Raw genomic sequence first — 55,893 nt, 5'->3', positions numbered from 1 at the left:
AGCCGGCCGTTGCGCCAGTCGCTGCCGACGTACTCCTTGGTCTTGCTGTCGCACTCGGCGTATGCGGTGCGGATCTCGGGCGACCCCTTCGCCGGGGGCGCGGACGCGCTGGCGGCGCTGCCGGAGAACTGCCCGACGTGCACCGTCTCCAGCCGGTGCGCGCTGCCGCAGTCGACCGGGTTGAACGAGGAGAGGTAGGCCACGTCGGCGAAGTCGCTGCTGTGGCAGACCTCGGCCGGCGGGGTGAAGGGCTTGGGCTCGGCGACCGCCCCCCAGTCGTCGGTCAGGTCGCCGTCGACGCCTGCGGGGTTTCCACAGCCGGAGAGCATCAGAGCCGTCGCGCCGCCTAACGCGATCGCGGCGATCCACCGTCGCATCGTGCGTCCTCCCCAGGGCACAGCTGTCCGGACGGCCGAGCTTACGTCACCTCGGCGACACCTGTTTTCCCCGAAGCGACCGGCGAGTGACGTTCCTCAACGTTACGTCGAGGATGCAACCTCGACAGCCACGTTGTCGATGAGCCGCGTGCTGCCGACCCACGCCGCGACGAGCAGCCGCGCGGGGCCCTCGGCCGGGGGCGGGCCGAGATCGGGATCGGTGAGCACCAGGTAGTCCAGCTTGGCGGCGTCCGAGTCGAACGCGGCGCGGGCCACGGCCTCGCCGTCCCGCCCCTGCGCGGCGGCCTCGGCACCGGCCCGCAGCGCGCCCGAAAGGGTGAGCGCGGCCGCGCGCTCGGCGGGCGTCAGGTAGCGGTTGCGGCTGGAGAGGGCGAGGCCGTCCGGCTCGCGTACGGTCGGCACGCCCACGATCCGCACCGGCACGTCGAGGTCGCGCACCATCCGCCGTACGAGCGTGAGCTGCTGGTAGTCCTTCTCGCCGAAGAACGCCAGGTCAGGACGGGTGACCTGGAGGAGCTTGAGCACCACGGTGAGCACGCCGTGGAAGAAGCCGGGCCGGCTCGCCCCCTCCAGCCGCTCGCCCAGCTCGCCGGGGTTGACCCGGACCATCGGCTCGCCGGAGGGGTACATCTCGTCGCGGTCGGGCGCGAAGACCAGGTCGACCCCGGCCTCCGCGCAGACCGCGACGTCGGCGTCGAGGGTGCGGGGGTACCGGTCGAAGTCTTCGTTGGGCCCGAACTGGAGCGGGTTGACGAAGATCGTGGCGATCACGTGGTCGGCCTGCTCGCGCGCGGCCCGCAGCAGCTCCCGGTGCCCCTCGTGCAGGGCGCCCATGGTCATCACGACCGCCACGCTCCCCGGCATGGCGGCGCGGGCGGGGGTCAGCTCCGCACGCGTGTGTACGAGCGCGGTCGCGGGGTCCCCGCGGAAACGTGGAGCGGAGCGGAGCGTTTTTGTGGGGTGCTTCATGCTCCGACCTCCTGGCGCGGGTTGGCCAGCACGTCGAGCAGGCGCTCGGCGTCGACCGGGCGCAGCCGGCCGGCGGCGATGGCCCGGTCGGCGGTGCGGCGGGCCATGGCGACGTAGGCGGGCACCGAGTCGGGGGCCACGGCGGTGAGCCGCTCCAGGTGGCGGGCGACCGTGCCGGCGTCACCTCGGGAGACCGGGCCGGTCAGCGCCGCGTCGCCGTGCCGCAGGGCGTTGTCGAGCGCGGCGCGCAGCAGCGGGCCGAGGACCGTCTCGGCGCGTACGACCCCCGCGTCGCGCAGCCGGTCGGCCGCCTCGTTGACGAGCGTGACCAGGTGGTTTGCCCCCTGGGCGAGCGCCGCGTGGTAGAGCGGTCGGTCAGCCTCGGCGATCCACTCCGGCGTGCCGCCCAGGTCGGCGACGAGCCGCGTGGCGAGCGGGCGGAGTTCGGTCGGGGCGGTCACGCCGTACGCCGTGCCGGGCAGCCGGGACAGGTCGTCTCCGGTGCCGGCGAAGGTCATCGCGGGGTGCAGTGCGAGTGGACGGGCGCCCAGCGCGGCGGCCGGCTCCAGCACGGCGAGCCCATGGGCGCCGGAGGTGTGCGCCACCACCTGCCCCGGCTGGAACGGCAGGCTGGCCACCAGCGCGGCGAGCGCGTCGTCCGGTACGGCGACGAGCAGCAGGTCAGTGGCCGCGCGGGCGACCTCGGCGGGCGGCAGGTGGGCGGCCCCGGGAAGCAGGCGCGCGATGTGCGCGACCGAAACCGGCGACGAGCCCGAGGCGGCGACCACCGTGTGGCCCGCCCGGGCCAGCGCCGCGCCCAGCGTCGCGCCGACGCGTCCGGCGCCGATGACACCGACGATCATGGCGTTGATCCAGTCCTCGTGAGGTTAGGTACCGGTCAACGTCAGTATGCGTCCGGGGGAAGTGGCCTCCACAGGCGATGTGAAGGTTTTCACGAGCGCCGTAGTAACCCCGCGTCCAGGTACTTGAAGTTGGTGTTGGGGCGGCCGTCCACGTCTGGGGTGTTCTGGCCGTCGTGTACCACGAGCAGCCCGCCAGGGTAGCCGGGCAGCGGCGTGGAGACCCCGCCGCTGGTCTCCAGCCAGGGCGACGACACCTCCTTCACCTACGACCGGCTGACCAACCGGCCGCTGTCCCGCTTTCCGCTCGCCGAGCTTGGGCCCGGCCGGCGCGCGGCCTCCACAGGGGACGCCAGCGTCAGCAGGGGTACGAGTGCCGTCACGCCTACCAGGAGCTTGCGCATGTCGGGACCGTATGGTGTGGAGCGTGCCGGCGGCTGAACAGCGCATGAATTGGCGGGAGGCGATGGAGGACGCCCTGTACGGCCCGGGCGGCTTCTTCGTCACCACCGCGCCCGCCGCGCACTTCCGCACCAGTGTGCACGCCTCGCCACTCTTCGCGTCGGCGATACTGCGCCTGCTGTCCCATGTGGACGAGGCGCTCGGCCGTCCGGAGCGGCTCGACGTGGTCGACGTGGGCGCCGGGCGGGGTGAACTGCTCGCCGCCCTGCTGCACGCCGCGCCGCCCGCGCTGGTGCGACGCCTCGCGCTGACCGGCGTGGAGCGGGCCGCCCGGCCGCCCTCGCTGCCCGTGCCCGTGGCGTGGCGCGCCGAGCCACCGGAGGGCGTGGTCGGGCTGCTGCTGGCGATCGAGTGGCTGGACAACGTACCGCTGGACGTCGTGGAGGAGGGTCGGTACGCGACGGTGGACCGCTCCGGTGTGGAGGCTTCGGGCACCGCGGTCACCGCCGCCGACGCCGCTTGGCTCGCGAGCTGGTGGCCCTCGGCGCACCGAGCGGAGGTCGGGCTCCCGCGCGATCTCGCATGGGCCGGCGCGGTGGCGGCGGTGGAGCGCGGGCTGGCGCTGGCGGTCGACTACGGACACGTACGCGGGGAGCGGCCGGTCGGCGGGACGCTCACCGGATACCGGTCGGGCCGGCAGGTGCCACCGGTGCCGGACGGGACCTGCGACATCACCGCACACGTGGCGATGGATTCGGCGGCCGAGGCGGGCGGGCGGCCGTACTCCCTCGTCTCGCAGCGGGAGGCGCTGCGCGCGCTCGGCGTCGACGGCGCCCGACCGCCGCTGGGTCTGGCCACGACGGACCCGGCGGGCTACGTGCGGGCGCTGGCCACGGCGTCGGCGGCGGCCGAGCTGACGGACCGCGCCGGGCTGGGCGGGCACTGGTGGCTGCTGCACCCGGTGGGCATCGACCTTCGGCCGCTCACGTGGCAAACGTGGGACGATGGCGGGCATGACTGACCTGCGTGAGGTCACGGTCGGCACCGGTGCCGGGTTGGACACCGCCGACATGGTGCTCAATATCGGGCCGCAGCACCCCTCCACGCACGGCGTGCTCCGGCTGAAGCTCGTGCTCGACGGCGAGCGCGTGATCTCGTGCGAGCCGATCGTCGGCTACATGCACCGGGGCGCGGAGAAGCTCTTCGAGGTGCGTGACTACCGCCAGATCATCGTGCTGGCCAACCGGCACGACTGGCTCTCCGCGTTCGCCAACGAGCTGGGCGTCGTGCTGGCCGTCGAGCGCCTGATGGGCCTCGAGGTGCCGGAGCGGGCGGTCTGGCTGCGCACCGCGCTGGCCGAGCTCAACCGCGCGCTCAACCACCTCATGTTCCTGGGCTCCTATCCGCTGGAGATCGGCGCGATCACGCCGGTCTTCTACGCGTTCCGCGAGCGGGAGACGCTGCAGGCGGTCATGGAGGAGGTCTCCGGCGGCCGCATGCACTACATGTTCAACCGCGTGGGCGGGCTGAAGGAGGAGGTGCCCGCCGGCTGGACGCGGCGCGCCCGGGAGGCGATCGGCGAGGTGCGCCGCCGCCTGCCCGACCTCGACAACCTCATCCGCCGCAACGAGATCTTCCTGGCCCGCACCGTCGGCGTGGGCGTGCTCTCCGCCGCCGAGGCCGCCGCCTACGGCGCGTCGGGGCCGGTCGCGCGCGCCTCGGGGCTCGACTTCGACCTGCGGCGCGACGAGCCGTACCTGGCCTACGGCGAGCTGGACGTGCCCGTGGTGACCCGCACGGCGGGCGACTGCCACGCGCGCTTCGAGGTGCTGCTCGACCAGGTGTACGCCTCGCTCGACCTCGCCGAGCAGTGCCTGGAGCGGGTCGACCGGATCACCGGCCCGGTCAACGTGCGGCTGCCCAAGGTGGTCAAGGCGCCCGAGGGCCACACGTACGCGTGGACCGAGAACCCGCTCGGCATCAACGGCTACTACCTCGTGTCGCGCGGGGAGAAGACGCCGTGGCGGATGAAGCTGCGCACCGCGTCGTACGCGAACGTGCAGGCGCTCGCCACGCTCATCCCAGGTTGCCTCGTGCCCGACCTCATCGCGATCCTGGGCTCGATGTTCTTCGTGGTCGGCGACATCGACAAGTAGGGCCTGACCGCCACCAAGGTCCTGGCCCCAGCCGCGTGGGTCAGCGATAGCCCTCGTCGTCGTCGCGGTATCGGCGGCGGCGCCCGGCCGACTCCCGCTCCGGCGTGCTCCACTGCTGGCCCCACGAGGTGGTGGGCTCGATCTCGCCGGCTGGCAGCGCGCCGCCTCCGCCGCGCGGCTCCCAGCGCTCCCGCGACCACGAGCCCTCCTGCCCACCGCCACCGCTCCGCCCACCGCCACCGCTCTGCCCACCGCCACCGCTCTGCCCGGCGCCTCCGCCTTGGTAACCGCCGGAGCGCTCCTGGTAGCCACCGCCACCCCAGCCCTGCTCGGCGCGGTAGTCGTCGCGGCGCGACTCTTCCCGGCGCGACTCCGCTCGGCGCGGGTCCTCCCGGCGCATCGACGCCCACCGGTCCTCGATCCGCACCTCGCTCCCCGACTCGTCTTGGTGCATGGCGGCCCGCCGCTCGCCCATGTGCATCTCGCGGCCGCGGTCGTCGCTGCGGAGGGACGCCCACCGGTCGCCGGCGCGCATGTCGGTCCAGCGGCCCTCGTCGCCGCCTGCCTCGGCGTCTCCCCGCTCGTACGGTCGGGGGCGCCGGCCGTCACCGCCGCCGCCTCGCAGCCGCTGGTCGGTCCAGGACTCCTCGTCGGGCTCGGCGGCACGCCGGCCGCGGGCCGGTGGTGGCGAAGGTGGGGCGGAGGCGGGCCAGTCGCCGTATCCCGAGCCGTACGACGCGGCGGACCCGGAGCCGTAACCGGTGGTGCCGTGTGACGTGCCGCCGTAGACCTTGCCGCCCGAGTCGTGGTCGTCGCCCTGGTCGACGATCGTATGCCGGGTCGTGACCTGCACGGTCTCGGTGTGCCGGACGACCCCGGGCACTCGCGCGCGGCCGCCGACGTGGCCCGTCGCGGGCGGTGTCGGCGTGGGGATCGAGGCGTGCCCGGCGGCGGGCGGCGCCCCCTGCTGCCCGTATCCGACCCGGGCGTAGCCCGCCTGCGGTTGCTCGGCTCCGACCCGGGCGTAGCCCGCCTGCGGTTGCTCGGCGGCGCCTCGGGCCGGCGGGGGCGGCGCGGCCTGGCCCCGGCCCGCCTCGACCTGCGCGCGGAGCGCCTGCACGGTCTCGTGGAGCGCCTGGAGCTTTTCACCGAAAGCCTTGTGCGTCGCCCGCGCGGCGGTCGCGATGTCGTTGCGGACGTCGCCGCGCAGCGTGTCGATCTCTTCGACCAGCGTTTCTTCCAGATCGATGCGCACGGTTTCGGCATCGCGCCGCAAGGTTATGGACAGCCCGATGAGCACGACAGCGAACACGGCGAGGACGGCGGCCACCCGCAGCACCCCAGCGCTCTGACCCACCAACAGCAACAATGCCGCCAGCGGCGCCAGCCCCACCCCGACCCAGAACACCACCGTGAGTAGCTGCCGCCCCGGCCGCTCAGATGGCGGTGCGGAGGCCGGCATGGCTGTGGAGCCTACCGATACTTCCGGGTAAGTGGAACGGCCGGCCCCGGAATCCGCGGACGGGCTTTCCTCGGACGGAACGGTCACATGAACACAACGAGGGACCTAGCCCAATCACGCCGACTTCGGCCGAAACTCCGCGATTCGTACCACCATCGAGGGCCCGTACGGCGGAAGGGTGCGGGACAGTTCCCGCACCCTTCCGGTAAATCTCGTGTGCTGAGTGGCGACTCAGCCGGCGGCCAGTGCTCCGTCGGACGAGAGCACCAGGCCCACACTGATCGTGCCTGTGGTGAGCGCCGACTTGGTCTGCGGACCCGCCGCGTCCAGCGAGCTGAACGAACCGGCCTTGAAGCTGTAGGTCTGCTCAAGGCCCTGCTGGCACTTCGGCCGCTGCGGGCACTCCGGCGGGCCGCCGAGGATTGTCGCGGTGCCGGAGCACTTCTCGGCGAGGTCGGAGAGCGTCGTCAGGCCGTACTTGTCGGCGAACGCCTTGGTGACGGCGAACGCGTTCTGGTCTTGCGCCGCCGACGGCGCGCCGAACGTGATGCCGACCTTCTCGCCGACATCCTTCAGCCCAGCCATGGTCTTGTCGAGGTCAGGGGAGGAGATCGGTGCCGCGTTGGCGCCGTTGACCTTGCTGTTGAGGAACTCGGCCAGCGTCGCGGCGTACTCCGGCACGACCTGGATCTCGCCCTTCTCCAGCGCCGGCTCGTAAAGCTCCCGGTTGCCGATCTGCTGCACCGTGGCCTGGTAGCCCGCCGCCGTCAGCGCGATCCGGTAAAGCTCACCGAGCGTCTGGTTTTCCGTGAAGTTGGCCGCGCCGATCGTGATCGAGCCGCCCGGACCCTTGGCGAGTCCAGTGGTGAGCGAGTTGGCCGCGGCAAACTCCTCCGCCGCCACCTTCGACGTCTTGCGGTCGACGTCGACGGCCTTGTTGAGCGCGATCAGCTTGGGCGTGTCGAGCGCCGCCGACACCTTGTCGAGCGCGGCGACCAACTCCGGCGAAGACACCTTGGCGTTGATAGCCGGCACGACGTTATCGGTGTTTTGCAGCTTCTTGTCGTCTTCGAGCACGACGAGCTGCTCGCCAGCGACCGGTGCACAGCCGGCCCCCGCGCCGGCACCGGCGGTGGCCGGAGCCTGCGTGCCTGACGACCCCTCATCCCCGCAACCCGCGAGGAACATGCCTCCGGCGAGAGCGCACACCGCGCCCAGCACCAGACGATTACGTGCGCGCAAAATCTTGCCCGCCTTCCGTGTCCCGGCGCGACCCTGAGCGGGCCGGCCGCGTGTCTGGCGGACGACGGTCTGGTGCCGCCCGCGATTTCAGCCAACATCGTGGCAGGGGGGACCGACAACAAACCACGATTGTTGTCACCGAGTTGAAAGCTTCAGGCGCGTCCCGTCGCGGCGGCCGCTCGGCGGGCCGCACGGCCCCGCGTCCGGCGCAGCGGCTTGGGCGTGACAGCCCGCTCCACCAGCGCGAGGACCGCCTCGACCAAGATCGCGAGGAGTGCGACCAGGAGGCCACCGGCGAGGATCTGGCCGCCGCCGACCGAGATGTCGAGACCGAAGCCGGCGCTGATGATCTGGCCCAGCCCGCCCCCGTTGACGAAGGAGGCGAGCGCGGCGGTCGCCACCACCTGTACCGACGCGGTGCGGAAGCCAGCGGCCAAATAAGGCACCGCGAGCGGCAGCTCGACCCGGCGGAGCACCTGCCAGCCCGAGAAGCCCATGCCGCGCGCCGCGTCACGCGCCTCCGGATCGATGGATCGGACACCGGTGTACGCGTTGGCCAGCAGCGGCGGCACCGCGAAGACGGCCAGTGCCGCGATCACCGGCGGCTTGCCGAAGCCGAGAAAGGTCAGCGGCAGGATTGTGAGCAGCGCGACGGTCGGGATGGCGAGCGTGAGGTTGGAGATCACGACCACCATGCCGCCGCCCCGCCCGGTGTGGCCCAGCCACATCCCGATCGGCCAGGCGACGACGCATCCGAGCAGTACGGCGGCTGCCGAGATCCACAAATGCTCGCCGAGCCGGTCCAGGATGCCGCCCGGGTTGGTCCAGTTGAGCGGGTCGTTGAGCCAGGTCACCGCCTGCTGGATGGGGTTTTCCGCCCTCATCACGCGACCTTCCTGGCCCACGGTGTGAGCAGCCGGCCGGCCGTGGCGATCGTCAGATCCAGCACCAGCGCGAGCCCCACGCACAGCACCGTACCGGTGAGGATTTGCGCCTTGTAGAAGTTGCTGCGGAAGCCGCCGAGGATCAGGTCACCTAAACCGCCCTGCCCGATCAGCGAGCCCACCGTCACGAGCGCGACCGTCGACACGGTGGCCAGCCGCAGGCCGGTGATGATGCCGGGCAGCGCCAGCGGCAGGTCGATCCGGAACAGCCGGCCCCACCGCCCGTATCCCATCCCTTGGGCGGCGTCCCGCGCCTCGGCCGGCACCTGGTTGAGCCCGGCCAGCGAGTTGCGCACGATCAGCAGCAGCGCGTACATGACGAGCCCGATCAGCACGGTGCGGGCCTTGGTCGTCCCCGTGTACGGCGCGACGAATGCGAGCAGTGCCAGCGAGGGGATGGTGTACAGCACGCCGGACAGTGCGAGAATCGGCCCGGTGAGGGGGCGGTACCAGTACGCGATGACAGCCAGCGGCACCGCCACGACCGTCGCGATCAGCATGGCCTCCGCGGTCAGCGTCGCGTGCTCACGCAGCGCCGCGAGGATCGTGTCGGAGTTGTCCCGCACGTACCGCCAGGAAAACCATGGGTTTCCCGGGCTCTCCTGAAGCGCGAGCCGGAAGGACATACGTGGACGTTACCGCGACGGCCGACACCTCGGCGGAGAAGAAGGCCGCTCCGATCGAGCTTGTCGGAATTCGGAAGCAGTACCCGGACGGCACCGTCGCTGTGGGTGACCTCAGCCTCAAGGTGCGCGCCGGCGAGCTTGTCGTCCTCATCGGACCCTCCGGCTGCGGCAAGTCCACCGTGCTCCGCATGATCAACCGGCTGATCGAGCCGAGCGCCGGCCGGATCCTGCTCGACGGGGAGGACGTCACGCAGGTCGACCCGGTGCGCCTGCGCCGCCGCATCGGATATGTCATCCAGAATGTCGGGCTCTTCCCCCACCAGACGATCCTCGCCAACGTCGGCACCGTCCCGCGGCTGCTCGGTTGGCCCAAGGCACGCATCCGGCAGCGCTCGGAGGAGCTGCTCGATCTGGTCGGGCTCGACCCGGCCAAGTTCGGCAAGCGATACCCCCAGGAGCTTTCCGGCGGCCAGCGGCAGCGGGTCGGCGTGGCCCGCGCGCTCGCGGCGGATCCGGTGGTGCTGCTGATGGACGAGCCCTTCTCCGCGGTCGACCCGATCGTGCGCGGGCGGCTCCAGGAGGAGTTCCTGCGCCTCCAGGCCGACGTGCGCAAGACGATCGTGCTGGTCACGCACGACCTCGACGAGGCGGTGCGGCTGGGCGACCGGATCGCGGTGCTCTCCCAGGGCGGCAAGCTGGAGCAGTACGACTCCCCCGCCAACCTGCTCGGCCGCCCGGCGTCGCCGTTTGTCCGGGAGTTCGTCGGCGCCGACCGCGGCATACGGCGGCTGGCGGTCACCCCGGTCAGCCGGGAGATGCTCGATCCGCTCACCGCGGACAGCGGCGACTACCCGTCCGCCGAGCTCGGCATCTCGCTCTACGACGCGCTCGCCTCGATGCTGGTGACCAACTCGGACCACCTGCGCGTCGTCGATGGCGGCATGCCGGTCGGGCTGCTCACGCGCCACCGCCTGTTGAGCATCGACTACCCGGCGGAGTAGATCGAAAGGGCATGGCAGTCCACGCCCTCACTCAAGCCCCAAATGCCGAGGGGCACGCCGCGGCAACGGCGTGCCCCTCGGTCGGGGAGGGATAAGGAAAACGTCAGGTTGCTCGGCCCCGCCAGCCGCCCAGGGCGGCGATGCCGATGATCCAGCCGACGAACAGCCCGTACGTCGCGCCGGAGCCAGCGGCCTGGAAGGCGTTGAGCAGCGTTGGGTTGGACTGGATCAGTGCCGGGAGCACCGCGGCGAAGGCACCGGCGAAGATGTATGCGGACCACCCGGCGAAGAACTGGCTGAGTGTGCCGCGAGCCCGGGCCAGCTGTGAGCCGGGCAGTGCGTAGAGGAACAGCGCGGTGAAGACGACCACGAGGATCGCCCGCAGGTTGGTGGCCAGGAGGTCCTGCACCGGCTCATCGGAGTCGAACCGCCACGCCGGCCAGGCGAGCAGTCGCAGGAACCAGCCGCCCGCCGTGTTCGCGTCGGTGTTGTCCTCGGCCCAGTCTCCGTACCAGGGACTGCCGAAGACCAAGACCAGCACGAGCGCCGCGAGAGTCCCGGCGCCCGTGGTGGTCTTGTAACGGGTGGTGGTAAGGGCCATGGCGGATAAATTCCCAGCGCACCATGGCACTCAAACCTGTCTCTATTTGCCTGCTTCCTCGGGATGCTTCAGCAGGTAGTCGATGAAGGCGGCACGCAGCAGCGGCTCGGACTGGGCGTCGTATCCGTGCCCGGTGAGCTCTCGCCACAGGGCCACAGCCTCGTCGATGGTCGGCCCCACCGCGTTTAGTGAGCCATCCAGCTCTTCGGCCTCGTCCGCGGAGGGCAGGTGCCTGAGCACCGCCCAGAAGAAGCCGACGTCGAGGCGGTGCCGGGCAACGGCGAAGGCCCGCTCCCGCAGCTCCTCTGTGGACAGGGCATCTAGCTCAGCGAATGTGGCCTCGGACATACCGCGAGCTTAACGGCCGCCGGTGCCCCACCGGTCGCTGTCCCAGGGGTCCGTGCGGCTGGCGGTCGGCTGCGCCGGGAGGGGCGTGGCCCATGAGTCGGTGCGGCGTCCGCCGGACCAGCCGCTGGACGGGTCGGACTCGGTCCACTCCTCCTCGTCCAGCCCGTCGTCCCGCGAGCGGGGCCGCCCGTACGCCTCCACGATCCGGGTCACCACCAGCCCGGCAACCAGTACGCCGGCGCCGAGCGCGAGGGGCGAGATGTCCCAGCCCATCGTGTCCTCGTACTCAAGGAAGACAGTGACCAGCACGGCGGCGAGGATGGTGCCGAAGACGCCGCCGCGGCGGCCGAAGGCGCTCACGCCACCGAGCAGCGCGGCGCCGAGCGCGAAGGCGGTCCAGTCGAGACCCGGCGAGGGCACCACCGGCGAGTCCTGGCCAGCCACGAGCAGCACGCCGGCTACCGCCGCGAAGCCGCTGGAGATGATCAGCCCGCCGCCGGTCAGCACCGCGGCGAGGCCACCCCGCCGGTGCGCCGGGTCGCCCACCGGCCGGAAGCGGCCGACCGACCGCCGCACCGGTTTGATCATGCCGATGAGACCGCCGATCACCGAGACCGCCGCGACCCCGCCGAAGAGGTACAGCGCCTGCTCGGTCGGGTCGTAGTCGCCCTGCAGGTTGACCGGACCGCTGCGCTGCTGGATGAAGACCATCGCGGCCAGCGCGCCGGCGAGCGTGACCGCCCAACCGGGCACGTGGAAGGCGCCGACCACGATCGCCATCAGCAGGCCGAGGAGCGCGGCGGCGACCCCGGCCTCGATCGTGGAGCCGAGCACGCCCCGGTCGCCGTTCTCCGCGAAGTGCAGCGCGGACGCGATCGCGATCGGGCCGAGGGCGAGGTTGGGCGCGCCGGTCCGGAGGGTGAGGCTGGCGCCGACGGCGAGCAGGCCGAGGGCGGCGGCGAGCACGAGCAGCTGGTCGAGGTCGGCGCCGCGGAGCGCGCCGCTGTCCTCCCGGTAGAGCAGGAAGCCGACCACGCCGACCGCCAGGAGCAGGAGCACTTCCCAGATCACGTGTACGGCCACACGGTCGCGGCCCGGGTCGCCGTGGGCGGGGTCGTCGAAGACGTCGTCCAGCTCGGCCTGGGAGACGGCGCGGCGCTGGGTCAGCTCCATCGCGTCGGGCTCGCGGAACTCGCTGGCCACGGGGAAGCTGCCGGTCTGGTAACCGGGCGTGGACCCGAAACCCGTGTCGGAGCCGAAGCGCGAGTCCTCCCGCAGCCCACCGGTGCCCATTCCACCGGTGTCCCGCCGACGGTAGGCCGGTTCGTCGTACGACATTTCGCGCGCCTCCTGTGGTCGTTCAGCCTGGCTTCGCGCCGCCTGGCTGTACGGATCGGGACGCACGGCGGATTGAAGCCAGTCAGCCGCACCGTACTCGCGTCTACCCGGGCACGTCACCCCCAGTGTCCGACCACCCCGTGGCGGATCACCTCAGTTGTCTGACCTATCGGATTCGTTGTCATCTTCCGGGCGCTTGGGGACGCGACAGGAGCGTTCCAGCCACAGCGCCGCCCCGACCAGGCCGAGCGAGGCGACGAGCCCTCCGGACGCGGCCGGTATGTCGTCACCAGCCGCCTGCGTGCGCTCCAGCAGAAGCCAGCCGAGCAGCCCGGCGTAGAACCCCGCGAAGATCGCACCGGCCAGCGAGGACGCCTTGGCGAGAACCACATATCTGGCGACCGCGAGCGGGTCGACCGGCTCCCGGCCCGGGCGCCGCTCGATCCGGTGCCGCGTGTTGATCGCGACGTACCCCTCGAACACGGCAAGCGCCGCCAGTGTCACCGTGGGTAACCATGGCAGGTCGGGAATGCTGCCGTAGAAGCTGCTGATGATCCACCACGCCACAGCCGCGGCAGCCAGGCCAGCCACCACCAGCGTGGCGGGTCGGGTCGGGCCCAGGCGGGGCCCCTGCGGCGTGGAGCCGCGCGGCGGAGACTCCGGTTCCATCAGTTCGACTCTAACCGGAGGTCGGGCCGAGGGCTGATCGCGAGCGCGTCGGAGGCGAGCGGCTCGGCGTTGAGCAGGTCGGTCAGCCAGCCGTGGCCGGGCAGTTGGGCGTACGGCTGGATGTCGATCCACGGCCGCAGCACGAAGGCGCGCAGGTGGGCCCGGGGGTGCGGCAGGGTCAGTTCGGCATCGTCGCTGGTCACCGGCGTCCCGTCGTCGGTCCAGACCGCGATGACGTCGACGTCCAGCGTCCGCGGCCCGAAGCGGCGGTCCGGATCGCGGACCCGCCCGGCACGCTCCTCCAGCGCCCGCGCCCGGTCCAGCCAGTCGCGCGGCGTCGCGGCCGCGTCGTGCACCAGCACGGCGGCATTGAGGTACGCGGGCTGGTCGTCATCGCCCCACGGAGGCGTCTCGTACACACCGGAGGCCACGAGCAGCACGTCGTCGAGGTCTCGCACGGCGGCTCGGAGGTGGCCGATCCGGTCGCCGAGGTTGCTGCCGAGCGAGAGTACGGCCTGCGTCACGCCCGCCTCCGAGTGATCGTGACCGCCACGTCGGCGAACTCGTGCGGGATCGGCGCCTGCGGCTTGTGCACCGTTACGGTGGCGGCCAGCACGCGGGGATCGGCCAGGCAGACGGCGGCCAGCCGCTCGGCCAGCGTCTCGATCAGGTTGACCGGCTCGCCGCGCACCACCTCGACCAGGCGCTCGGCTAGCTCGCCGTAGTGGATCGTCTCGGCCACGTCGTCCGAGCGCGCGGCCGGGGCGAGATCCACCTCCAGCACCACGTCGACCACGAAGTCCTGGCCGCGCTCGCGCTCGAAGTCGTACACGCCGTGGTGGCCCTTGGCCCGCAGGCCGCAGAGGGTGATGCGATCCGTCACGGCGCCGCCAGCCGGGGTGCGCCGGAGGCGGCCCAGACGGCGAGTGCGTCGACCGTGCCCCGGACGTCGTGCACGCGTACGCCCCAGGCGCCCGCCGCCACCGCCAGCACACTGGTGGCGATCGTGGCGGCCTCGCGCTGGTCCGCCGGACGCGGTGTGCCCTCCGGGTCGGCGAGCAGCGCGCCCAGGTACGACTTGCGGCTCGCCGCGAAGAGCAGCGGGTAGCCCAGCGTGAGCAGCTCGCCGAGGCGCCGGGTCAACTGCCAGTTGTGCTCCGGCTTCTTGGCGAAGCCCAGCCCTGGGTCGATCACCAGCCGGTCGGGGCGTACGCCCGCCGCCAGCGCCTGGCCGACCCGCTGGGCAAGCTCGGCGCGGACCTCGGCCACCACGTCGCCGTACGTCGCCAGGTCCTGCATCCGCCGCGAATGCCCCCGCCAGTGCATCAGAATCCAGGGACAGCCGGCCTCGGCGACGACCTTCGCCATCGTGGGATCGGCGAGTCCTCCCGACACGTCGTTGACAACCACGGCACCGGCCTCCAGCGCGGCGGCCGCGACGCTGGCCCGGGTCGTGTCGACGCTGAGCGGTACGCCCGCCGAGGCAAGCTCACGGATCACCGGTACGACGCGGCTGACCTCGGTCTCCGCGTCGACGCGCTCGGCTCCGGGGCGAGTCGACTCACCACCGATGTCGATGAGATCGGCGCCCTGGTCGCGCATCTCGATCCCGTGTCGCACCGCGTCGGAACGGCGCACATAGCGTCCGCCATCGGAGAAGGAATCGGGCGTTACGTTCAGAACCCCGATCACGACGGGGCGCGCCGACCGCAGGAGATCAACCGCTCCCGTGGCTGGGCGTGATTCTGTCACGAAGAGACGGTACCGACGACGACGGAACACCTGCTCGGCACCCCGGATTAGCACATACGTTCGAACATCGTTACCATATGCCACGCCGGCACCACGGGCCACGAGCTTCGTAGCTTGGCAGAAAGGGGGGTGCCCCGTACGCTTTGCAATTGCGCATCATTCAGACGTCATAGCTTGAGGAGATGGGCTAAACAGGGACAAAACGCCCAGGAAAGTTCACCCGATAGTGGTGACAAACAGACACAGAGTGATGGGGCGATCCGCCTACTCCCACCGTCGACGGACGCGCACCGGGGAGGTTCCTTCCAATGAACACCACAGAGCTCGTCACAGCGGCGTGGACCACCGCCACGCGCGCAGCTGACGCGCTCGCACTCATACCTGCGGCGGAGCCGGAGCCCAAGGGCATCGACACCGAGGGCGTCGTCACCTTCTTCGCGAGCAACATCGCGCCGATCCTGCTCGCCGTGCTGGGCGTGATCTTTATCGGCCGCGCGAGCAAGGGTGAGATATCGAAGGTTTTGACGAGTTCGGCGATCGCGATCGTGGGCCTGGCGTTCATCGCGGGAGCGGCCACACTCTTCTTCGTCGGTGACTACATCATCGAATTGATCTTCGAGTAGGTTCGCGGGTTCACTCATGCGGCTGCGTACCGACGACGACATCTACCGGGCCCGCCTGGTCTATCTGGGCCCGCCCGGATACACGTTGCCCGTCCACCTTCCGTACGCCCAGTACGGCGTCTTCATGCTGCTCGTGCCGCTCTTCATGTTCATTCATTACCTGTTCACGTTCGACGTGGAACTGTTCCCGGCATGGGAGATCGCGCTCGCCGTCGTGACGACGTCCTTCATCTTCCGGTACGTCGATCCCGACCGGCCCGCGCGCATGGTGGTCCGCACCGCACTCACCGACTGGCGACGCACCCGCGAGCCCGCCACGGAGCAACGCGACCCACGCCTGGTCGCTACCCGCATCCGGGTCCGGGAGGAGCTGGTATGAGCAGCCTTGCTGCCCTCATATGCGGAGCGATGGCATGACCCCACCCTCCACGCCGGGCACCCCTCGTCCGGTCGGCATGTCGGCCGACACTCGCAGTAACGGTGCGCGACCGTCCGACTACCCGGTGTCGGATCCCGACGACGCGGCCGACGACCTGGTCATCAGCCCCGACCACGGTGCGGTCGCCGTCTTCCAGGCCCCCCAACCCCCGCGCGGGCGCCCCGCCGGCGGACCCACGCCGCACGGCCGCGGCGACGGCGAGCACGCCGACATCGACTCCCCCTTCCTCGACCTCTTCTCCGGCACCGGGCGCCCCGCGCCGCCCCGTTCGAACACGCGCCCGCCGGCCGCTCGCCGAGTGACCGAGCCGCCGCGCCGGCCGGTCGAGCCCTCGCCCGCCTCCCCCGCGCCGCGCCCGGTCGAGGCGCCACCGGCCGATCCGGCCATCAACGGCATGGGCGGGCACGGGATCGGGGCCGAGCCGATCGCGCCGGAGCCCACCGAGGAGACACCTCCGCTCGAGGCCGCCCGACCGGCGACCGCCACACCGGCGCCGCTCGACCGCACGCCGCGCCACGCGGCCGCGGAGCCCGAGCCGGTCAACCTGCCGGCGGTGCGCGAGCCCCTGGCCGAGCCCCCGGTCCGGCGCCTGCCGGCCGAGCCCGCTACCCGGCGTCCGCCGGCCGAGCCCGCTACACGCTGGCGCTCGGAGGAGCAGCGCCCGCGTGAGCGTGAGGAGCCGCCGCCCCGCCCCCGCAAGGAGGTCGGGAAGCGGCAGGAGGTCGCGCCGCGGAGCAGGCCGGTCCGGCCGCCGAAGATCAAGTTCGCCGACCGCGATCCGGCGGTCAACCTGGCCATCACCGAGATCGCCGGGCACCTCACCTTCACCCCCAACACGGTCACGGCCTGGTACTGGCTGCCCGAGGTGCGCTGGGCCTTCCGGCCGGACGCCGAGCGCGAGGCGCTGCTGTCCGCGATCTCCGAGCAGTACGCGGGTCTCGCCGGCTTCCGCCTCCACCTGCGCCGCACGACCCGCCCGTTCCCGGCCGACGAGTGGGCCCGCACGCTCGACACGCACACGCCGCACCCGCTCGGCGGCGTGCCCGGCGCCAGTTCCTGGTCCGATCACCTGGTCAACGCCCAGCGCCACCTCCTCTCCGTCAACCACGCCGAAGGGCAGACCTACCTCGGCGTGACGTTCGCCCGCCGCTCGCTCGGCGACTCGCTGGTGGAGCGGCTGCTGCGGGCGTTCGGCAAGGGGGTCGCCGAGGGCGAGCGGCGCAAGCTGGGCCGCACGGTCGAGCAGTTCGACGAGGTGCTCGGCGCGTTCGGCATGCGGGGGCGGCAGGTCACGCCGCACGAGCTGGAGTGGCTGCTGTACCGCTCGGTCGCGCTCTGCATGGCGCCGCCCACCGCGCTCTCCCCGGTGACCGACGGCCAGTGGGAGCGGGGCGACATGCTCGCGCTGACTGAGCAGATCGAGCGCTACCGCACGCCGTACGGCTCGACGGTCAAGCTGGTCAACCGGATGACCGGCGAGGAGCGGCACGTCGCCGTCCTCGCCGTCGGCCGGATGGAGCCGCTGGAGATCCCCGAGCGGCACGAGCCGTGGATGCACTTCCACGAGCGGCTGCCGTGGCCGATGGAGCTTTCGTCCAGAGTGGACGTGCTCGGCTCGGGCGACTCGTTCAAAAACCTCGAGCACCGGCTCCGGATGATCCGCTCGCAGCAGCTCGACTACGCCGAGCACGGCATCGACGCCCCGCCCGAGCTGGAGCGGCTGGCCAAGCGCGCCCTGGTCATCGGCGACGAGATGACCACCGGGCTGCCGGTCGAATCGGCCCGCGCGCACGGCTGGCACCGCATCGCGGTCGGCGGGCGTACCCGCGAGGAGTGCCTCGAGCGGGCCCGCCGCCTCATCCAGCTGTACTCCCGTGAGCTGCGCATCTCGCTCCAGCACCCCAAAAACCAGGACTGGCTGGCCCGCGAGTTCATCCCGGGTGAGCCGGTTGCCAACACCGGTTACATCCGCCGCATGCCGGTCAAGCTGCTCGCTGCGGCGCTGCCCCAGGCGGCCTCCACTGTGGGCGATCGGCGCGGCGACCTGATCGGCCGCACCGCCGGCACCTGCCGCCGCCCGGTCTTCCTCGACCTGCACTTCCCGATGGAGGTACGCGAACGCTCCGGTCTCGCGGTCTTCGTCGCCGAGCCGGGCGGTGGCAAGTCCACGCTGCTCGGCGCGCTGGGCTACCTGGCCGCCCGCCGCGGCGTACAGGTCACGCTCCTCGACCCGTCCGGGCCGCTCGCCCGGCTCTGCTCGATGCCGGAGCTGCGGCCGTACTCACGCGTGCTCAACCTGACCGGCTCGGAGCACGGCACGCTGGCGCCGTACTCGCTGATCCCGACGCCGCTGCGGTCGGAGTTCGCGAGCGGGCCGGCTGGCGACCGGGAGTTCGAGATCGCGATCTCCAACGCGCGAGCCGAGCGGCGGATGCTCGTACAGGACATCTGCTCGATGCTGGTGCCGCCGCAGGTCGCCCGCGAGGCGTCCACGGCGACGCTGCTCCGCCACGCCGTTCGGCAGGTGCCGGCCGAGGAGACGTCCACACTGGACGATGTCGTCGCCTGCCTCTCCGGGCTCGACGACGACAACGGCAGGGAGCTGGCCAACCTCCTGCTCGACACCGCCGAGATGCCGCTCGCGCTGCTCTTCTTCGGCCGCCCACCGGAGGGCCTGCTCGGTGCCGACGCCGCGCTCACCGTCATCACCATGGCCGGCCTGCGGCTCCCCGATCTGAAGATCGAGCGGGAGTACTGGTCGGCCGAGGAGGCGCTCGCCCTCCCGATGCTGCACACGGCGCACCGGCTGGCCGTACGCCGCTGCTACGGCGGCTCGATGTCGTCCCGCAAGATGGTCGGCCTGGACGAGGCGCACTTCATGGAGGGCTGGCGCTCCGGCCGGTCGTTCCTGGTCCGCCTCGCCCGCGACTCCCGAAAGTGGAACCTATCCGCGCTCGTGGCCTCGCAGAATCCTCGCGACATCCTCGGGCTCGACGTACAAAACCTCGTCTCCACCGTGTTCGTCGGCCGGATCGCCGAAGACGTGGAGATCGCCTCAGAGGCCCTGCGGCTGCTGCGGGTGCCGGTCAACGACGGGTACGAGGCGACGCTGGCGTCCCTGTCCAACGTGGACACGTCGTCGGCGTCCCGGCTGGGCTTCCGGGAGTTCGTGATGCGGGACGTGGATGGGCGCGTGCAGAAGGTGCGCGTGGACGTGTCGTACGTCGAAGGGCTGCTCGACCACCTCGACACGACACCGACCGGGGCGGCGGCACCCCCGACCAACCTGCCGACCAGCGCTCCCGACGTGGAGGTGTGAAGTGGTACGGCGGGCGACCGCGCTGCTTCTGGCCCTGCTCGTAGCGGCGGCGACGTCGTTGGTGTGGCCGGCACCGACCGCCGCGGCTCCGGGGCCGGTCCAGGCCCCAGTCGCCCAGGCCCCAGGCGACCTGTGCACCACGCAGGAGTGGCAGGCCGACTTCCGCGCCTGCGTCGACAAACTGGCCGCGGTCGGTGGTGACCGTGCCCGATGCCTGACGGCTCCGACCCCCGGCACTCCTGATTCCGGCCTTGCGGGCTGGTTCGCCAGTCGCCCCGATTCTGCGAAAGAGAGCGGACCGCAGGGCCTATACAGCGATTACGGATACGCTGGCTACGATTACACGACCTTTGACCTGGGTTGCGGATCTTTTGTGATCAACCCGGAGTACAAGTTCACCACGACTATTGCCAACGGCGAATTCATGGTGGCCACGGCAGTCATCGGCGCATCGAACGCTCTGCGTGAACGTGCATGGAATCCTGAGACAATGTGGGGTTGGGCAGACCCGCTCGTCAATCAGGCAACGAAGGCAATATATGAGAAGGTTTTCAGCGTATTCGGTATCGTGACTTTGTGCGTCGTAGGCCTTTACCTGCTGTGGCGATCCCGCCAGGCGGACATGAGCAATGCGATGACGACGGCAGGTTGGGCATTACTGGTAATGGTTGGCGTAACCGCCTTGGCCGCATGGCCAGTCAAGTCAGCCAACATGGCCGACGCCACACTCGTAGGAACCTTAGGGGTGGTTCACGATGCGGTAGGTCCACGAGCGAAAGACGTCCCTCCCAGCCAGTGTGATGATCCATCTCCGGGCGCATGTACTGACAAGCGCCCCCCAGCGGTACGCGCGAGCGACACCGCAACAGAGACGATGCTCTATCGGAATTGGCTACGAGGGACGCTTGGATCAGCCGATAGCGAGACTGCCAAGAAGTATGGGTTAGCCCTATACGACGCCAAGGCACTGTCATGGGAAGAGACGGAGAAACTGCGAGGCAACACCCAAACCCGTCAAGGGACATTGGATGCCAAGGGCCAGCAATGGATGAAAATTGCCGAACAGATCCGGTCTGAGGATCCGGAGGCCTACGAATACCTCCAGGGCAAGAAGGAGATGGAGCGGATCGGCGCCGGGTTCATCGCCGTGCTCGCGGCCATCCTGTTCGCGATGTTCGACCTGACCGCGTCATTGCTGGTGCTTCTCGGGTTCCTGATCTTCAGGTGGGCCGTTATCGCGGCGCCGATCCTGGGCACCGTCGGCCTGATGCGGCCGGCGAGCGCCGGCCTGCGCCGCTTGGCGAACGCCGTCGTGGCCGCGGTCTTCAACATCGCCATCTTCGGCACCGGTGCGGCGATCTACCTTTTCGCCGTCGACCTGATCATGAGTACGCCAACCCTGCCCGGCTGGCTCCAGGTGGTCCTGGTCTGGCTGTGCGGCGTCGTGGGCTGGCTCCTGCTCCGGCCGTACCGGCGGATCACCCAGCTCGGCGGAAAGGACAGCACCGCTGCCATCACCGCAGCCGGCTCGTGGCACCGCCGGTTCTTCCGGGACATTCGGGAGGCGGCCAAGCTCAACGTCTCCGAGCCCGGCGGTACTGCGGAACCCCAGGTCGGCAAGCGCCGCCAGGTCGTCGCCGAACAGACCACCCTCCGGCCAGAGGCGCGTGACGAGGATCCGTCACACTCCAGCGCCTCCCGGCCAGACGGCCACGAGCGGGCGGACGAGACGCCCGACACCGCGCCTTCCCCGTCCCGCACGGCGCGGCCCGCGCCCTCCCGCACCCGCCGGTCGACCGAGTGGGCCGAGCCGGACCTTCCCGAGCGACCACCGAGCTACACGATCTACCGTCCCGGCGGTGAGCCGGCGACCGAGCCTGCGCCTGCGCCGGCACCTCGGGTGCGCGCCGAGGCGAGGTGATGGACGGTGCGCCGGGCTGCCCAGCTTGTCGCACGCGGGCTCCTGCGCTCCCGCCTGGGAGTGGCGCTGGTGCTGGCGGTCGTGGTCCTCGGTGTGGTGGGAGCCGCCAAGGTCTTCTCTGACTCGGCCGACGCCCGGCCGGGGCTCAACGGCGCACCTGACCAACCGATCCTCACGGTCACCGCGACCATCCCCGACGACGGCCTGGCCTCGCCGGAGCCGGCGCCGTCCCTCACGGTAAGCCCGGGGACGGCGGTTCCGGCGACGGTCGCCGAGGCGTTCGGGCGGGCGTGGGTCAACCACCGTAACGTCACCGCCGAGGCGTGGTACGCCGGGCTCCTACCGCACTGCACGGAAGGGCTCGCGGAGAAGCTGGCCGGGGTCGATCCCACCGGCGTGCCAGCCGACCGCCTCACCGGCGAGCCCATCCTGATCCCGTACGCCGACAAGATTGTGGAGGCGACAATCAGGGTCGACTCCGGCCTGCTGCGCCTGCGCCTCACCGCCGTCGAAGGCCGCTGGTTGGTGGACGGAATCGACTGGGAGCGGGCATGACCGACTCGCTGATGGGTAGCGCTGGCGGAGCGCGGCGACCCGCGCGACGCATCGGCTTGGCCGTCGCCCTCGTATCCGCGCTCGCGCTGCTCTGCTGCGGCGGCGGCGTGGGCTCGTACTTCCTCACCGACGACACCGACGCGGGAAACGACCTCTTCAGCAACGCCTTCGGCTGCGGCGAGGCCGGGGTTGTCGATGCCTCCAAGCGGCTCCCGAGCGTCGGCACCTACGGTGAGACACAGATCCGCAACGCGGCGGTCATCGTCAACGTCGGCGCGGAAATGAAGGTGCCCTTCCGGGGTTGGGTCATCGCCATCGCAACCGCGATGCAGGAGTCGACCCTGTCGAACCTGCCCCACCTCGGAGCCAGAAACGACCACGATTCGGTCGGCCTCTTCCAGCAGCGCCCCAGCCAGGGCTGGGGGTCCGCGCAACAATTGCAGGATCCCAAGTATGCCAGCCGGAAGTTCTACGAGAAGTTGCTGACGATCGACGGGTGGCAGCAGATGGCGCTGACGGACGCCGCGCAGCGCGTGCAGGTCAGCGCCTACCCTGACGCGTACGCGAAGCACGAACCGATCGCCACTCAGATCGTCAACCTACTCACCGGAGGCGCCGCACGAGCGGCCGGCAACAGCACCTCCGCGCGATGTGCGGCTAGTGGCGAGGTAGCGGCCTCGGGCTGGACGGTGCCGGTCCGGGCGCTGATCGTCTCCGGCTTCCGCACCGCACACCGCCCTGGCCACGACGGTGTGGATCTGGGCGCTGGGCGGCACACCCCGATCCGCGCCGCCGCCGCGGGGCAGGTGATCACCTCCCGCTGCGACGTCGACCCCTCCGGCCGCCTGTGTAATCGCGACGGTTCCCCCTCCACACCTGGCTGCGGTTGGTACGTCAAAATCCGGCACGCGGGTAACTTCGTAACCATGTACTGTCACATGATCGTGCGTCCAAAGGTGACGGTTGGGCAGATGGTCGCCGCAGGCCAGGAGATCGGTCTGGTCGGGACGAGTGGGCGCTCGTCCGGCCCGCACCTCCACTTCGAGGTCTTCGACTCAGGCAAGGGCGACAAGGTCGACCCGGTCGCCTTCATGCATGAGAAGGGCGCTCCGCTAGGTGGTAAGCCATGATGCGAGAGCCAATGCCCGATCCGATCGGGCAGCACCTCGGCCGGGTTACGCGCTCGCCGCGGCCTATCGTCCCGTTGCCCGCACTAGGCCATGACGATCTGCGAGGGCGACGGGTCGTTGTCGGGCTGCCGGGCTTAGGGTGGCGCCACGACCTGCGCGCAGACGAGAAGGTGGTTCAGGGAAGCCGAACCTATGTGCCGATCATGCCAGAGCATGAGTGGTACAGGGCAGAGCTTGAGCAAATCGAAGTATTTGCTCCTCTCGTCCCAGCCGACCGAGTTTGGGTGGAAAGGTTAGCCACTGAGGTGGACGACTCGGCGGACTTCCAGCAGGGCGCCAACCAAGCTAGCGTCGTCGCAACACTCGATGCACCCCCCCGCCGGGTTCCAGTCCCAGTCGTCAAATCTTTGCGAGCGACAGGCAGCAGATTAATCCAACTGGTCGATGGCGTTGAACGACGAGATCTCCGCGCCCTCACGGAACACTATACAAGCACGGAAGGTGACACACGCATTCGAGTGACGACAGAACTTGAATGGTACCGATGGACATGGACCGGTCAACCCCCAAAGACAATTGAGGTCCCTGTCCGAATTCTTTGGCTAGAATAGCGAACCTAAGTCCTTCCCACTTTGCAGACTCGCCATCCATTCTGATCTACCACCTCAAAAATCCAGACTTCGGTTCGTCGACCCCTAGACTGTCCATTATGGAAGCTGGCGACCGTAAGCTCGACCTCAACCATCTCCTGCTTGCCGCTGATAGACGAGCGCTTGATTAGACCCCATGAGACACGGACCATGACGTTAAAGTTCGCTTCTCGATTTTCGATCTCCCCACGAAGGGCCACAGGGATATCGAGACGAACGTCCTCACAAACGTATAGATCAGCCTGCACGTCGTTGCGTTCGACAAGGTAACTACGCAAGTAGTTGTCTACCGTGACGTCGGGGGAGGTGCGGTTGGGTTCGGTGGCGTCCCTGTACGCGACAAAGGCCACCCCCGCGCCGCCCGCGCACAAGAGTGCCACCGAGCCCACTATCAGCATCAGGACCAGGCGGCCGATGCGGACGCGGGCGCTGGTCCCCGACAGGGCGGCCGTTGGCGGGGAAGGGCGAGCACCATCCACGCACCGAGGTTAGCGGTCTCCGCCCCCAGCCGCCCCACACGACCGGCACGACGCGCACGGCCCGCCCGGCCGTGACCGCATGCCGCATGGCCCAGGACACGACCACAACTGCCCACCGACACAATCGACACCACGGCCACCAAACCGCCGCGAAGGCGCGATGGCTACACAAGCCAGCCAGCAACCCGGATGCGGTAGTCGCTTAGTGCGACAACGCGCCCAACCACCTAGACCGGACCATTCGGGCATTGAAACCTGTCTGAGCGGAGTGCACCTGGCAACAGGCCCAGCCGCGTCCGCTAAGAAGGGTGCGGCCTGGGATACCGTCTCTGTCCGAGGGAGGTGAGCGGCGGTGCCCAACGCGAAAGCACGGATCAGCCAGGCCGCCGCCCTGCATCGGCAGGCCGCTGCCACGGTGGCCGCCGCATCCGGTGCCCTGGAACGGTTTCAGCCGGCCCCGCCAGACCTGCGCGAGCAGCACGAGCTGGCCGAGCGGCTGCGGGCGGCCGCGGCGGCGCTGGTGCCCGGTTGGCTGGGCGCACCACTGGACGCGCAGTCCGAGGAGACCCCGCTCGGCGGGCCGCGGCTGCCGCAGTACGTTCGGGTCGGGATGGCGCAGCCGCTCGACGACGCGCGGTTCCCGGCGATCGTTCCGCTGCTCGGGGCCGGGCACCTGACCGTCGACGCCGATGCCCGTGACCCGCGCGTCGCCGGGTTGCTGCGGGCGCTGCTGCTCCGCCTGCTCGCCGCGTCGCCGGCCGGGTCGTTGCTCGTTCGTGCCGTCGACGCGGCCGGTGCCGGCCTGGTCTTCGGGCCGTTCGCGACGCTCGCCGACGCGGGCCTGATGCCGCCGCCGGTCACCGACCGCGCCGGGCTGCGGGGCGTGCTGGCCGAGGCCGAGCAGTGGGTACGCCCGGCGCGTCCGGCCACCGCCCGCCACTCGCGCCGTGAGCGCACGCTGCTGCTGGCGATCGCCTCGCTGCCCGAGCTGACCGAGGGCGCCGACCTGGCCCGGATCGGCGCGCTGGCCCAGCACGGGCCGGAGGCCGGCCTGCACCTGATCGTGGCGGGCTGGCCACCGCCGCCACTGACCGAGGACACCACGCAGCCGCCGTTGCCGCGCACCACGATGATCACCCTGCGCAACCCGTACGCGCTCATCGGCGACCCGCCCGCCGCCCGCTACGGGAGCAGCGTCGACAACAAAGGGCTCAACGCGCCGGTCTTCCTGGACGAGGACCCGCCGGCACACCTCTTCGAGCGGGTCTGCCGGGAGCTGGCCGAGAAGTCGGCAACGCGCTCACGGATCACGCTCAGCGACGTGCTCCCGGATGGCGACCTGTGGACCGAAGACTCCGCGGAGGGGGTCGCCACCACAGTCGGGCACGACGGTGACACGCCAGTCACGCTCCAGTTCAACGACCTCACTCCACATTGGATGATCGGCGGGCGGTCCGGCGCGGGCAAGACGGCCTTCCTGATCAACGTGCTCTACGGGCTCGGCAGCCGGTACGCGCCCGGCGAGCTCTCTCTCTACCTGCTCGACTTCAAGGAAGGCGTCTCGTTCGCGGAGTTCGTACCGAGCGCGCGGGACAAGACCTGGCTGCCGCACGCAAGGGCGGTCGGCGTCGAGTCCGACCGGGAGTACGGCGTGGCCGTGCTGCGCGAGCTGGACGCCGAGATGACCCGCCGCTCGGTGTCGTTCAAGCGGGCCGGCGTGACCCGCTTCGCCGACCTGCGCGAGCAGCAGGCTGTCCGCGCGCAGCGGCCGATGTCCCGGATCATCTGCGTGATCGACGAGTTTCAGGTGTTGCTGACCGGGAGCGGCCCGCTGACTTCCGAGGCGGTGGGCCTGCTGGAGTCGCTGGCGCGCAAGGGCCGGTCGTACGGCATCCACCTGGTGCTCGCCAGCCAGACCGCGCTCGGCGTCGAGGCGCTGTACGACAAGCGAGACTCCATCTTCGGCCAGTTTCCGGTGCGGGTCGCGCTGCCCGGCGGTGGTGACGTCCTCGAACCGACCAACGACGCCGCAGCCGGCCTGCCGCTCGGCACCGCGGTGGTCAACACCGCCGGCGGGCTGGGCGGGCCACGCGGGGCGACCCGGGGGCACGAGCGCACCATCCGCTTCCCCGACCCGCACGCCGACCGCTCGGCGCTGGACAGCGTGCGGCGCCGGGTCTGGGAGGCGCGTCCGGAGACCGCCCGGCCGCCGTCGGTGTTCGAGGGCTACGCGCACCAGTACCTCGAAGACGACCCCACCTACCGGGCCGCGCTGGCGATGACCCCCGCCCGCCCGGCGGCGCTGGTCGGCCGCGTGATCGACGTACCGCTCTCCACCGCGACGTTCCCGCTGGACGCGTCGCCCGGGCGGCACCTGGCCGTACTCGGGCCGAGCACGTACGGCGCCGACATCCTGGACGCCGCCGCGCGCAGCCTCGCCGCGCACCATCCGGCGGGCACCGCGCGCTTCGTGGTCTCCTCGCTGGTGGCCGATGGCGACGCCGCGGCCCACGCGCTCACCGCCCACCTCAACGAGTCGCAGATCGCCGAGCATGTGGACGCCTCCCGGCTGGGGCAGGCGTTCGACCTCGACGACCCGGCCTACCTCGTCGTCTTCGGCATGGACGCGATCAGCCGCGGCGCGCTCCCCACCGACCGGCTGCGCGAGCTGCTCCGCGAGGGCCCGGGGCGGGGCATACACCTGCTCTCCTGGTGGCGCGGGCTGCGCCGGTTCAGCGAGGAGGTGGGCGGCAGCGCGGCCCGCGAGGAGGTCGCCGGGATGGTCTTCCTCAACGTGCCGGGGCCGGAGGTCTCGCTCCTGCTCGGCCAGCAGGTCGACTGGCAGCCGCGCCCCAACCGCGCGCTGCTGCACGACCGGCACGCCGACCGCACCACCGTGATCGTCCCCTTCGTCCGCCCGGAACGCGACGAATGAGAGCGGACCGATGACCGACGCCTGGAACGAATACGTCACCGCCGCGCAGCGCCTCGACGCCGTGCGCCGGGGCGTGGCCGCCACCGCGGGCGAGCAGGCACAGGCGGCCCGTGCCGCACAGGACGAGCTGGCGGCGGTACGCGCCCGGCTCGCGCCACAGCGGGCCAAGCTGCTGGCTCAGGGCGTACCCGAAGCGGCTCTGCGGCCCGCACCGGCGGAGGTGGCCGTGGCCGCGGAGGCCATGGCCGGTGGGCCACCGGCGGTGCTGGCGGCGCTCCGCGCGGCCCGGTCCACGGCGGACACCGCGGACGCCGCCGAGCACGGCGGCGTGCCGCTCGGCCCGCGCGGCGAGACGCCGGCGTGGCTGCGCAACCTGATCGTGTACGGGCCGTTCGCGGTCGTGGTGCTCATCGTGCAGGTGGCGCTCTACCTGACCGCCGACACCGACCTGGTGCTCTCCGCCGTCCTCTGTGGACTCACGATGCCGGTGGCGGCCTTCGGGCTCGGCTGGCTGACGATCGGCATGGCCTTCGTGGCGCCGCCCGGGGGCAAGGTGGACCGCACGCCGCTCTTCGGCATCGCGGTGTGCTTCGCGCCGATCGTCGCCACCTGCATGGGCGTCGGCCTACTCAACCTGGTGAGATAGCACCATGCCGAGTGTCGAAGAGGTCAAGGCGCAGGTGGCCGCGTCGGTCGACCAGACCAACCGGGCGATGGCCAGCCTGCGTGGCGTGACCGATCAGCTCGACGAGGCGCTGGCCCGGCTGCGGCTGACCGCGGTCGGCGCGGTGCATCCCACCGTGCTCGACGCGATCTCCCGGCTGGAGCAGGCGAAGCAGCGGCTCGACGAGGCACACACGCTGGCCAGGGGCGCGGTCGACGCCGCCGACAGGTTCCGCGCGGTCGTCTAGACGATCCACCCCAAGGGACAGATCTGGGCTACCGCGACGTCCGTCGCGGTGCGGACCGCTGCTCCCGCGGCCTCACCCTCCCGCGGTCCACGACCCCACGCCGTCATCACCTGGTGAACATTGGCGCGGTCACCGCGCCGGAAGCGCGGCTCAGCTCGCCATGATCAGCGTCATCGCCTCGGCCCGTGACTTGGCGTCGCGCTTGAAGAGCCCGCGCACCGCCGAGGTGATCGTCTTGGCGCCGGCCTTCTGGATGCCGCGCATGGCCATGCACATGTGCTCGCACTCCAGCACGGCGATGACCCCGTGCGGCTGGAGCCGCTCCATCAGCAGGTCGGCGATCTGCGACGTGAGGCGCTCCTGCACCTGGGGGCGCCGGGCGTAGACCTCGACGAGGCGGGCCAGCTTGGAGAGGCCGGTGATCCGCCCGTCGTCGCCGGGGATGTAGCCGATGTGGGCCACGCCCCGGAACGGCAGGAGATGGTGCTCGCACAGCGACATCACCTCGATGTCGCGGACCAGCACCATCTCCTCGTGGTTGGCCTCGAAGGCGGTGGTGAGCACCTGTCCAGGGTCGACGCGCAGCCCGGCGAAGAGCTCGGCGTATGCCCGCGCGACCCGGGCCGGCGTGCGCATCAGCCCGTCGCGGTCGGGGTCTTCGCCGACCGCGATCAGGATCTCGCGTACGGCCTTCTCGATCCGGGCGAGGTCGACCGACTCCTCGACGGGCCGACCGGTCAGCTTGCCGTCGACCAGCCGGGCCGCGAGATAGTCCAGGGCGTCGTCACCGTCGCCATCCGGCTCGGTCGACGACGCCCCGGCATCGGCGTTCAGTGCGAGCCGTCCGACGAGTTGGGCGACCCACCACCAACGGTCGCCTGCGCGCCATCAGCCTGCGCCTGGGCCTTCAGCGCGTCCTTCTCGCCCGGCGTGAGCACCGGCGGCTCGTTGGAAGGCTGGCGCTTGCCGAAGCCGTTGTAGGGGGCCATCGGCGGGCGCTTGACCACGCGGGCGCAGATACGAGCCATGTCGGTCTGGGAGATGGTCTCCTTCTCCATCAGCTCCAGCACGATGCTGTCGAGCACGTCGCGGTATTCGACCAGGATCTCCCACGCCTCGTCGTGCGCCAGCTCGATCAGCGCCCGGACCTCGGCGTCGATCTCGGCGGCGACCGAGTCGGAGTAGTCGCGCTCGTGCCCCATCGTGCGGCCCAGGAACGGCTCGTCGCCGCTCGTGCCGTACTTGACCGCGCCGAGCTTGGAGCTCATGCCGTACTGCGTGATCATGGCACGGGCGAGCGCGGTCGCCTTCTCGATGTCGTTGCCGGCACCGGTGGTGGGCTCGTGGAAGACCAGCTCCTCGGCCGCCCGGCCGCCCAGCGCGTACGCCAGCGTGTCGATCATCTCGGCGCGGGTCTGCGTGTACTTGTCTTCCGTCGGGAGGACCAGCGTGTGACCCAGCGAGCGCCCGCGGGACAGGATCGTCACCTTGTGCACCGGCGCGGAGTGCGGCAGCGCCCAGGCGACCAGCGCGTGGCCGCCCTCGTGGTAGGCGGTGATCTTCTTCTCGTGGTCGCTCATCACGCGGGTGCGGCGCTGCGGGCCGGCCACGACGCGATCGATCGACTCCTCGAGGTTGTCGTTGGTGATCGCGCGCTTGTCGTGGCGGGCGGTGAGCAGGGCCGCCTCGTTGATGACGTTGGCCAGGTCGGCACCGGTGAAGCCGGGCGTGCGCCGGGCCACCGCGTCGAGGTCGACGTCGGGCGTGAAGGGCTTGCCCTTTGCGTGCACCCGCAGGATCGCCTTGCGGCCCTCCATGTCGGGCGTGTCGACGGCGATCTGGCGGTCGAACCGGCCAGGGCGGAGCAGGGCCGGGTCGAGGATGTCGGGCCGGTTGGTGGCCGCGATCAGGATGACGCCGCCCTTGGTGTCGAAGCCGTCCATCTCGACCAGCAACTGGTTGAGCGTCTGCTCGCGCTCGTCGTGACCGCCGCCCATGCCGGCGCCACGGTGGCGGCCGACGGCGTCGATCTCGTCGACGAAGACGATCGCCGGGGCGTTGGACTTGGCCTGCTCGAAGAGGTCACGGACCCGGGAGGCACCGACACCGACGAACATCTCGACGAAGTCGGAACCGGAGATCGAGTAGAACGGCACGCCCGCCTCGCCGGCGACCGCGCGGGCCAGCAGCGTCTTACCCGTGCCGGGCGGGCCGAAGAGCAGCACGCCCTTCGGGATCTTGGCGCCCAACGCCTGGTACTTGGCCGGGTTTTGCAGGAAGTCCTTGATCTCGTGCAGCTCCTCGACGGCCTCTTCGGAGCCAGCAACGTCAGCGAACGTGGTCTTCGGCGTGTCCTTGGTGATCATCTTCGCCTTGGACTTGCCGAAGTTGAGGACGCGCGAGCCACCGCCCTGCATCTGCGACATGAAGAGCAGCAGCAGGATCACCAGAATGGCGATCGGCAGCAGGTTGACGAGCAGGGTCAGGAAGACGCTGTCTTCGGAGACCTCAGCGTTGACCGGACCCTGGATCCGCCCGGCGCTCTGCGCTTCGAGCACGTCGTTCCAGATGTCGTCGCCGACCGCGTACGGGAACTGCGCCTCGATCTTGTCGGTCTCGGTGTCGCCGAACTTCGCCCGGTTTTGCAGGTCGAGCTGGAGCGTCTGCTCCTTGTCCTTGAAGATTGCCTCTTTGATGCCGCCCGTCTGATTGAGCTGCTGGAGCGCCACCGAAGTGTCGACCTTGTGGTAGCTCGGGCCGCCGGTGAAGAAAGAGCTGAGCGCAATCGCACCGATGATCACCAGGATGATCCAGACCACCGGGCGGCGGAAGAAACGCGTACGTTCCATACTGTTGTCGAGCGCCGTGGCGCCCGGACCCTCCTGATCGACGTCCTGATCGTCTGATTACGTGTGCCGCGGTATCACGGCCGCCGCGGCCGCCTCGTCGGCGATCGCGACACTCAACCTCGTGGTGTTCGCCTCAGCGCCGACAAGCCACGCCATCGGTCATTCGAAGGTACACCCCGCAGGGCACGCCGCGACCCCCGGATCAGGCGCCGCCCTAGCAAACTGCGCAAACAAGGCGCAACGTCGCCGCCTCAGCTAGCGTTTCCCCAGGTAGACGCCGTTCCTGAGAGTAGGCTGTGCGTTCCCGTCCAGGTGGACGACTGATCCCGTTTTCCCACCGGTAATCCGGGCTGGGCGGGCTCCCGAAGGATCGAAACCGGCCCTCGCCTACGCCCGTGTGTACACCTCGGGCTTGAGGACGCCCACGTAGGGCAGCTCACGATAGCGCTCGGAGAAGTCCAGGCCGTAGCCGACCACGAACTCGTTGGGGATGTCGAAGCCGACGTACTTGACCGGGATCGGCACCTTGACCGCGTCCGGCTTGCGGAAGAGCGTGACCACCTCGACGCTCGCCGCCTTGCGAGACGCGAGGTAGCGCAGCAGCCAGGAGAGCGTGAGCCCGGAGTCGACGATGTCCTCCACCACGATCACGTGCCGCCCGGCGATGTCGCGGTCGAGGTCTTTGAGGATGCGTACGACGCCGGACGAGGTGGTGCCCTGGCCGTACGAGGAGACCGCCATGAACTCGAGCTCGGCGGCGGGCCCGTGCCGGCCCAGCGCGCGGGCGAAGTCAGCCATGAACATCACCGCGCCCTTGAGCACGCAGACAAGCAGGAGTCCGTCTTCGACCGTGGAGTAGTCGGCGGACACCTGCTTGGCCAGCTCAGCGGTTTTCTCTCGGATCTGCGTCTCGGTGATGATGACGCGCTCGATGTCGGCGTCGTACCAGGAGCCGTCGGTCATGGCCTAAGACTGCCGCATGGGGCTCCTGGCTCGTCGCCGGGGTGTGCGACACCTGCCGCCCCGGCTGTGCAGGGGCTACAGCAACCGGGGGCGGCTGCGGCGGCGCCCGCCTTCGGAGGGCTTCCAGTCCGCGGAGTCGCGGCTGTCGGTGGTCCAGCCGAAGAGCGAAGCGATAGCGAGAACGACGAAGAACAGCAGGAGTACGAGGAGTTCCATGGCGGCTCAACCTTCCCGAAGGTGTGGTGCTCTGAGGTCTGCCGCCGGTGCGCACCGGACGTCTGTAACCAGTTTCCGCTGGGCACCCACCCTCGCCCAGTGGCAGCAATGCCATTGACCCTTAAAATCCTGCCAACCTCGGCGTACGCTGGCAGGATGCTTGGCAACGTGGCAGTCATCGTGTCCGACGGGGTCGCCGCCTTCGAGTTGGGCGTGCTCTGCGAGGTCTTCGGCACCGACCGCACCGACGACGGCTTCCCGCCGTACCGCTTCGACGTGTGCAGCGCCGACGGCAAGCCGGTGACCACCAGGTCGGGCTTCGAGATCTCCCCCGCCTCCGACCTGACCCCGGTCGAGACGGCCGACCTGGTCGCGGTGCCCGCGCACAAGGACGGCTTCCTCATCCCACCGGACGTGCTCGACGCGCTGCGCCGGGCCGACGCGCGCGGGGCGTACGTGATGAGCGTCTGCTCCGGCGCCTTCGTGCTCGGCGAGGCGGGGCTGCTCGACGGGCGCGACTGCACCACGCACTGGCGGTACGTCGACGAGTTGCAGGAGCGCTTTCCGGCGGCGAAGGTGCACTGCGACTCGCTGTACGTGCATGACGGCAACCTGCTGACCAGCGCCGGCACGGCCGCGGGCATCGACGCCGCGCTGCACCTCGTGCGTCAGGAGCACGGCTCGGCCCTCGCCACCAAGCTGGCCCGCCGGATGGTCGTGCCGCCGCACCGGGATGGCGGCCAGCGGCAGTACGTCGAGGCGCCGATGCCCAAGACGCCCGAGGCGGCCACGCTCGAGCCGGTACTCGCCTGGCTGATGACCCACCTCGACCAGGCGGTCACGGTCGACGAGCTGGCCGCGCGGGCGCACATGGCACCGCGCACGTTCGCCCGCCGCTTCCGGGCCGAGACCGGCACCACGCCGCACGACTGGCTGACCAACCAGCGCGTGCTGCTGGCCCGCCGGCTGCTCGAAGACACCGACCTGGGCGTGGAGGCGATCGCCGGCCGGGCCGGCTTCGGCGACACCGCCACCATGCGCCACCACTTCACACGGCGCGTGGGCGCGACCCCGCAGACCTACCGGACCACCTTCCGGGAGCGCGATCCGGCCGGCTGAGCCCTGGCGGCGACGCCCTCTCAGGGGGCCAGCCGCCGGAGGCGAGACCACCTTGACGGCGCTCAGTAGCCGATGGCGCAGCCGTCCGCGCGCGGCTCCGAGCCGGCGGCGTACACGCCGTCGGGCAGGCGCCAGATCGCCTGGCCGTACCCGAAGGCGGAGGGCTCGCGCTCGACGGTGAGCTGGTGGCCACGGCGCTCCAGGTCGGACAGTGTCGCGGCGTCCGCCAGCCCTTCCTCGACGAGCACCGACCGGCCCGACTGCCAGTACCAGCGGGGCGCCCCGAGCGCGGCCTGCGGGTCCAGCCCGTCCACCGTGGACATGATCACCTGGAGGTGGCCCTGCGGCTGCATGTGCCCGCCCATCACCCCGAACGGCCCGACCGGCGCGCCGCCCCTGGTCAGGAAGCCCGGGATGATCGTGCGTTGCCGCCGCGGCGGAGCACGTCGAGACCGGCGGAGGCGGCGAGTGGCTGGCTGGTGGCGACGACACCGCGCGGGGCGTACAGCGGCTTGTGGCGGTGAATGATCACCTGAGCAGCGTGCCCCGACGGGCCACCAGATGGCCACCGGGGAGATGCACCGCACCCTGCCCGCGCCAGGCGGTGACGAGGGCGTCGAGCGCGGCGACGTGGCGGTGGGAGAGCGCCGCGGGCGGAGCGCCGCGCTCGCGGGCCCAGGCGTGCAGCACACGGGTACGGACGCCGTCCGGCAACCGCTCCAGTTCGGTCACGTCGAGCGCGTCACCGGGGCGGCGGGCCCGCTCCAGCGCGCTGGCGGCGATCTCGTCGAGCGCGGCGGCGTCGGCGGCGAGCAGCCGGGCGGTGCGGGCGAGGTTGTCGACCACCCCCGCGCCGAGCGCCTCGACCAGGGCGGGGAGGGCGGTGGACCGGACCCGGGCGCGGGCGTACGCGGGGTCGGCGTTGTGCGGGTCGTCCCACGGGCTGAGACCAAGCGCGGCGCACGCCTTGCGGGTCTCCTCCCGGGAGACGTCGAGCAGCGGCCTGAGCAGCGCCACCCCGTCGACCTCGCGGCGCGGGGGCATGCCGGCCATCCCGCGTGGTCCGGCGCCCCGGGCGAGCGCCAGGAGCACCGTCTCGGCCTGGTCGTCGCGCGTGTGCCCGAGGAGGATGGCGCTCGCGCCCAGCCGGGCGGCGGCGTCGAGCAGTGCCGCGTACCGGGCCTCGCGGGCGGCCGCCTCGGGCCCGCCGGAGCGCCCGCCCACCTCGACGGTCGCCACCTCAACCGGAGCCAGCCCGGCCTCGCGGGCCCAGGCCGCCACGGCACTCGCCCGCTCGGCCGAACCAGACTGAAGACCGTGGTCGACGGTCACGAGCCCGGCCGCCAGCCCCGCGCGAGGTGCCACGAACGCGGTCGCCGCGGCGAGGGCGAGCGAGTCAGCCCCGCCGGAGCAGGCGACGAGCACTGGGCCGCCGGTCTCGCGTAACGCCTGCCGGACCGCCGTGCGGACGGCGGCGACCGGCGGCGCGAGCGCGGCCACCGAGGGTCAGCCGGCCTGGGGGTGGACCCGCGCCACCCAGGCGTCCGGGTCGCCCAGCTCCTCGACCCGAGGCAGCGTGAGCGGCGAGCTGAAGACCTTGTTGAAGCCGGCCATGCCGACCCGCTCGACCACGCCGTGCACAAACTTGCGGCCCTCGGCGTACTGCCGCATCTTCACGTCGACGCCGAGGAGCTTGCGGATCGCCTTCTCCAGCGGCGTGCCGCTCTCGCGCCGCCGGTTGAACTTCGACCGGATCTGCTCGACGGTCGGGATCACCTCGGGGCCGACCCCGTCCATCACGAACTCGGCGTGCCCCTCCAGCAGCGTCATCAGCGCGGTCAGCCGGTCGAGCACGGCCCGCTGGCCGGGGGTCTGCACGAGGTCGAGCACGCTGACCCGGCTGTCCGGGTTGCGTACGGCGTCGGAGAGCGTCGCCACGCTGCGGCGGATCCGCTCCAGAAAGTGCTCGCCGCCCACCTGCGAGGCGTCGACGAATGCCTGCACCTCGCCGAAGAAGTGCCCGCGCATCCACGGCACGGCGGTGAACTGCGTGCGGTGGGTCACCTCGTGCAGGCAGACCCACAGCCGGAAGTCACGGACGTCGGCCTGGAGCTTGCGCTCGACCTCGACGATGTTGGGCGCGACCAGGAGCAGCTGGCCCGGGTCGGCGGAAAAGACCTCGTACTGCCCCAGCACGCGGCCGGAGAGGTAGGCCAGCACCGTGCCCGCCTGTACGCCGGTGAGGCGCGAGCCGATCGCGTCGGTGATCAGGCCCGGCTGCTTGTCGCCGGTGAGCCGGCTGACCAGCGGGGTGACCACCTCGCGGAGCCCGGCGATGTTGATCGCCGCCCAGTCTTTGCGGTCGACGACCTGCACCGGAGGGTGTGCGACCTGGGATCGCAGCCCCGTGTAGGAGGAGACGATGTCAGCTGCCTCGTCGGTGAGCCGTCGTAGATCAGTGACCACCTCGGTGGCCTCGTCGTACGAGACTCTCGGACCCGCCTTACCCAGCGCGCCCGCGGTCGCGGCGGCCAGGTCCCAGTCCACGAACTGCGCCATCACCCCAAGGTACCCGCGTCAGGCGCATCCGCATTTGGCGAGCGTGGTAGTGATCTTGTCGAGTCCAACCTCGGCGCGATCCTTACCGACCGGCACCTTGTCGGCCAGCACGGCGAAGGCGAGCAGACGGCCATCGGCGGTGGTAAGTAAACCGGAGATGGCGTTGACCCCACCGAGCGTGCCGGTCTTGGCCCGCACCACGCCGGCGCCCGCGCGGCTGTCGACGGCCGGGCTGCGGTAGCGGTCACGCAGCGTGCCCGACCAGGCCGCCACCGGCAGGCCGGCGACCAGCCCGGCCAGCTCGGGATGCGAGCCGCCCGCGGCGAGCCGCAGCAGGTCGGTGAGGAGCACGGGGGTGATGCGGTTTTTCCGGGACAGCCCGCTCCCGTCGGAGAGCGTCACGTCATCGGTGGAGAGGCCGAGGTCCGTGAGTACGGCCCGCGAGGCGGCACCTCCGCCCGCGTACGACGCCGGCTGGTCGCGGGCGATCGCCACCTGCCGGGCCAGCGTCTCGGCCACCACGTTGTCGCTCTCGACCAGCATGATCTCGACCAGGCGAAGGATCGGGAGCGACTCGACCTTGCCCAGCTCGGTGCCGGGCGCCGGGCCGGTGCCGCCCGCCGCCAGGCTCGTCTCGGCGCTGGGGGTCGCGGTGCCCGTCGCGCCCGCGGCCTCCGGCGCCTTGCCGCGCGACACCGCCGAGGTCTTCAGCCCCAGCGCCCGCGCGAACGCCTGCCCGGCGGCGAGGTCGGGCTGACGGTAGCGCTCGGCGTACCCCTGGGTGATCTTGGGGTTGATCCGGGCACCGTTGATCATGAGGGCGGTGGTCGCCGCCCCGAAGCCACCGGTCGGCACGTCCGGATCCCAGCTCGGCTCGATCGCCGGCCCGGTGAAGAGCGTCGAGTCGACGATGACCTTGGTGGGCGCGGTGCCGCCGAGCGCCTCCTTGACCTGCTCGGCGAGCTGGTCGAGCCGGGCGGCGCCGGGGTAGGTGCCGGTGGGGCCGGCGGCGAGCGTCGGGTCGCCACCGCCGATGATCACCACCTCGCCGGGCTTGTCGCCGGCGACGACCCGGGTCGGGATGCGGTAGGCCGCGCCGCGCGCCGACAGCACCGCGGCCGCGGTCACCAGTTTGGTGGTAGAGGCGGGGATGGTAGGCACGCCGGGACCGCGGGAGTACAGCTCCTCGCCACTCGCCACGTCGACCACGGAGATGTTGAGACTGGCGCCCAGGCCGGCCCCGGCCACGACCGGGTCGAGGGCTGCCTTCACCCCGGCGGGAGTAGGCGCCGGCGCGTTGGCGGCCGAGGCGACCAGGACGGGCGACGGCGGCGGCTCGGGCGACTCGGCGGCCGTGGTGGGCGTGGGCCCGGCATCGCCACCGCCCAGCCAGCCGTCGACCGGGCCGGGGCGAACGATCGCCGCGCCAGCCACCAGGCCGGCGATCAGGAGCACGACCACGACCACGGTGGCGGCCAGTCCGCGCCGGCGGGGCTGCTCGGGAGGCTCCTCCGGCCCGCTCGCATGCGCGGGCTGCGGCTTGTGCGGCACGGCGGGCGGCGGGAAGAACGAGGGCAGCCGGATCGTCTGGGTTTGATCCGGCGGGGTCACCGGCAGCCGTACGGTCTCGTCTCCGGGGCCGTGCTGTGAATCTTGCCTCCCCACAGGCCCCTCCTAGTGCGTGTCATCTTGTCTAGGCGACGATACTTGCGTCCGAGACACTATGCGGCGTTCGCCAGCCCATTCGGATGGGGCAACATCACGACACACGGGCTGCGAGAGTGGGGAGCATGACATGGATTTCGACGTAACGGTCGAGATTCCCAAAGGCCACCGAAACAAGTACGAGGTGGACCACCTAACCGGTCGAATCAGGCTGGACCGCACGCTCTTCACAGCCACTCAATACCCGGCCGACTACGGCTTCATTGAGGGCACGCTAGGCGCTGACGGCGACCCGCTCGACGCGCTGGTGCTGGTGCAGGAGCCGACGTTTCCGGGCTGCCTGATCCGGTGCCGCACGATCGGCATGTTCCGGATGAAGGACGAGAAGGGCGGCGACGACAAGGTCCTCTGCGTCCCCTTCGAGGACCCGCGACAGGAGCACCTGCGCGACATCCACCACCTGGGTGAGTTCGACCGGCTGGAGATCCAGCACTTCTTCGAGGTCTACAAGGATCTCGAACCAGGCAAGTCGGTCGAAGGCGCCACCTGGGTCGGGCGCACCGAGGCCGAGGCGGAGGTCCGCGCGTCGTACCGGCGAGCGCAAGACGCGGCGGCCAAGGGAGAGACGTCACACTGACGCATATCCGACTGCGTCAAAGATCACGCACCGCGGCGTAGAGGCCGAGCACTCCGCACGCGAGCGGCACCACGCAGACCACCAAGACCGTGTCGAGCACATCGGCCGCCCGGCCCAGGTAGGGCGAGGGCGGTCGCTGTGCGTACCGGACCCCGGCGGCCACGCTGGCGAGCGCGGCGAACGCACCGCCGGCCGCGAGGGCGAGGAGCGCGGGCGGGCCGGCGGTGGCCACGATCGGCACGCCGAGCGCCACGGCACCGCCCAGCCCGGCGCCGAGCAGCGGCAGCCGGTGGTGCACGGCGGCGAAGAGCCGGGCACGCAGCAGCAGGCCGGCCGCCGTGGCGCCGACCAGCAGCCGGCCGGCGAGGCCACCGCCGGCCGCCACGACCGCCGATGCGGCGACGGCCAGGACCGCGTGGCCGATCAGCAGGCCGGTGAGGATCTCCTCGGCGCGACCGGCGGCGGCCTCGACACCGCCCCGGTCCGGGCGGGCCGGCGCGGGCAGGTCGGGCCCGGCGGCCACCGAGGGAAGCGGGAGCCGGCCGAGCCGGATCGCGAGCAGCGGGAGTACGCCGACCCCGCAGGCGAGCAGGGCCAGCAGCACCGCGGCGGCACCGGGCACGGACAGGCCGCCGACCACGGCCAGCGACGCCAGCCCGCCGAACAGCCCGGCCGCGGCGCCCGCCGCGAAGACGCGCAGGTGGGTCGCGACCCCGAAGCCACCGAGCGACGACGCGGCGAGCAGCGCCGTGCAGCCGCCCAGGACCTGCGCGGGCCGGGCCGGCGGGGAGAGGAGCGCGCCGGCCGCGAAGGCGTACGGCAGCGCGTACGCGGCGAGGGTCGCGCCGGCCAGCCCGTCTCGGTGCGAGCGTGCGACCGCCACGCCGGCGAGCAGCAGCAGCGCGGCGACCACGGGCGCCACGACCGACCACTGTGGAGCGACCCGGACCGCGGCGGCGAGCGCCAGGCCGAGCGGCACCGCGGCGACCGCCAGGCCGGCGACCCGCGTGGCACCGGCCGACCAGGAGGCGCCCCGACGGCGGGCACCGTCGGCGATCGCCTCGACCACGTCGTCGTACTCCGGCTCGGCCCACCGGACCCGGGCGGGGAGCAGGAAGAGGACTTCGCCGTCCCGTACCCCCTGGGGTGACAGAGCCTGCGCGGCAGACAAGGCCGCGCCGTCCGCGCGGCGCAGGACCCAACCGCCGTGCCGCTCGCCGTCGTCGGCGAGCCCGTCACCGGCGTGCCGCAGCACCTCCGGCAGCAGCTCCGCCACCGGCACCTGCTCGGGCAGCGCGACATCGAGCCGCCGCCGTGGCGTGCTGATCGTGACCCGGGCGAGCCCTGCGGTCATCTCCGGCTCCGGGGCATTTTCGTCACGTGGTTCATCGAAGTGCTCCCGCCGAGGGGCAACGCGAACGGGGGCACTCTACCTACGATGTGCGCTTGGGAGGTGACCCATCGTGGCCACGGTCCTCTTGCGACGGTCCGCTCGGCGGCCGGCGCCCGAGATCCCCTCCGGCGAGGTGCGCGTCGCGCCACCGCCGGAGATCCCGCAGGTGGTGACCGCCCGCTGGCAGCAGCTCATGGTGGTGTTGCCGATGCTCGGCGGGGGTGTCGCGATGGCGATGCTGATGGGCCGGGGCGGCGGGGCGTATTCGTACGTGGTCGGCGCGCTCTTCGGCGTCTCCTCCCTCGCGATGCTGGCCTCGTGGGGCGGCGCGGGCGGGCCCCGAAAGGCGGAGATGATGGCCGCCCGCCGCGACTACCTGCGCCACCTCGCCGGGCTCCGACGGCGGGTCCGGGACACGGTCGCCCGCCAGCGGGCCGGGCTCGCCTACCGCCACCCCGAGCCGGGGCAACTCTGGTCCACAGTGGCCAGTCATCGGCTGTGGGAGCGGCGGGCCACCGATCCCGACTTCGGCGTCGTACGGGTCGGCGCCGGCCCACAGGCGCTCGCCACGCCGCTCGTACCGCCGGTGACCGGCGCGCCCGACGCGCTCGAGCCGATGACGGCCGGCGCGCTGCGGCGCTTCCTCGACGCCTACTCCGTCGTGCCGGACCTGCCGGTGGCGGTGTCGCTGCGCGGCTTCGCCCGGGTCTTCCTGCGCGGCGACGCCACCGCCCTGGCCCGCGCGATGGTCGTGCAGCTGTCGGTCTTCCACGCCCCCGACGACCTGCGCGTGGCGGTGTGCGCCGGGCCGGAGCGGCGGGCCGCGTGGGAGTGGCTCAAGTGGCTGCCGCACGCCCAGCATCCGATCCGCACCGACGCGCTCGGGCCCGTACGGCTGGTGGCCGGCACCGGCGCCGAGCTGGAGCGGCTGCTCAGCGACGTGGTGGGGAGCCGGTCCCGGTTCGGCGGCGGCTCCACGCGCGACGGGCCACACGTGCTCGTGGTGCTCGACGGCGCCGGCTGGAGCCAGGAGGGCGGCATCGACGGAGTGTCCTTTCTGGACCTTGACGGCACGCCGCCACGACTGCTCGACCCGGCGACGCTGGTGCTGTCGGTGGGCGGCGGCGGACGGCTGCTGGTCGACTCGGGCGACGGGCCAGCGGAGGTGGGCGGCGCCGACGGGCTGGCGCTGGTCGAAGCGGAGGCGGTGGCGCGGCGGCTCGCGCCCTACCGCCTCGCGGCCGCCGCCGACGCCGAGGAGCCGCCGGCCGGGGCCGAGCCGGCACTTGCCGAACTGCTCGGGCTGGGCGACCCGGATACGCACGTCACGGTGCCCCGGGCACACCGGGATCGGCTCCGCGTGCCGATCGGGGTCACGCCCGCGGGGCGGCCGGTCGAGCTCGACCTGAAGGAGTCGGCACAAGACGGCATGGGGCCGCACGGGCTGCTCGTCGGCGCCACCGGTTCGGGCAAGTCCGAGCTGCTCCGCACACTCGTGCTCGGGCTCGCCGCGACCCACTCCTCCGAAGAGCTCAACTTCGTGCTGGTCGACTACAAGGGCGGGGCGACGTTCGCGGCACTCGGCCGGCTGCCGCACACCGCCGCCGTGATCACCAACCTCGCCGACGAGCTGCCGCTGGTCGACCGCATGGTCGACGCGCTCAACGGCGAGGTCGTCCGCCGCCAGGAGCTGCTGCGCCGGGCGGGCTGCTCCAGCCTCCGCGAGTACGAGAAGGCGCGCGCCACCGGCGCCCCGCTCCCGTACCTGCTGGTGGTCTGCGACGAGTTCTCCGAGCTGCTCACCGCCAAGCCCGACTTCATCGACCTGTTCCTCCAGATCGGACGGTTGGGGCGCTCGCTCGGCGTACACCTGCTGCTCGCCTCGCAGCGCCTCGAGGAAGGGCGGCTGCGCGGGCTGGACACGCACCTGTCGTACCGCATCGGGCTGCGCACGTTCTCCGCCCTCGAGTCGCGGTCGGTGCTGGGCGTGCCAGACGCGTACGAGCTGCCCCGCTCCCCCGGCCACGGCTTCCTCAAGGCGGGCACCGAGCCGCTGGTGCGGTTCACGGCGGCGTACGTCTCCGGTCCCTACCGCCGCCCCGGCGACCGGCTGCCGGTGGCGCGGGCGGGGCGGCCGCGCGTGCTGCCGTACGGGACCCACTTCGTGCCCGCGCCGATCCCCGCCGCCCCGGCCGTCGAGAGTGGCCCGAGCCTGCTGGAGCTGCTGGTCGATCGGCTCGCCGGGCAGGGGCCGCCGGCCCACCGGGTCTGGCTGCCGCCGCTGTCCCGCCCGCCGGCGCTCGACGAGCTGCTCGGCTCGGTCGCCAGCGACCGGGCGCGCGGGCTCACCGTCGCCAACCCCGACCTGCGGGGCGCGCTCCAGGTGCCGGTCGCGGTGATCGACAACCCGTTCGAGCAGCGCCGCGACGTGCTGTGGCTCGCGCTCGGCGGCGCCGCTGGACACGTCGCGGTCGCCGGTGGCCCGCGGAGCGGCAAGTCCACCGCGCTCCGCACACTGATCTGCGGCCTGGCCCTGACCCACACTCCCACCGAGGTACGGGTCTACTGCCTCGACTTCGGCGGCGGCTCACTCGCCACGCTCCGCGACCTGCCGCACGTCGGTGGAGTGGCGGGGCGGCTGGAGGCCGAGGCCGTACGCCGCACGGTCGGCGACGTCGCCGCCCTCCTCGCCGCGCGGGAGGCGGGCACGCCGGCGGACGGGCACGTCTTCCTGGTGGTCGACGGATGGGGCACGCTCCGCGGCGACTACGACGACCTCGAGCCGATGGTCACCGACATCGCCACGCGCGGCCTCTCGTACGGCGTGCACGTCGTGGCCGCCGCCTCCCGCTGGCTCGACTTCCGGCCGGCGATCCGCGACCTCTTCGGCTCCCGGCTGGAGCTGCGCCTCGGCGACCCGACCGACTCGATGGTGTCGCGGCGGTCCGCGCTGACCGTGCCGGAGAAGGTGCCCGGACGCGGCGTCACGGCCGAGGGTCGCCACCTGCTCACCGCCCTCCCGGCGCTCGCCGCGCTCGGTGGCGACCCGGCCGCGCTGGTCAGGGCCGTCGCCTCGGGCTGGGCGGGGCCGGCGGCGCCTCCGGTGCGGCTGCTGCCGCCGGTCCTGCCGTACGCCGATCTCGACCTCGCGGGCGACACCGGGCTGCGGCTGCCCGTCGGCATCGCGGAGGCCGACCTGCGCCCGGTCGAGGTCGACTTCGGCAGCGACCCGCACCTGCTGCTCTTCGGCGGCGCGGAGTGCGGCAAGTCGTCGTTTCTGCGCGCGCTGGCCACATCGGTCACCCGCCGCTTCGCGCCCGAGGAGGCCCGGCTCATCCTGGTCGACTACCGGCGCAGCCTGCTCGGCGCGATCGAGTCCGACCACCTGATCGGATACGGCACCACGGCCGCGACCACGAGCCAGCTGATCGAGTCGGTCGACGGGTACATGCGGCGGCGCCTGCCCGGCCCCGACGTCACGCCGCAGCAGTTGCGCGACCGCTCGTGGTGGACCGGGCCGGAGCTGTTCGTACTCGTCGACGACTACGACCTCGTCGCCGCCGCACCGGTCAACCCGCTGCTCCCGCTCGTCGAGCACCTGGCGCAGGCGCGCGACATCGGCCTGCATCTTGTGCTGACCCGCCGCTCAGGAGGAGCGTCCCGTGCCCTTTACGAGCCGGTGATCCAACGCCTGCGCGAGCTGGCCTCCCCCGGGCTGGTGATGTCCGGCGAGCAGGAGGAGGGCGCCCTGGTCGGCAGCGTGCGGCCCGCGCCGATGCCGCCAGGCCGTGGTCGGCTGGTCACCCGCAAAGAGGGAGTACGCCTCGTGCAGCTCGCCTACCTGCCGCCGGTTCCGTGAGTCCACTGAGGGCTTTCCTTGATCTTTTCGAGGTGGACCCAGGGAACACATCGACGCGGTAACCTGCCTCGTACGACTGCGCCCGGAAGAGGGACAGCGACCCGGTCACGGCTGGCTCGTTGTCCACAACTGGAGGCCACACTGCTATGAGGCTGTCGCGCCATCAGCGAGGCGCCGCTCCGGCACGCAACGGAGCGGCGTTGGTGACTGTCACCGCGCTGATCGGCGCCCTTGTGGTGACTCCGGTCCCGGTCCCGGTCGGCTCCTCCGGCACCGGCGGCAGCGCGCCCGCGAGCGTGGTGCGGCGCGACCAGATCCGGGACGAGCAGTGGCAGCTCACCGAGCTTCGGGCCAGTCACGCATGGCGGCATTCGACCGGCGACGGGGTGACCGTCGCGGTGGTCGACTCCGGTGTGGACGCCAGCCATCCCGACCTCGCCGGCCAGGTGCTCCCCGGCATCGACCTCGTGACGCCCGGCAGCGATGGGCGTCACGACCCGGTCGGGCACGGCACCACCGTGGCCGGGCTGATCGCCGGGCGCAACGACGACGACAGCGGAGTAGTGGGCCTCGCGCCACACGCCAAGATCCTGCCGGTGCGGGTCCTCGACGCGGAAAACCGGTACGACGACGCGCTCATCGTCGCCAAGGGCGTGCGGTGGGCGGTCGACAACGGCGCCCAAGTGATCAACCTGTCGCTCGGCGGCAGCGGCACCAGCCCGGCGCTCGCGGCCGCCCTCGACTACGCCTTCGCCCGCGATGTCGTGGTGGTCGCCTGCACCGGCAACCACTCCGCCGACCCGGCGCCCGCAGCCGGGCAGCCCCGCCCGCCGACCGAGGTGTGGTACCCCGCTCGCGAGCCCGGCGTGCTCGCGGTCACCGGCCTCGAGCGAGAGACCGAGAGCCTCTGGTCCGGCTCGATCACCGGCTCCGCGACCGTACTGGCCGCCCCGGCCACCGGCCTGGTCGGCGCCCGCCCCGGTGGCTCGTGGAAGGTGCAGGGCACCAGCTTCGCCGCCCCGCTGGTCAGCGCCACAGCCGCGCTCGTGCGGGCGAAGTGGCCGAGCATGCCGGCCGGCGCGGTCGTCAACCGCCTGATCACAACGGCCAGTGACCTGGGCGCGGTGGGCCGCGACGACCGATACGGCTACGGCCTGGTCGACCCGGTCGCCGCCCTCACCGTCGGGGTCTCGACCGTGGAGCGCAACCCGCTCGACACCAACGCCCCACATGGCGTGGCCGGCTTCGGCGCCGCGCCCGGTGTGGCGGTGGTGGCGTCCGGCTCGGCGAGCGGTGCCCAGGCCGTCGGCGGTCGGGCCCAGGGCCTCCAGACCGACTGGAATGCCCAGCCAGCCGGCGAGCCCGATCACGCCAAGCGCGGCTGGGCGCTCGCCTTCGCGCTGGTGGTGACCCTGGTGGCGGCCGGAGCGGCGGTCACCGTGCGCCGCCGCACCCGCGCCTGATCCCGCCCCCGGCGAGACCACAGCGGTCACCGCACCGGCGCTCGACCGCGCCCGCCAGCCGGGCGGGTCGTGGGACTGCGGAGGGTGAGGCTGCGGGAGCAGCGGCCTGGACCGCGGCGGACGTCGCGGTAGCCCGGATCTGTGTCCTGAAGTGGATCTACGTGCAGTCGCCGGTGGTGGTCGCCCGCGTGCGGCTCTGCCCGGCGGTCGCGACCGGCGCGGCCTCCTGTGCGGTCACCGCGAAGCCCGTGTTTCGGTCGTCGGCCGCCGCCGCGAAGATCACGCCCAGCACCTGACCGTTGGTGGCGACCAGTGGGCCGCCGGAGTTGCCGCTGCGCACCAGCGCCCGGATCGTGTAGATCTCCCGGGTCACGTCGCCGGAGTCGTAGATGTCCGGGCCGGTGATGTCGCCGACGTCGCGCACGCGGGCCGACTGGGCGTTGTACGGGCCGTCGAGCGGATAGCCGAGCACGATCGCGTCGGCATTGGTCGGCGCCTTGCGGGACGCGAACGGCATGACCGGCGCATCGAGGTCGGGCACGTAGACGACGGCGAGGTCGCGGTCGGGGTCGTACACGGTGACCCGCCCGTCGAGCCGCTCGTCGCCGACCTCGATCGAGACCGTCTGCGTGCCGGCGACCACGTGCGCGTTGGTCATGACGCGCTGCGGGGCGTACACGAAACCGGAGCCCTCGATGCGCCGCGAGCAGCTCGGCGCCGAGCCGAGCACCTTGACCACCGACTGGCGGGAGTTGACCACGACCCGGGAGTTGGCCAGCGCCGGGTCGGGCGCGGCGACCTCACGGGCCCGCGTGGGCGCCAGGTTGCCGAAGACCTCCGGGAAGCCACGAGTGTCCACCGTGTGTCGCAGCGCGTCGGAGAGTGCCTGTGCCTGCCGGGGCATGACCCGGTTGACGCCGTCGAGGAGTGCGCTGTTGCGCACCGCGCTGGCCAGCCACGGCAGCGACGAGGAGCCGAGTGGCACCGCGACCAGCCAGGCGACCAGCAGCACCGCGAGCACCGAGACCAGCGCGCCGCCCGCGTCGTCCAGCTTGCGTCCGGTCGGGCTGGTGATGGCGTGTCGCAGGTGCGTGCCCACCCAACCGGCCAGCGCCTGTCCCAGCACGGCGAGCCCGAAGATGGCGATCAACGAAACGACGACGCGCACGGCGTCGTCGGCGAACTGCCTGGCCACGAGCGGGCCGAGTTGGAGGCCGATCAGTGCGCCGCCGAAGAAGCCCGCGAAGGAGAGTGCCCCAATCACGAATCCCTGTCGGTATCCGCTGATCGCGAACAACAGCATAAGGAGGACAAGAGCGACATCGATGGCGGACACCCGTCAAGGGTACGGGGACCAGGCCACCATCGACGGCGACTCGCGGCCAAAGCGCTGCTGGCGGCGTCAGCCCAGCTCGTCGCCGGCCGAGGGGGTCGGCTGCGGTGCCGGCGCGGGCAGGTCGGCGACCCGGTCGCGCGGCCACGGGCGGGCCCAGCCGCCCATCTCCAGCAGCACCGAGAGCACGCCCGCGGTGAACCCCCACACGAGCATCCCGCGCACCTGGAACGCCGGCCCCATCCAGCCGCTCGGATGCCGGAGCATGAGCCGGTTGTCGGGGTCGACCAGCTCGGCCACCGGCAGGCGGTCGACCCGGGCGACCTCGGCCGGCTCGCGCGGATGCACCTCGTGCGGCGTGTGCCACCAGGCGAGCACCGGCGTCACCACGAAGTCGCTGACCGGGATCCACAGCCGTGGCAGCTGGGTGAGCACGGTCACGCTCTCCGGCCGGAGGCCCACCTCCTCGTCCGCCTCGCGCAGCGCGGTCGCGGCGGCGTCGACGTCTTCCGGGTCACTCGCCCCGCCCGGGAACGCCGGCTGACCGGCGTGGTTTCGCAGCGTCTCGGCCCGCTGGAGCATGAGTACGTCGGGCGCGCCCGCCTGCTCGCCGAGCAGCACCAGCACGGCGCTGGCCCGCCCGCCCTCGGCCGGGGTCGGCAAGCGGCTGAAGTCTTCGGCCCGGGCGGTGCCCAGCCGGTCGATCAGCCGCGCCACCCACCGCGGCACCCCGTTGCTCTGCCCGCTCACGGGAGCGTCACCCCGAGGTGCTGGGCGGCCAGCGTCGCCAACTCGGCCTCGTCGAGGGCGGTGGAGTTGTAAACGTGGCGGACCCGCCCGTCGCGGTCGACGAAGAGAGTGGCGGGGAGGGCGGTGATGCCGAGCTTCGCGCGGAGCCGCTCGGAGGGGTCGAAGAGGTTGGGGTAGGTCACGCCAAGTTCCTCGGCGAGGCTGCTCGCGGCGGACCGGCTGTCGCGGATGTCGACCCCGATGACGGTGACCTTGCCGGCGGCCCGGTCGGCGAAGCGCTGGAACGCGGGCAACTCCTCCCGGCACGGCCCGCACCACGAACCCCAGAGATTGAGAACCGCCGGGCCGCGGATGGCGCTGACCTCGACCTCCTGCCCACCGGTGAAGCAGGGGAGCGCCACGTCGGGGAGCGGATCGCCCTGGCCCGGAAGCGTGACCTGCGGGGCGGCGGGCGGGGGCGCGGTCAGCGTGGCGCAGTCGGCGAACGGTGGCGACGACTCGGGCGCCGCCGGCTCCTCCGACCCGCCGCACCCCACCAGGGCGAGCACGGCGACGAGGGCCACGACCACCTTCGCCGCGTGGGCAGGGCCGATCGATGGCGCCGCCGCGCCAGGTCGCTTGCTCACGGTGCGTCCGTGGCCACCATCGCCTTGGCCGGCACGAGGTCTGGGTCGACCCCCGCGGCGACGGCCAGCTCGCGGGCGCGCGGGCCCTTGAGCAGCTTGGCCGCGGCGGCCGCCTCGGTGGGGCCGGTGCCGTAGGACGGGCAGAGCTTGGTGAGCGTGCAGGCGCCGCAGGCGGGCTTGCGGGCGTGGCAGACCCGCCGGCCGTGGAAGATCACCCGGTGCGAGAGCATCGTCCAGTCGCGCTTGTCGAAGAGGGCACCGATGGCATGCTCGATCTTGACGGGATCACTCTCGGCGGTCCACGCCCACCGCCGCACCAGCCGCTGGAAGTGCGTGTCGACCGTGATGCCGGGCACGTCGAACGCGTTGCCGAGGATCACGTTGGCCGTCTTGCGCCCGATGCCGGGGAGCTTGACCAACTCGTCGAGGGAGCCGGGCACCTCGCCGCCGTGCCGCTCGATCAGCGCCTGCCCCAGCTTGATGACCGAGTCGGTCTTGTTGCGGAAGAAGCCGGTGGGCCTGAGCAGCTCCTCCATCTCGCCCCGATCGGCGCCCGCGTAGTCGACCGCGCTCTGGTAGCGCGCGAAGAGCTTGGGCGTCACCTCGTTGACCCGCTGGTCTGTGGTCTGGGCGGAAAGGATCGTGGCAACCGCCAACTGGAGCGGACCCTCGTGGTTGAGCTCGCAGTGCGCGTCGGGGTGGGTCTCCTCCAGGATCCGCCCTATCCGGCGCGCGCGGCGCTTGCGCGACAGGTCACTCTCTACACGGGCCACCCGCGAAGCCTACGCCGGGCCACCGACAGCTCAGCCCGCCCCGGGTGCGGTGATCTTTCCGGACTCGTCCACACTCGCCCCGGTGGACGGAAAGTCCGATTTGCTCAGTCGCTCCACCGCCGCCGCGCCCCGGTGGTCGTCGTCGATCGCGGGCTTGCCGCCGGAGTCGAGGTAGGTGGAAATGAGCTGCCCGCCGCTCCAGCTGCCGTCGGCCGCCAGCGAGACCTTGAGCACACCGCCCAGCCCCAGCACGCCGGACTTGTTGAGCGTGCCCGCGCCACCGGCGAAGTTGCCCAGGCTGTACGCGATCAGCCGACCCTTGTAGAACTCCATCGCGCGCAGCACGTGCGGACCGTGCCCCACGATCAGGTCGGCGCCCGCGTCGACCATGGCGTGCGAGAACTTGATCGGGTCGCCCCGGTTTTCCCCCAGGAACATCTCGGTGCCCGGCTTCACGCGTGTCATGGCCGCGCCCTCCGCGCCCATGTGCACCTGCACCACCACGATGTCGGCCAGGGTCGCGGCCTCCTCCACCACCTCGGCCGCCGCCGACACGTCGACGAGGGGGTTGGACCACGGGTACGACGAGAAGCCGGCCACCGCGACCCGCACGCCCTGGACGTCGATCACCGTGATCTGGCCCGGCGCGCCGGTGTGCCGCAGCCCGTGCTCCTCGAGTGCCCGCTGCGTGTTGCGGTAGCCCGCCGGCCCGTAGTCGTGACCGTGGTTGTTGGCCTGGTTGAGCAGCTGGAATCCGGCGTCCCGCAGATGCCCCGCGTACGCCGGCGGCACGCGGTACTGGAAACACTTGTTGGAGGTCGGACCGCACTTTCCGGTGCCGGTGTCTTCGGTGATCGGCTCTTCGAGGTTGCCCATCACGAGGTCGGCCTTGAGCGCGTCGCGCACCGCGTCGAAGAAGCCCTCGCCGCCGTTGGGCGGGAGCCGGTTGGGCGCGTTGCCCATGATGATGTCGCCGGTCGCGGAGAGCGAGATCGTGCGGAGAGCCGGCTCCCCGGATGGGGGCGCGGCCGCCTGGCCGGAGGGCTCGGCGAGCGCGGTGTCGCGCCACAGCGGCGCCGCCGGCGTCTCCCGGGTCAGCGCGACGGCCAGCGCGCCGCCGCCGAGGAGCACCGCCCCGACCGCGAGCATCGCGGTGAGCGGCCGCGCGGCGCTGCTTCGCCGGCGCTGGCCGCCGCTTCGGGGTCGCGGAGGGGTGCTCATCGCCCCACGACCATACCGCCTGGGCGCCAGTCCGTACGACCTACCGAAGTCGCTCTGACCAGGGCATTCCGGACCCTTGACCGGTGCCGCCGCCGGTGCGAACGGCTGCGTGGACGGCCCGGGCCAGTGGCGCGCCCCACTCGGAGCGGGGTCCGCCGTACTCCGCCTCGGGCCCCTCCGCCGCGCAGAGGACCGAGATCGCGTCGGTGGAGGTACCGGTGGCGGGCAGGCCAAGCTCCCACAGCGCCTGCGCCTTCGCCTCGGTGGCCGTGGCGACGGCGTTGACCAGCGCGGCGACCGAGAGGCGTACGGGCACGCGCACCACGATGTTGACCGTGCCCGGTCCGGCCGGCGCGGCGACGGGCGGGGCGGAGGCCCAGATCGGCTGGCCGAGCCCGACAGTGGCCCACGCGCGTACGCCGCCGTCGTCCGCGGTCACCACCTCGGCGACGTCGACGCCGGTGAGCAGCCCGATGCCCGGACCGGCGAGCCCTTCCCGCGCGGCCAGCTCGGCGAGGTGGACGTCCGGATCGTCCCGGCGGTACGACATCGGCACGGTCGCGTTGACTACCCAGTGACGTATGCCGATCCCTCCGCCCAGCGCGGCGGACGAAATCGCGAGGAGCGGCTCGGCGAAACGCCACACCAGCAGGGGAATGTCGAGGCCATCTTCAGGGCGGGCGGTAAGCGTGGGCTCGGCGGACATCCATCGAACTCTACGGCTCGCCGATCAAGATTCCGGGGGTGCACGCCCGGTCCCCGCCCAGGTGGGCCTAGACTTACTGCGCGCGTCGACACGCTGGCGAGGCGGCCGGCAAGTGAGAGTATGCGCAGGCGGAGGTGCGGCTATGGATGAGGTGTTGGCCCGCAGCGGGATCTTCCAGGGTGTCGACCCGGAGGCGGCGGAAGCGCTCGCCAAGGAGATGGAGACGATCGAGACCCGCAAGGGCGAGGTCGTGTTCAACGAGGGTGAGCCCGGCGACAGTCTCTACATCGTGCTGTCCGGCAAGATCAAGCTTGGTCGGCGTGCGGCCGATGGCCGGCAAAACCTCATCTCCGTCATGGGACCGTCCGACATGCTCGGTGAGCTCTCCCTCTTCGACCCCGGCCCGCGCACGGCGACGGCGACCGCGGTCACCGACACACGCCTGGCCCGGCTGCGCAAGCAGGCGCTGCGCCCCTGGCTCAACAACCGGCCCGAGATCGCCGAGCAGCTGCTGCGCGTGCTGGCCAGGAGGCTGCGCCGGACCAACGACGCGCTGGCCGACCTGATCTTCACCGACGTGCCCGGCCGCGTCGCGAAAAACCTGCTCCAGATGGCTGGCCGCTTCGGCACGCGCGACGGCGGCGTGCTGCGGGTGACCCACGACCTGACCCAGGAGGAGCTGGCCCAGTTGGTCGGCGCCTCCCGCGAGACGGTCAACAAGGCGCTCGCCGACTTCGCCTCCCGCGGCTGGCTGCGGCTCGACGGCAAGAGCGTCATCATCCTCGACCCCGAGCGCCTGGCCCGCCGCGCCCGCGTCTAGGGCCTTTCGTCCGATGCCGCCGGTGGTCGTCTGGTCCCGCCGCAGGCTGGCCATGCCCTTAATGAAAGGTCCTAGGCGACAGATTTGAGCTACCGCGACGTCCGTCGCGGTAGCGACCGCTGCTCCCGCAGCCTCACCCTTCGCGGTCGCACAACCTGCCCGGCTAGACCGACCGCGTCGGGATCGTCGCATTTGCCCGGCCTCCCGATCTGAGGGCGCACGATCTGTCCGGACGCGGCCTCACCGTCGCTGGCGGCGGTCCTCGATCTCGGCTGTTGGTCGCCCGGGCCTGGTCGATCGCGTGGGCCGGGTTCGCCCGCGGACACGCCCGCGCGGGCTCGGCGAGCGGCACCGACGGAACGAACATGCGGGCGAGCGGATAAAAACAAGCAGGCTTGACTGTTTGTTTGGTAGTGGGCAGGCTGAGCGTGTGCCGGTACGCATGCCGCAGCAGGAGCGCAGTCGCGCAACCCAGGCCCGCCTGCTCGAAGCCACCGTGGAGTGCCTGGTCGAGCGGGGCTGGTCGGGCACGACCACGACCGTCGTCGCCACCATGGCGGGCGTCTCGCGAGGCGCGCAGCTGCATCACTATCCGACCAAGGCGTCGCTGGTCATGGCCGCCGTCGAGCACCTGGCCGAGCGCCGCGCCGAGGAGATCCGCAACGAGGCGGCCGCCCTTCCACCCGGCCCGCAGCGGCTCGACGGCGTGGTCGACATGCTCGCGGCGGCGTTCACCGGCCCGCTCTACGTGGCCGCGCTCGAGGTGTGGATCGCCGCCCGCACCGACGCCGAGCTGCGCGCGGCGCTCGTCCCGCTGGAGGCGCGGGTCGGCCGGGAGATGCACCGGCTGACCGTCGAGCTACTCGGCGCCGACGAGCGCGCCCCAGGCGTGCGCGAGGCGGTGCAGGCCACGCTCGACCTGCTCCGCGGCCTCGGCGTGGCCAACCTGCTCTCCGACGACACGGCCCGGCGCACCGCGCTGCTGAGCGCCTGGAAGCGACAGTTGGCCACTCTTCTCTGATGCCGGAGGCACGAGCATGCCCGACCTCGCCGCACTCCTCGCCGATCTCGCCGACGAGTCGGCCGACCTGGACGCCCGGGTCGGCCCGCTGCCGGAGGCGCACTGGACGCGGCTGACCCCGGCAGATGGCTGGACCGTCGCGCACCAGATCGCCCACCTCGCCTGGACCGACCACATGGCGACGCTCGCCGCCACCGACGCGAGTGCGTTCTTCGCCTCGCTCTCCAGCGCGGCCGACGACCCGCACCACTTCGTCGACCGGGGCACCGAGAGCTTCCTCGCCCCGCCAGCGGAGCTGCTCGACCGGTGGCGGGCCGGGCGCGCGGCGCTCGCCGAGGCGCTGGCTGCCGCACCGCTGGCGGAGAAGCTGCCGTGGTACGGCACCGCCATGTCGCCCGCCTCCATGGTCACCGCACGGATCATGGAGACCTGGGCGCACGGGCAGGACGTGGCCGACACGCTCGGCCACCGCCGCGCCCCCACCGACCGGCTGCGGCACATCGCGTTCCTCGGCGTCCGTACCCTCGGGCACAGCTTCATGACCCACGGCCGCGACGTGCCCGCGGCGCCGGTCCGGGTCGAGCTGGTGGGGCCCTCCGGCGTGTGGGAGTTCGGGCCGCCCGACGCCGCCGACCGGGTCGTCGGCCCGGCCGTCGACTTCTGCCTCCTCGTCACGCAGCGGCGGCACCGCGCCGACCTCGCGCTGGTGGCGAGCGGGCCGGTGGCCGACGAGTGGCTCGACATCGCACAGGCGTTCGCCGGACCGCCGGGCACCGGCCGCGAGCCCGCCGGCGCCCGTTCATGATCCGCATCGGCAACGCCTCCGGCTTCTACGGCGACCGCTCCGCCGCCTGGCGGGAGATGCTCGATGGCGGGCCGCTCGACGTGCTCACCGGTGACTACCTGGCCGAGCTGACCATGCTGATCCTCGGCCGCGACCGCCTCAAGGATCCCTCGCTCGGCTACGCCCGCACGTTCCTGCGGCAGATGGAGGAGTGCCTCGGCCTGGCCGCCGACCGCGGCGTCCGCATCGTGACCAACGCCGGGGGTCTCAACCCCGCCGGGCTGGCCGCCGCGCTCGGCTCGCTCACCGCCCGGCTCGGCATCCGCACCACCATCGGGTACGTCGAAGGCGACGCCCTCGACCGCCCCGGCGCACTGGCCGCCAACGCCTACCTGGGCGCCTTTGGCATCGCCTCGTGCCTCGACGCCGGCGCCGGTGTCGTGGTGACCGGCCGGATCACCGACGCGTCGCTGGTGGTGGGCCCGGCGATCGCCCACTTCGGATGGACCCGCGACGACCTCGACGCGCTGGCCGGGGCGACCGTCGCCGGCCACGTGCTGGAGTGCGGCGCGCAGGCGACCGGCGGCAACTTCAGCTTCTTCACCGAGCTGCCCGACGGCGGGCGCCGGCCCGGCTTCCCCATCGCCGAGGTGCACGCCGACGGCTCCTCCGTGATCACCAAGCATCCCGGCACCGGCGGCGCGGTCACGGTCGAGACGGTGACCGCCCAGCTCGTGTACGAGATCGCCGCCCCCGCCTACCCCGGCCCCGATGTGGTCACGCACCTCGACACCGTGCGGCTCGCACAGGAGGGCCCGGATCGCGTGCGCGTCACCGGGACCCGGGGCACGCCCCCGCCGCCCACCCTCAAGGTCGGCGTGGCCGGTGTCGACGGCCACCGCAACGCGATGACCTTCGTGCTGGCCGGGTCCGACCTGGACGCCAAGGCCGCGCTGGTCCGTGCCCAGGTGGAAGACGCGGTGGGCAAGGAAGGTCTGACGTTCACCCGCACCAGCACGGAGTTTGGCGCGCTGCTGCACGTGGCGATCCACGATGCCGACGCCAGGCGCGCGGGTCGCGCCTTCTCCTCGGCGGCGGTGGAGCTGGCCCTCGCCTCGTACCCGGGCTGCACGCTCACCACCCCGCCGGGCGACGCCACGCCCCACACGGTCTTCACCGCCGAGCACATCCCCCAGGGTCCACACTGGGCGATCCATCCCGACGGCACGCGGGTCGAGATCCCGCCGCCCGCACGCGTCGAGGAGCCGAGTGCCGCACCGGCGGGTCGATCACCAGTACGTACGAGCGAGCGGCCACGCGGCGCCTACGGCACTCGTTCAGGTGACAAGGGGCCCGACGCCAACATCGGCGTGTGGGCGCGGTCGGCTGACGACTACGCGGCGCTGACCGGCTGGCTGAGCGGCGAACGTCTCGCTGAGCTGCTGCCGGAGGTCGCCGGGCATCCCGTAGAGCGATACGAGTTGCCCAATCTGTGGGCTGTCAACTTTGTGATCAAAGGGCTGCTCGCGCGCCGGGATTGGCTTGATCCACAAGGGAAAGCGCTGGGAGAGCGGCTGCGCGCCAGACTGGCGGAAGCACCATGACCACGATCCGTGTCGCGTCGGGCAAGCCACTCGTTACGGGAATGGCGATGGCGAAGAACATCGTCGTACCGGCGTGCGGCCAGGGAGGCACGACCGAGATCAGTAACGAGATCGCGAAACAGATGGGGGTCTGAGCCATGGCCGTCCTGGACACCGCCATCGACCCGCGCAACCCGTCGTACCTGGAAAACCGCAGTGCGATGCTGGAACGGCTCGCGGAGCTGGACACGGCACTCGACGCGGCCCGGGGCGGGGGCGGCGAGAAGTACGTGACCCGCCACCACGCGCGCGGCAAGCTGCTTCCCCGCGAGCGGATCGAGCTGCTGCTCGACCAGGACGCACCGTTCCTGGAGCTGTCGCCGGTGGCCGCTTGGGGCACCGACTTCCCGGTCGGCGCGAGCGTCGTGACCGGCATCGGCGTGGTCGAGGGCGTCGAGTGTGTGATCGTCGCGAACGACCCGACGGTACGCGGCGGCGCGGTCAACCCGTACACGCTGAAGAAGACCCGCCGGGCCGGTGAGATCGCGCTGGCCAACCGCCTACCGATGATCAACCTGGTCGAGTCCGGCGGTGCCGACCTCCAGACCCAGTCGGAGATCTTCATCCCCGGTGGCCATGTGTTCCGCGACCTGACCCGGCTCTCGGCCGCGCGCATCCCGACGCTGAGCGTGGTGTTCGGCAACGCGACCGCCGGTGGGGCGTACGTGCCGGGCATGTCCGACTACACGATCATGGTGCGCAACCAGGCGAAGGTCTTCCTCGCCGGCCCGCCGCTCGTCCGCATGGCGACCGGCGAGATCACCGACGACGAGTCGCTGGGCGGCGCCGCGATGCACGCCGCCCGCTCGGGTCTGGCCGACTACGTGGCCGAGGACGAGCGCGACGGCATCCGGCTGGCCCGCCAGTGTGTCCGGCGGTTGAACTGGCGCAAAGCCGGACCTGCCCCGCGCCTGGCGACGCCGCCCAAGCACGACGTCGAAGACCTGCTGGCGGTGGCGAGCGCCGACCTCAAGGTGCCCTTCGACCCGCGCGAGGTGCTGGCCCGCGTACTGGACGGCAGCGAGTTCGACGAGTTCAAGCCGGCGTACGGCACCGCACTCGTCACCGGCTGGGGCGAGCTGCACGGCTACCCGGTCGGCGTGCTCGCCAACGCCCGCGGCGTGCTCTTCTCCGACGAGGCGCAGAAGGCGGCCCAGTTCATCCAGCTCGCCAACGCCTCCGACACTCCGCTGCTCTTCCTCCAGAACACGACCGGTTACATGGTCGGCACCGAGTACGAGCAGCGCGGCATCATCAAGCACGGTGCTCTGATGATCAACGCGGTGGCCAACTCGACCGTGCCGCACGTGACGCTCAACCTCGGCGCGTCGTACGGTGCCGGCAACTACGGCATGTGCGGGCGGGCATACGACCCGCGCTTCCTCTTCAGCTGGCCCAACGCCAAGTCGGCGGTGATGGGGCCGGCACAGCTCGCCGGCGTGCTGTCGATCGTGGCGCGGCAGGCGGCCGAGGCGAAGGGCCAGCCCTACGACGAGGACTCCGACCGGGCGATGCGGATGATGGCCGAGCGGCAGATCGAGTCGGAGTCGGCCGCGCTCTTCCTCTCCGGCCGGCTGTACGACGACGGCGTCATCGACCCACGCGACACCCGCACCGTTCTGGGGCTCTGCCTCTCCGCAATCCACAGTGGACCGATCAAGGGCGCCGAGGGCTTCGGCGTCTTCCGGATGTGAGGGAAGCGGCCTGTGAGCGCGAGGAGTGAGCTTCGACGGCCTCGACCGCGCCGCGGCGGCCCGCACGCG

Annotated in this window: 56 protein-coding genes (1 of these 56 only partly in view); 23 read left to right on the top strand and 33 right to left on the bottom strand. The window is 71.8% G+C overall.

The features are described from left to right. The 5 genes from ACFFIA_RS38320 to ACFFIA_RS38300 form a co-directional block, all read right to left on the bottom strand. Positions 1–377: the 5' portion of a septum formation family protein gene (locus ACFFIA_RS38320; RefSeq protein ID WP_377261124.1), read on the bottom strand. 532 nt of this gene lie to the left of the window's left edge; only the first 377 of its 909 coding nucleotides appear in the window; the start codon lies at positions 375–377; the stop codon falls past the left edge of the window. Between the two features lie 102 nt (positions 378–479). Continuing rightward, positions 480–1,367, bottom strand: a complete 888-nt coding sequence (gene panC / locus ACFFIA_RS38315) for a pantoate--beta-alanine ligase (RefSeq protein WP_377261122.1) — start codon at positions 1,365–1,367, stop codon at positions 480–482. Continuing rightward, entirely contained in the window at positions 1,364–2,230 is an 867-nt protein-coding gene (locus ACFFIA_RS38310) for a Rossmann-like and DUF2520 domain-containing protein (protein ID WP_377261120.1), read from the bottom strand. Before ACFFIA_RS38310 ends, panC begins: the two co-directional genes overlap by 4 nt. Before the next feature lie 89 nt (positions 2,231–2,319). After that, positions 2,320–2,484, bottom strand: coding sequence for a hypothetical protein (locus tag ACFFIA_RS38305; protein ID WP_377261117.1), 165 nt, complete (start codon positions 2,482–2,484; stop codon positions 2,320–2,322). 9 nt (positions 2,485–2,493) lie between these two features. Next, positions 2,494–2,631 carry a hypothetical protein gene (locus ACFFIA_RS38300; RefSeq protein WP_377261116.1) on the bottom strand — a complete coding sequence of 46 codons (138 nt, stop codon included), beginning with the start codon at positions 2,629–2,631 and terminating at the stop codon, positions 2,494–2,496. 44 nt (positions 2,632–2,675) lie between these two features. On the opposite strand from ACFFIA_RS38300, the gene ACFFIA_RS38295 reads away from it, so the two are divergent. Both ACFFIA_RS38295 and ACFFIA_RS38290 read left to right on the top strand, forming a co-directional pair. After that, the gene (locus ACFFIA_RS38295) at positions 2,676–3,650 is read left to right on the top strand and encodes an SAM-dependent methyltransferase (protein ID WP_377261377.1); all 975 of its coding nucleotides are present in this window, start codon (positions 2,676–2,678) and stop codon (positions 3,648–3,650) included. Next, on the top strand, positions 3,634–4,785 hold the full coding sequence (locus ACFFIA_RS38290; protein ID WP_377261114.1) for an NADH-quinone oxidoreductase subunit D: 1,152 nt from the start codon (positions 3,634–3,636) through the stop codon (positions 4,783–4,785). The genes ACFFIA_RS38295 and ACFFIA_RS38290 overlap by 17 nt, the downstream gene beginning before the upstream one ends. Before the next feature lie 40 nt (positions 4,786–4,825). Here the strand turns inward: ACFFIA_RS38290 and ACFFIA_RS38285 are convergent, their stop codons facing one another. The 4 genes from ACFFIA_RS38285 to ACFFIA_RS38270 all read right to left on the bottom strand — a co-directional run bounded on the left by ACFFIA_RS38285 (position 4,826) and on the right by ACFFIA_RS38270 (position 9,059). Then, entirely contained in the window at positions 4,826–6,247 is a 1,422-nt protein-coding gene (locus tag ACFFIA_RS38285; RefSeq protein ID WP_377261112.1) for a hypothetical protein, read from the bottom strand. 231 nt (positions 6,248–6,478) lie between these two features. Beyond that, positions 6,479–7,324 (bottom strand): glycine betaine ABC transporter substrate-binding protein, encoded by an 846-nt coding sequence (locus tag ACFFIA_RS38280; protein WP_377261110.1) that lies wholly within the window; start codon positions 7,322–7,324, stop codon positions 6,479–6,481. 317 nt (positions 7,325–7,641) lie between these two features. Continuing rightward, positions 7,642–8,373, bottom strand: coding sequence for an ABC transporter permease (locus ACFFIA_RS38275; RefSeq protein WP_377261108.1), 732 nt, complete (start codon positions 8,371–8,373; stop codon positions 7,642–7,644). Further along, positions 8,373–9,059 (bottom strand): ABC transporter permease, encoded by a 687-nt coding sequence (locus ACFFIA_RS38270; RefSeq protein ID WP_377261105.1) that lies wholly within the window; start codon positions 9,057–9,059, stop codon positions 8,373–8,375. The genes ACFFIA_RS38275 and ACFFIA_RS38270 overlap by 1 nt, the downstream gene beginning before the upstream one ends. Before the next feature lie 2 nt (positions 9,060–9,061). Between ACFFIA_RS38270 and ACFFIA_RS38265 the strand changes: the two genes are divergently transcribed. Beyond that, on the top strand, positions 9,062–10,060 hold the full coding sequence (locus ACFFIA_RS38265) for an ABC transporter ATP-binding protein (protein ID WP_377261103.1): 999 nt from the start codon (positions 9,062–9,064) through the stop codon (positions 10,058–10,060). Between the two features lie 103 nt (positions 10,061–10,163). On the opposite strand, the gene ACFFIA_RS38260 is transcribed toward ACFFIA_RS38265, so the two are convergent. The 7 genes from ACFFIA_RS38260 to folP form a co-directional block, all read right to left on the bottom strand. Then, positions 10,164–10,661, bottom strand: a complete 498-nt coding sequence (locus ACFFIA_RS38260) for a hypothetical protein (protein WP_377261100.1) — start codon at positions 10,659–10,661, stop codon at positions 10,164–10,166. A gap of 42 nt (positions 10,662–10,703) precedes the next feature. Continuing rightward, positions 10,704–11,009 carry a hypothetical protein gene (locus tag ACFFIA_RS38255; protein ID WP_377261098.1) on the bottom strand — a complete coding sequence of 102 codons (306 nt, stop codon included), beginning with the start codon at positions 11,007–11,009 and terminating at the stop codon, positions 10,704–10,706. Between the two features lie 9 nt (positions 11,010–11,018). Beyond that, positions 11,019–12,347 (bottom strand): ABC transporter permease, encoded by a 1,329-nt coding sequence (locus ACFFIA_RS38250; protein WP_377261096.1) that lies wholly within the window; start codon positions 12,345–12,347, stop codon positions 11,019–11,021. A gap of 153 nt (positions 12,348–12,500) precedes the next feature. Continuing rightward, positions 12,501–13,016 (bottom strand): DUF3180 domain-containing protein, encoded by a 516-nt coding sequence (locus tag ACFFIA_RS38245; protein ID WP_377261094.1) that lies wholly within the window; start codon positions 13,014–13,016, stop codon positions 12,501–12,503. Beyond that, on the bottom strand, positions 13,016–13,540 hold the full coding sequence (gene folK, locus ACFFIA_RS38240; RefSeq protein WP_377261093.1) for a 2-amino-4-hydroxy-6-hydroxymethyldihydropteridine diphosphokinase: 525 nt from the start codon (positions 13,538–13,540) through the stop codon (positions 13,016–13,018). Before folK ends, ACFFIA_RS38245 begins: the two co-directional genes overlap by 1 nt. Further along, positions 13,537–13,899: a dihydroneopterin aldolase gene (gene folB, locus ACFFIA_RS38235; protein WP_377261092.1), complete on the bottom strand. Its 363-nt coding sequence runs from the start codon at positions 13,897–13,899 to the stop codon at positions 13,537–13,539. The genes folK and folB overlap by 4 nt, the downstream gene beginning before the upstream one ends. Continuing rightward, positions 13,896–14,768: a dihydropteroate synthase gene (gene folP / locus ACFFIA_RS38230; RefSeq protein ID WP_377261090.1), complete on the bottom strand. Its 873-nt coding sequence runs from the start codon at positions 14,766–14,768 to the stop codon at positions 13,896–13,898. The genes folB and folP overlap by 4 nt, the downstream gene beginning before the upstream one ends. A 308-nt stretch (positions 14,769–15,076) precedes the next feature. On the opposite strand from folP, the gene ACFFIA_RS38225 reads away from it, so the two are divergent. Genes ACFFIA_RS38225 through ACFFIA_RS38195 form a run of 7 tightly spaced genes read left to right on the top strand, consistent with a single transcriptional unit; the run spans position 15,077 to position 23,366 of the window. Next, on the top strand, positions 15,077–15,391 hold the full coding sequence (locus tag ACFFIA_RS38225) for a hypothetical protein (protein WP_377261088.1): 315 nt from the start codon (positions 15,077–15,079) through the stop codon (positions 15,389–15,391). Positions 15,392–15,407: 16 nt separating this feature from the next. After that, positions 15,408–15,770, top strand: coding sequence for a hypothetical protein (locus ACFFIA_RS38220; RefSeq protein ID WP_173057592.1), 363 nt, complete (start codon positions 15,408–15,410; stop codon positions 15,768–15,770). 34 nt (positions 15,771–15,804) lie between these two features. After that, complete coding sequence (locus ACFFIA_RS38215; protein WP_377261085.1) at positions 15,805–19,149, top strand: ATP-binding protein; 3,345 nt, start codon at positions 15,805–15,807, stop codon at positions 19,147–19,149. A gap of 1 nt (position 19,150) precedes the next feature. Beyond that, entirely contained in the window at positions 19,151–21,070 is a 1,920-nt protein-coding gene (locus ACFFIA_RS38210; protein ID WP_377261083.1) for an MFS transporter, read from the top strand. 6 nt (positions 21,071–21,076) lie between these two features. Then, positions 21,077–21,625, top strand: coding sequence for a hypothetical protein (locus ACFFIA_RS38205; protein ID WP_377261081.1), 549 nt, complete (start codon positions 21,077–21,079; stop codon positions 21,623–21,625). Next, the gene (locus ACFFIA_RS38200; protein ID WP_377261079.1) at positions 21,622–22,755 is read left to right on the top strand and encodes a M23 family metallopeptidase; all 1,134 of its coding nucleotides are present in this window, start codon (positions 21,622–21,624) and stop codon (positions 22,753–22,755) included. Before ACFFIA_RS38205 ends, ACFFIA_RS38200 begins: the two co-directional genes overlap by 4 nt. Further along, positions 22,755–23,366 carry a hypothetical protein gene (locus tag ACFFIA_RS38195; RefSeq protein ID WP_377261375.1) on the top strand — a complete coding sequence of 204 codons (612 nt, stop codon included), beginning with the start codon at positions 22,755–22,757 and terminating at the stop codon, positions 23,364–23,366. Before ACFFIA_RS38200 ends, ACFFIA_RS38195 begins: the two co-directional genes overlap by 1 nt. 5 nt (positions 23,367–23,371) lie before the next feature. Here the strand turns inward: ACFFIA_RS38195 and ACFFIA_RS38190 are convergent, their stop codons facing one another. Further along, the gene (locus ACFFIA_RS38190; protein ID WP_377261077.1) at positions 23,372–23,884 is read right to left on the bottom strand and encodes a hypothetical protein; all 513 of its coding nucleotides are present in this window, start codon (positions 23,882–23,884) and stop codon (positions 23,372–23,374) included. Positions 23,885–24,236: 352 nt separating this feature from the next. On the opposite strand from ACFFIA_RS38190, the gene ACFFIA_RS38185 reads away from it, so the two are divergent. The 3 genes from ACFFIA_RS38185 to ACFFIA_RS38175 are packed head-to-tail and all read left to right on the top strand — an operon-like array spanning position 24,237 to position 27,730. Next, positions 24,237–26,819 carry an FtsK/SpoIIIE domain-containing protein gene (locus ACFFIA_RS38185; protein ID WP_377261074.1) on the top strand — a complete coding sequence of 861 codons (2,583 nt, stop codon included), beginning with the start codon at positions 24,237–24,239 and terminating at the stop codon, positions 26,817–26,819. 10 nt (positions 26,820–26,829) lie between these two features. Then, entirely contained in the window at positions 26,830–27,465 is a 636-nt protein-coding gene (locus ACFFIA_RS38180) for a hypothetical protein (protein WP_377261072.1), read from the top strand. Positions 27,466–27,469: 4 nt separating this feature from the next. Further along, entirely contained in the window at positions 27,470–27,730 is a 261-nt protein-coding gene (locus ACFFIA_RS38175) for a hypothetical protein (protein WP_377261069.1), read from the top strand. Positions 27,731–27,880: 150 nt separating this feature from the next. On the opposite strand, the gene folE is transcribed toward ACFFIA_RS38175, so the two are convergent. The 4 genes from folE to ACFFIA_RS38155 all read right to left on the bottom strand — a co-directional run bounded on the left by folE (position 27,881) and on the right by ACFFIA_RS38155 (position 31,758). After that, a complete protein-coding gene (gene folE / locus ACFFIA_RS38170) occupies positions 27,881–28,507 on the bottom strand; it encodes a GTP cyclohydrolase I FolE (protein ID WP_377261372.1) in 627 nt (208 codons plus the stop codon). A gap of 53 nt (positions 28,508–28,560) precedes the next feature. Continuing rightward, a complete protein-coding gene (gene ftsH, locus ACFFIA_RS38165; RefSeq protein ID WP_377261067.1) occupies positions 28,561–30,579 on the bottom strand; it encodes an ATP-dependent zinc metalloprotease FtsH in 2,019 nt (672 codons plus the stop codon). 387 nt (positions 30,580–30,966) lie between these two features. Next, positions 30,967–31,542: a hypoxanthine phosphoribosyltransferase gene (gene hpt, locus ACFFIA_RS38160; RefSeq protein WP_377261065.1), complete on the bottom strand. Its 576-nt coding sequence runs from the start codon at positions 31,540–31,542 to the stop codon at positions 30,967–30,969. A gap of 75 nt (positions 31,543–31,617) precedes the next feature. Next, positions 31,618–31,758, bottom strand: coding sequence for a hypothetical protein (locus tag ACFFIA_RS38155; protein WP_377261063.1), 141 nt, complete (start codon positions 31,756–31,758; stop codon positions 31,618–31,620). A gap of 156 nt (positions 31,759–31,914) precedes the next feature. Here ACFFIA_RS38155 and ACFFIA_RS38150 point away from each other — a divergent pair, with 156 nt between their 5' ends. Then, a complete protein-coding gene (locus ACFFIA_RS38150) occupies positions 31,915–32,877 on the top strand; it encodes a GlxA family transcriptional regulator (protein WP_377261060.1) in 963 nt (320 codons plus the stop codon). Between the two features lie 62 nt (positions 32,878–32,939). Here the strand turns inward: ACFFIA_RS38150 and ACFFIA_RS38145 are convergent, their stop codons facing one another. From ACFFIA_RS38145 to dacB, 5 genes are read right to left on the bottom strand one after another with little or no spacing between them, the layout of a single operon-like run. Continuing rightward, positions 32,940–33,281 carry a gamma-glutamyltransferase gene (locus ACFFIA_RS38145; protein WP_377261369.1) on the bottom strand — a complete coding sequence of 114 codons (342 nt, stop codon included), beginning with the start codon at positions 33,279–33,281 and terminating at the stop codon, positions 32,940–32,942. Continuing rightward, positions 33,278–33,409 carry a hypothetical protein gene (locus ACFFIA_RS38140; RefSeq protein ID WP_377261396.1) on the bottom strand — a complete coding sequence of 44 codons (132 nt, stop codon included), beginning with the start codon at positions 33,407–33,409 and terminating at the stop codon, positions 33,278–33,280. Before ACFFIA_RS38140 ends, ACFFIA_RS38145 begins: the two co-directional genes overlap by 4 nt. Next, a complete protein-coding gene (tilS, locus tag ACFFIA_RS38135; RefSeq protein ID WP_377261058.1) occupies positions 33,406–34,377 on the bottom strand; it encodes a tRNA lysidine(34) synthetase TilS in 972 nt (323 codons plus the stop codon). Before tilS ends, ACFFIA_RS38140 begins: the two co-directional genes overlap by 4 nt. 6 nt (positions 34,378–34,383) lie before the next feature. Continuing rightward, positions 34,384–35,436 carry an Rv3626c family coenzyme F420 biosynthesis-associated protein gene (locus tag ACFFIA_RS38130; protein WP_377261055.1) on the bottom strand — a complete coding sequence of 351 codons (1,053 nt, stop codon included), beginning with the start codon at positions 35,434–35,436 and terminating at the stop codon, positions 34,384–34,386. 18 nt (positions 35,437–35,454) lie between these two features. Then, positions 35,455–36,987: a D-alanyl-D-alanine carboxypeptidase/D-alanyl-D-alanine endopeptidase gene (gene dacB / locus ACFFIA_RS38125; protein WP_377261366.1), complete on the bottom strand. Its 1,533-nt coding sequence runs from the start codon at positions 36,985–36,987 to the stop codon at positions 35,455–35,457. Positions 36,988–37,231: 244 nt separating this feature from the next. On the opposite strand from dacB, the gene ACFFIA_RS38120 reads away from it, so the two are divergent. Then, on the top strand, positions 37,232–37,738 hold the full coding sequence (locus ACFFIA_RS38120; RefSeq protein ID WP_377261053.1) for an inorganic diphosphatase: 507 nt from the start codon (positions 37,232–37,234) through the stop codon (positions 37,736–37,738). Between the two features lie 16 nt (positions 37,739–37,754). Here ACFFIA_RS38120 and eccD read toward each other — a convergent pair whose 3' ends face one another. Next, on the bottom strand, positions 37,755–39,092 hold the full coding sequence (eccD, locus tag ACFFIA_RS38115; RefSeq protein WP_377261050.1) for a type VII secretion integral membrane protein EccD: 1,338 nt from the start codon (positions 39,090–39,092) through the stop codon (positions 37,755–37,757). A 109-nt stretch (positions 39,093–39,201) separates the two neighbouring features. Here eccD and eccCa point away from each other — a divergent pair, with 109 nt between their 5' ends. Together eccCa and mycP are read left to right on the top strand one after the other, a co-directional pair. Further along, positions 39,202–42,990, top strand: coding sequence for a type VII secretion protein EccCa (eccCa, locus tag ACFFIA_RS38110; RefSeq protein WP_377261048.1), 3,789 nt, complete (start codon positions 39,202–39,204; stop codon positions 42,988–42,990). A 146-nt stretch (positions 42,991–43,136) separates the two neighbouring features. Next, on the top strand, positions 43,137–44,453 hold the full coding sequence (gene mycP / locus ACFFIA_RS38105) for a type VII secretion-associated serine protease mycosin (RefSeq protein WP_377261045.1): 1,317 nt from the start codon (positions 43,137–43,139) through the stop codon (positions 44,451–44,453). 157 nt (positions 44,454–44,610) lie between these two features. Here mycP and ACFFIA_RS38100 read toward each other — a convergent pair whose 3' ends face one another. The 6 genes from ACFFIA_RS38100 to ACFFIA_RS38075 form a co-directional block, all read right to left on the bottom strand. Next, positions 44,611–45,789 carry a MarP family serine protease gene (locus tag ACFFIA_RS38100; protein WP_377261042.1) on the bottom strand — a complete coding sequence of 393 codons (1,179 nt, stop codon included), beginning with the start codon at positions 45,787–45,789 and terminating at the stop codon, positions 44,611–44,613. A gap of 66 nt (positions 45,790–45,855) precedes the next feature. Continuing rightward, entirely contained in the window at positions 45,856–46,536 is a 681-nt protein-coding gene (locus ACFFIA_RS38095) for an NUDIX hydrolase (RefSeq protein WP_377261040.1), read from the bottom strand. Continuing rightward, positions 46,533–47,162: a TlpA family protein disulfide reductase gene (locus ACFFIA_RS38090; protein WP_377261037.1), complete on the bottom strand. Its 630-nt coding sequence runs from the start codon at positions 47,160–47,162 to the stop codon at positions 46,533–46,535. Before ACFFIA_RS38090 ends, ACFFIA_RS38095 begins: the two co-directional genes overlap by 4 nt. Continuing rightward, a complete protein-coding gene (gene nth / locus ACFFIA_RS38085) occupies positions 47,159–47,935 on the bottom strand; it encodes an endonuclease III (protein ID WP_377261035.1) in 777 nt (258 codons plus the stop codon). Before nth ends, ACFFIA_RS38090 begins: the two co-directional genes overlap by 4 nt. 30 nt (positions 47,936–47,965) lie before the next feature. Continuing rightward, positions 47,966–49,084, bottom strand: a complete 1,119-nt coding sequence (locus ACFFIA_RS38080) for a CapA family protein (RefSeq protein WP_377261363.1) — start codon at positions 49,082–49,084, stop codon at positions 47,966–47,968. Positions 49,085–49,196: 112 nt separating this feature from the next. Further along, positions 49,197–49,862: an adenosylcobinamide amidohydrolase gene (locus tag ACFFIA_RS38075; protein ID WP_377261032.1), complete on the bottom strand. Its 666-nt coding sequence runs from the start codon at positions 49,860–49,862 to the stop codon at positions 49,197–49,199. A gap of 142 nt (positions 49,863–50,004) precedes the next feature. Between ACFFIA_RS38075 and ACFFIA_RS38070 the strand changes: the two genes are divergently transcribed. The 6 genes from ACFFIA_RS38070 (at position 50,005) to ACFFIA_RS38045 (ending at position 55,824) form a co-directional block, all read left to right on the top strand. Next, the gene (locus ACFFIA_RS38070; RefSeq protein ID WP_173057568.1) at positions 50,005–50,682 is read left to right on the top strand and encodes a Crp/Fnr family transcriptional regulator; all 678 of its coding nucleotides are present in this window, start codon (positions 50,005–50,007) and stop codon (positions 50,680–50,682) included. Positions 50,683–51,124: 442 nt separating this feature from the next. Then, positions 51,125–51,703, top strand: coding sequence for a TetR/AcrR family transcriptional regulator (locus tag ACFFIA_RS38065; protein WP_377261361.1), 579 nt, complete (start codon positions 51,125–51,127; stop codon positions 51,701–51,703). Positions 51,704–51,719: 16 nt separating this feature from the next. Continuing rightward, positions 51,720–52,508, top strand: a complete 789-nt coding sequence (locus ACFFIA_RS38060) for a TIGR03084 family metal-binding protein (protein WP_377261030.1) — start codon at positions 51,720–51,722, stop codon at positions 52,506–52,508. Then, positions 52,505–54,091, top strand: a complete 1,587-nt coding sequence (locus ACFFIA_RS38055) for an acyclic terpene utilization AtuA family protein (RefSeq protein ID WP_377261028.1) — start codon at positions 52,505–52,507, stop codon at positions 54,089–54,091. The genes ACFFIA_RS38060 and ACFFIA_RS38055 overlap by 4 nt, the downstream gene beginning before the upstream one ends. Further along, positions 54,088–54,225, top strand: a complete 138-nt coding sequence (locus tag ACFFIA_RS38050; RefSeq protein WP_377261025.1) for a hypothetical protein — start codon at positions 54,088–54,090, stop codon at positions 54,223–54,225. Before ACFFIA_RS38055 ends, ACFFIA_RS38050 begins: the two co-directional genes overlap by 4 nt. Before the next feature lie 3 nt (positions 54,226–54,228). Further along, the gene (locus tag ACFFIA_RS38045; protein WP_377261022.1) at positions 54,229–55,824 is read left to right on the top strand and encodes an acyl-CoA carboxylase subunit beta; all 1,596 of its coding nucleotides are present in this window, start codon (positions 54,229–54,231) and stop codon (positions 55,822–55,824) included. Positions 55,825–55,893: the final 69 nt, after the last annotated feature.

This window comes from Phytohabitans kaempferiae (assembly GCF_042433955.1).
In the GTDB taxonomy this organism is placed as follows: Bacteria; Actinomycetota; Actinomycetes; order Mycobacteriales; family Micromonosporaceae; genus Phytohabitans; species Phytohabitans kaempferiae.
Note: the sequence above shows the minus strand (reverse complement) of the source record. Positions and strands in the feature narration are given on the sequence as shown.

Bases quoted from the DNA above. Each gene is read 5' to 3' on its own strand.
- eccD (WP_377261050.1), bottom strand. From the start codon at position 39,092: ATGACCGCAGGGCTCGCCCGGGTCACGATCAGCACGCCACGGCGGCGG.
- panC (WP_377261122.1), bottom strand. From the start codon at position 1,367: ATGAAGCACCCCACAAAAACGCTCCGCTCCGCTCCACGTTTCCGCGGG.
- ACFFIA_RS38285 (WP_377261112.1), bottom strand. From the start codon at position 6,247: ATGCCGGCCTCCGCACCGCCATCTGAGCGGCCGGGGCGGCAGCTACTC.
- ACFFIA_RS38130 (WP_377261055.1), bottom strand. From the start codon at position 35,436: ATGGCGCAGTTCGTGGACTGGGACCTGGCCGCCGCGACCGCGGGCGCG.
- ACFFIA_RS38080 (WP_377261363.1), bottom strand. From the start codon at position 49,084: ATGCTCGCGGTCGGGGCGGTGCTCCTCGGCGGCGGCGCGCTGGCCGTC.
- ACFFIA_RS38120 (WP_377261053.1), top strand. From the start codon at position 37,232: ATGGATTTCGACGTAACGGTCGAGATTCCCAAAGGCCACCGAAACAAG.
- ACFFIA_RS38275 (WP_377261108.1), bottom strand. From the start codon at position 8,373: ATGAGGGCGGAAAACCCCATCCAGCAGGCGGTGACCTGGCTCAACGAC.
- ACFFIA_RS38060 (WP_377261030.1), top strand. From the start codon at position 51,720: ATGCCCGACCTCGCCGCACTCCTCGCCGATCTCGCCGACGAGTCGGCC.
- ACFFIA_RS38195 (WP_377261375.1), top strand. From the start codon at position 22,755: ATGCGAGAGCCAATGCCCGATCCGATCGGGCAGCACCTCGGCCGGGTT.
- ACFFIA_RS38245 (WP_377261094.1), bottom strand. From the start codon at position 13,016: ATGGAACCGGAGTCTCCGCCGCGCGGCTCCACGCCGCAGGGGCCCCGC.
- ACFFIA_RS38295 (WP_377261377.1), top strand. From the start codon at position 2,676: ATGAATTGGCGGGAGGCGATGGAGGACGCCCTGTACGGCCCGGGCGGC.
- ACFFIA_RS38150 (WP_377261060.1), top strand. From the start codon at position 31,915: ATGCTTGGCAACGTGGCAGTCATCGTGTCCGACGGGGTCGCCGCCTTC.
- hpt (WP_377261065.1), bottom strand. From the start codon at position 31,542: ATGACCGACGGCTCCTGGTACGACGCCGACATCGAGCGCGTCATCATC.
- ACFFIA_RS38045 (WP_377261022.1), top strand. From the start codon at position 54,229: ATGGCCGTCCTGGACACCGCCATCGACCCGCGCAACCCGTCGTACCTG.
- ACFFIA_RS38180 (WP_377261072.1), top strand. From the start codon at position 26,830: ATGACCGACGCCTGGAACGAATACGTCACCGCCGCGCAGCGCCTCGAC.
- ACFFIA_RS38175 (WP_377261069.1), top strand. From the start codon at position 27,470: ATGCCGAGTGTCGAAGAGGTCAAGGCGCAGGTGGCCGCGTCGGTCGAC.
- ACFFIA_RS38270 (WP_377261105.1), bottom strand. From the start codon at position 9,059: ATGTCCTTCCGGCTCGCGCTTCAGGAGAGCCCGGGAAACCCATGGTTT.
- ACFFIA_RS38260 (WP_377261100.1), bottom strand. From the start codon at position 10,661: ATGGCCCTTACCACCACCCGTTACAAGACCACCACGGGCGCCGGGACT.
- ACFFIA_RS38255 (WP_377261098.1), bottom strand. From the start codon at position 11,009: ATGTCCGAGGCCACATTCGCTGAGCTAGATGCCCTGTCCACAGAGGAG.
- ACFFIA_RS38290 (WP_377261114.1), top strand. From the start codon at position 3,634: ATGGCGGGCATGACTGACCTGCGTGAGGTCACGGTCGGCACCGGTGCC.
- ACFFIA_RS38300 (WP_377261116.1), bottom strand. From the start codon at position 2,631: ATGCGCAAGCTCCTGGTAGGCGTGACGGCACTCGTACCCCTGCTGACG.
- ACFFIA_RS38075 (WP_377261032.1), bottom strand. From the start codon at position 49,862: ATGTCCGCCGAGCCCACGCTTACCGCCCGCCCTGAAGATGGCCTCGAC.
- mycP (WP_377261045.1), top strand. From the start codon at position 43,137: ATGAGGCTGTCGCGCCATCAGCGAGGCGCCGCTCCGGCACGCAACGGA.
- ACFFIA_RS38155 (WP_377261063.1), bottom strand. From the start codon at position 31,758: ATGGAACTCCTCGTACTCCTGCTGTTCTTCGTCGTTCTCGCTATCGCT.
- ACFFIA_RS38050 (WP_377261025.1), top strand. From the start codon at position 54,088: ATGACCACGATCCGTGTCGCGTCGGGCAAGCCACTCGTTACGGGAATG.
- ACFFIA_RS38225 (WP_377261088.1), top strand. From the start codon at position 15,077: ATGAACACCACAGAGCTCGTCACAGCGGCGTGGACCACCGCCACGCGC.
- ACFFIA_RS38250 (WP_377261096.1), bottom strand. From the start codon at position 12,347: ATGTCGTACGACGAACCGGCCTACCGTCGGCGGGACACCGGTGGAATG.
- ACFFIA_RS38070 (WP_173057568.1), top strand. From the start codon at position 50,005: ATGGATGAGGTGTTGGCCCGCAGCGGGATCTTCCAGGGTGTCGACCCG.
- ACFFIA_RS38215 (WP_377261085.1), top strand. From the start codon at position 15,805: ATGACCCCACCCTCCACGCCGGGCACCCCTCGTCCGGTCGGCATGTCG.
- ACFFIA_RS38065 (WP_377261361.1), top strand. From the start codon at position 51,125: ATGCCGCAGCAGGAGCGCAGTCGCGCAACCCAGGCCCGCCTGCTCGAA.
- ACFFIA_RS38310 (WP_377261120.1), bottom strand. From the start codon at position 2,230: ATGATCGTCGGTGTCATCGGCGCCGGACGCGTCGGCGCGACGCTGGGC.
- ftsH (WP_377261067.1), bottom strand. From the start codon at position 30,579: ATGGAACGTACGCGTTTCTTCCGCCGCCCGGTGGTCTGGATCATCCTG.
- ACFFIA_RS38200 (WP_377261079.1), top strand. From the start codon at position 21,622: ATGACCGACTCGCTGATGGGTAGCGCTGGCGGAGCGCGGCGACCCGCG.
- ACFFIA_RS38220 (WP_173057592.1), top strand. From the start codon at position 15,408: ATGCGGCTGCGTACCGACGACGACATCTACCGGGCCCGCCTGGTCTAT.
- ACFFIA_RS38055 (WP_377261028.1), top strand. From the start codon at position 52,505: ATGATCCGCATCGGCAACGCCTCCGGCTTCTACGGCGACCGCTCCGCC.